Origin of the sequence: Mycetocola sp. CAN_C7 (assembly GCF_015752285.1) — a bacterium.
Classification (GTDB): domain Bacteria; phylum Actinomycetota; class Actinomycetes; order Actinomycetales; family Microbacteriaceae; genus Mycetocola_A.
Window position 1 is genome coordinate 456,556 of record NZ_JADOUY010000004.1, and the last position, 57,671, is coordinate 514,226.

A 57,671-nucleotide genomic window follows, 5' to 3' on the forward strand; every position below is an offset into this window, starting at 1 on the left:
TGTGGTCATGGTGTCCTCCCGTTCATCTCCGGTTAAAGTCACTTCGACTCTAACTCGTGACCATCTTAGTGTCATTGTGACCAAAACAGAAACGTCGGAATTCATCTCCCGTCATCCGCCGTTTCCGCTTCGCCACATTCAGGAACTTCCGGGGAAGGGGTGGATGAGCACGAGCGGGCGCATGGCACGGTAAGCTGAGCGCAAATCGAATATCGGGCCGCACACGCGATGCGGGAGAGCCGGGCTTGCCCGGCACCGAAGGAGCAAGCCTCCCCGCCAATCTCTCAGGTCTACGTACCGCATCGAACTGGTCACTCTGGAAAGCGAACGCTCACCACGTTCCGCCGACGGTGAAAGCCGCTCCTGCCGTTTCCGGCACGGGCGCGCGAAACTCTCAGGCCGATGACAGAGGGGGAGTTCCCAAGGCACCTTGCGTGCCGCAGCCGCACTCGCGACCGTCCGTCAGGACGGAACTGGAGAACTCGTGTCCGATCCCGTACCTGAACGCACCAGCCCGCTTTTCCCGATCCATCAAGAGCTCGGCGCGAGCTTCACCGACTTCGCCGGCTGGCAGATGCCCGTGCGCTACTCGAGCGACCTTGCCGAGCACGCGGCCGTGCGCACGACCGCCGGGATCTTCGACATCTCCCACATGGCCGAAATCCGCGTCACAGGAGCGGATGCGGTCGCGTTCCTCGACTATGCGCTCGCGGGCACGATCTCCGCGGTGAACGTCTCGCAGGCCAAGTACACGCTCCTGCTCAATGACGCCGGCGGCATCGTCGATGACCTCATCGTCTATCAGAGAGCGCCGGGGGAGTACCTCGTCGTTGCGAACGCCGGCAACCGTGCCCCCGTCGTCGCCGCGCTGCAGGAGCGGGCGGCCGGGTTCGCCGATGTGCACGTCGACGACATCAGCGACGACATCGCTCTGATCGCCGTGCAGGGCCCGAACGCCCGCGAGATCCTCGAGAAGACCGCCGGTCTCGCGGTTCAGGACGGCAGGCAGCCTCTCGCCGACCTCCGGTACTACTGGTCAACGGACGCCTCGTTCGCCGAACGGTCCGTCTTCATCGGCCGGACCGGCTATACGGGCGAAGACGGCTTCGAACTGTACGTCGACACGGCGGATGCCGTCGCGCTCTGGCGTGCCCTCACCGCGGCCGGCGCTGACCTCGGACTCGTTCCAGCCGGACTGGCCAGCCGCGACACCCTGCGTCTCGAGGCAGGGATGCCGCTCTACGGTCACGAACTCGGCGAAGACACCCTTCCGGTGCAGGCCGGGCTCGGCCGGGTGGTCCACCTGACCAAGGAGTGCGACTTCGTCGGCCGTGCCGCTGTCGAGGCCGGTCCGGCAGACGATGCCCGCGTTCTCGTGGGTCTCGTCTCCGACGGCCGCCGAGCCGGCCGGGCCGGATACCCGGTCATGTCCGGCGACACGACGGTCGGAACCGTGACGAGCGGTGCGTTGTCACCGACTCTCGGGCATCCGATCATGATGGCGTACGTCGACTCGGCCCTCGCCGAGCCGGGCACCGCGCTCGCCATCGATGTCCGCGGCACCGCCGTCCCCGCAACCGTCACAGCACTCCCGTTCTACAGAAGAGAGAAGTAAGACCATGGCAGACAAGACCGCGTTGAAGTACACCCCCGAGCACGAATGGCTCGACATCGACGGTGACGTCGCCACGGTCGGCATCACCGACTATGCCGCCGACAAGCTCGGAGACGTCGTCTTCGTCGAGCTGCCCGATGTCGACGGCACCCTCGCCTCCGGCACCGTCGTCGGCGAAATCGAGTCGACCAAATCGGTCGGGGAGCTCTTCGCCCCCGTCGACGGCACCGTGACCGAGCAGAACACCGACGTCGTTGACGACCCGAGCCTGGTCAACAGCGACCCGTTCGGCGCCGGCTGGCTCATCAAGGTGCGGTTCGACGCTCTCCCGGACGGCCTGCTCAGCTGGGACGAGTATTCCGTGCTGGTCGGCGAATAATGGCGGAGCTGTTCTCCGAACGCCACATCGGAACGGATGCCGCCGCGCAGGCGAGGATGCTGGCATCCGTCGGCTACGACAGCGTCGACGCCCTCGTCGATGCGGCTGTCCCCGCATCGATCCACGTTGCGGAACTCGTCGACTCGACCATCCCCGCTGCGGCCACCGAGCGGGAGGCGCTCGCCGAACTGCGGGCCCTCGCCGACCGGAACACTCTGCGCACGTCGATGATCGGGCTCGGCTATTACGGCACTCTCACCCCTGCGGTGATCAAGAGGAACGTGCTCGAGAACCCCTCCTGGTACACCGCGTACACGCCGTACCAGCCCGAGATCTCGCAGGGGCGCCTCGAGGCGCTTCTCAACTTCCAGACCATGGTGACCGACCTCACCGGGCTCGACACCGCCAATGCATCGATGCTCGACGAGGGCACCGCCGTCGTCGAGGGGATGCTGCTTGCGCGCCGCGCCTCGAAGCTCACCGGCAACGTCTTCGTCGTCGACTCTGACGCGTTCCCGCAGACCAAAGCGCTGCTGTCGAGCCGCGCTGAAGCCGTCGGCATCGAGGTCGTCGAACTCGACCTCGCTGGTGAGGACACACTGCCCGAGGGCGCTTTCGGGGCGTTCGTGCAGTACCCGGGCGCGTCAGGACGGGTCTGGAACCCGGCATCCGTTCTCGCCGCAGTGAAGGCGCACGGGGGACTGACCGTCGTCGCCGCCGACCTGCTCGCCCTGGCCCTGCTCACCTCTCCTGGCACCCTCGGTGCAGACATCGCCGTCGGAACGAGCCAGCGCTTCGGGGTTCCCATGGGCTTCGGCGGGCCGCATGCCGGCTACATGGCCGTGCGCAAAGGACTCGAACGCCAGCTGCCCGGCCGTCTCGTCGGTGTGAGCCAGGATGCCGCAGGTCACCCCGCCTACCGGCTCACGCTGCAGACGCGTGAACAGCACATCCGCCGCGAAAAGGCCACATCGAACATCTGTACAGCGCAGGTGCTGCTCGCCGTGATGGCGTCGATGTATGCCGTGTATCACGGACCTCACGGCATCCGCCGGATCGCGAAGGAGGTCGCGGGGAGCGCCGCGCTGCTCGCCCGGTTCCTTCTCGACGACGGCCACACGCTCGTTCACGACGCGTTCTTCGACACCCTGCGGGTGCGTGTGCCAGGCCAGGCCGGTGGCATCGTCGCCCGCGCCGCCGATGCCGGGATCAACCTCTGGCTGGTCGACGACGACACGGTGTCGATCTCGGTCGACGAAACGACGACTCTGAGCGACATCGGGGCGGTCGCCCGGGCATTTGGCGGGACGGAAGCTCGCGACGTCGCGTTCGTCGGCGGAGGCATCCGCCATCTCCCGGACGAACTCATCCGCACCAGCGACTACCTGACGCACTCCGTCTTCAATACCCACCACTCCGAGACCGCCATGATGCGGTACCTGAAGCAACTGGCCGACCGCGACTACGCGCTCGATCGTGGCATGATCCCGCTCGGCTCCTGCACCATGAAGCTCAACGCGGCCACCGAGATGGAGGCCATCACCTGGCCTGAGTTCGCCGGTCTGCACCCGTATGCTCCCGAAGCAGACGTGCGCGGCTACCTCGGACTCATCGACCAGCTCGAGGGCTGGCTCGCCGAGGTCACCGGCTACGACTCGGTCTCCCTGCAGCCGAACGCCGGCAGCCAGGGTGAGCTCGCCGGGCTTCTCGCCATCCGCGGTTACCACCGCGCGAACGGCGATCTCGACCGCACCATCTGCCTCATTCCGTCGAGCGCGCATGGCACGAACGCGGCATCCGCTGTTCTTGCCGGCATGAAGGTCGTCGTCGTCGCCTGCGACGACATGGGCAACGTCGACATCGACGACCTGCGAGCCAAGATCGCGCTGCACGCCGACGCCCTCGCTGCGCTCATGATCACCTATCCGTCGACGCACGGCGTGTACGAGCACGAGGTGACTGCGATCACTCAGGCCGTGCACGATGCGGGCGGCCAGGTCTACGTCGACGGTGCGAACCTCAATGCGCTGCTCGGCTACGCACGGTTCGGCGACTTCGGCGGCGACGTCTCGCACCTCAACCTGCACAAGACGTTCTGCATCCCGCACGGCGGGGGCGGGCCCGGTGTCGGCCCTGTGGCTGCGAAGGCACACCTGGCGCCGTTCCTGCCAGGGCATCCCCTCGCCCAGCGCGACGAGCACGGAGCGTTCACCCACGCGGGCGGACCGGTATCCGCCGCGCCATACGGCAGCCCGAGCATCCTGCCGATCTCGTGGGCCTACGTGCGCATGATGGGCGCAGAGGGTCTCAAGCAGGCCACAGGTGCCGCCGTGCTCGCCGCGAACTACATCGCGTCCCGGCTGCGTGAGTCGTATCCGGTGCTCTACACCGGAGACAACGGCCTGGTCGCCCACGAGTGCATCCTCGACCTGCGTCCGCTTCGTGAGGCTACCGGTGTCACAGTCGACGACGTCGCGAAGCGGCTCATCGACTACGGTTTCCACGCCCCCACGATGTCGTTCCCGGTGGCGGGGACGCTCATGGTCGAACCGACGGAGAGCGAAGACCTGGCCGAGATCGACCGGTTCATCGACGCGATGATCGCGATCAAAGCCGAAGCGGATGCCGTCGCCGCCGGAACCTGGCCGGCGAACGACAACCCGCTGGTGCACGCGCCGCACACCGCGCAGGCCGTGATCGAGGGCGAGTGGGAGCATCCGTACACCCGCGAAGAGGCCGTGTACCCGGTGCGGTCGCTGATCCGGACGAAGTACTGGCCGCCGGTGCGCCGTGTCGACAACGCGTTCGGGGACCGCAACCTGGTGTGCGCATGCCCGCCACCCGAGGCTTTCGAGAGTTAGACCAGCTCGGCCCGAGCCCACATTCACGAGACCCCGCCCGCTTCCCGACTACAAATTCAGGAGATCCTTGCCGACACGCCGTCGGAGGACACCGCCAGACGGCGTGTCGCACCAGATCTCCTGAATTTGCAGAGGTTCTCCTGAATTTGCAGTTCGAGGGCTGAAGATCGACGCCTCTAGTCGTTGCTCAGCCGCATCGAGGCCCAGCCGGTGCCGAGCGCCAGCCTGGTGCCGAACCTGCCGCTATTGATGGGGTAGTAGAACAGGGAACCGGAGGAGTCCCTGGCAATGAACCCGGCCGTTCCTGAACCCGCGAAACCGGACAACACGACCGAGGTGTACCCGGACCAGCCCGAACCGACCTTCGTGCGGGTCTCAGAAACGAAGGCTCCTGCTCCGTTGGTGCGGTAGAGCCGGATCTCGCCCGCCGCGTTCGTCGCGAGAACGTCCTGCTTGCCGTCCTTGTTGAAGTCGGTGATCTTCACGGTGAGGCCGGTCCAGCCCGAGCCGATCGCCTTGCGGGCTGACAGGGTCGCGCCGCCGGTGTTCGGATAGAGCCACAATTTGCCCGCAGCATCCTTCATCACGACGGACGGGTAGCTGTCGGTGGTCTTCCACTTCGCGAGGTCCACTTCGAGGGCGCCCCAGCCGCTCGAGCCGATGACGAACCGAGGGGCGAATCCGCCGGCGGCGCGACCGGGGTAGACGTGCATCTGCCCGTTCGTCCACTGAACGACGAGGTCCTGCACCCCGTCACTGTTCCAGTCGGTGATATGGAGTTCTCTGTACCCGGACCAGCCGCTCCCGATCTTGGCGCGCGTCGTCGCGCCGATCTGGCCCTGCCTGCCGTAGTTCCAGAGCGTTCCTGCACCGTCGGCGACGATGACGTCACCAGCGGTTCTGATCGAGGGTGACGTCGCCGATACCGGTGACGGGATCGACCGGTAGGTAGCGAAGGTCTGCGTGTAGTAAAGGCTGCCGTTGCCGGCGGCCGCGATGCCGATTCCCAGGGTGTTGGCCGAGGCCTGGGTGATGTTCTTGTAGTGGCCGGCGGATGCCTTCCAGGCGGCGACAACGGAAGTCACCGAGTAGCCGTATGCCACGTTCTCGCTGGCGGTGGACCAGCCAGACGGATATTGGCTGGTGTACGACGGGTTGTGAGACATCTTCGTCGCAGCCGCCTGTTTCACAGACCAGTTCTGAGCGACCGTGTTGAGCGCCGAACTCTCGGTGACGGGCCTCAGCCCGAGATCCTTCCGGATCTTGTTCGTGTCGTCGAGGATGATCTTCCGAGCCTGGCTCAGTGTGTAGCCGCCGACCGTGTCTGCCGCCTGAGCAGCGATGGGCAGGGCGACGAGCGCGGAGGCGAGCAGTGCGGTGGATGCGAGTATCGCGGCGAAGCGGCCGCGCTGACGCGGCGTCGTGCGTATTGACATGTTTTCCCCTCAGAAAGCGGCATCCCGAAATGCCCTGTCGTTCCTGACTGTAGCAAGGCGCCCGATAACCCCTTGCCCCCAGCCCGGGGAGACGACGCCCCTGCCCGCAGCCCTTGCCCGCAGCGGGTTCGTCGTCTCTGACCGGTGCAGCGAGCCGAATTCGTCGGCTGGGGAGGAAACATCCTCCCCAGCCGACAACCCGTTTAGTGTGACGACGCCTTCTCCGCCCCATGCCCGGTGAGCGAGCGCACTTCCATTTCGGCAGCGATCCTCGGATCCTCCTTCACCGACGACGTCACCGTTCCGAGCCAGCCGAGCAGGAACCCGAGCGGGATCGAGACGATGCCGGGGTTGTTCAGCGGGAAGAGGGCGAAGTTCGCGTCGGGGAACATCGACGTCTCTCCACCCGAGATGACGGGGGAGAAGGCAAGGAGCAGCAGAGCGGAGCCGAGTCCGCCGTACATGCTCCACAGCGCGCCACGCGTGGTGAACTTGCGCCAGAACAGCGAGTACAGGATCGTCGGCAGGTTCGCGCTCGCCGCAATGGCGAAGGCGAGGGCGACGAGGAAGGCGATGTTCTGCCCCTGCACCCCGATGCCGCCGGCGATGGCCAGTAGGCCGATCACCACGACGGTGATCCGTGCGACCTTGACCTCTCCGTTCGGCGGAACGGCACCCTTCTTGATGACGTTCGCGTACACGTCGTGAGCGAAGGATGTCGCGGCTGTGATGGTGAGACCGGCGACGACCGCGAGGATGGTCGCGAACGCCACCGCCGAGATGATGCCGAGCAGGATCGACCCACCGAGCTCGAACGCGAGCAGCGGTGCGGCCGAGTTCACGCCTCCAGGTGCGGCAAGGATCGTGTCCTTGCCGACGAGGTAGGCGGCGCCGTAGCCGAGCACGAGGGTGAAGAGGTAGAAGAGGCCGATCAGCCAGATCGCCCAGACCACACTGCGCCGTGCTTCCTTCGCTGTCGGCACGGTATAGAACCGCATGAGCACGTGGGGGAGCCCCGCGGTTCCGAGCACGAGAGCGAGAGCGAGCGAGATGAAGTCGAGCCGTGACACCCCGGTGAGACCGTACTGTGCTCCCGGGTTGAGGATGTCGTCACCCGCGACGGCGACGGCCTGGCCGAGCAGCGCAGACAGGTTGAAGCCATTGAGGGCGAGCACCCACACGGTCATCACCCCTGCACCGGCGATGAGCAGAACGGCCTTGATGATCTGTACCCACGTGGTGCCCTTCATCCCGCCGATGAGCACATAGGCGATCATGATGACACCGACCACGGCGATGACCACCGACTGGCCGACCCGGTCGTTGACCCCGAGGAGCAGTGAGACGAGTCCGCCGGCACCAGCCATCTGCGCGAGCAGGTAGAAGAAGCACACCGCAAGGGTCGCGGTCGCCGCAGCGAGACGCACGGGGCGTTCCTTCAGGCGGAATGAGAGAACATCCGCCATCGTGAACTTGCCGGTGTTGCGCAGCAGCTCGGCGACCAGAAGCAGGGCGACAAGCCAGGCGACGAGGAAGCCGATGGAGTAGAGAAAGCCGTCGTAGCCGTTCACGGCGATGGCGCCGCAGATACCGAGGAACGAAGCGGCAGACAGGTAGTCACCTGCGATCGCCGTTCCGTTCTGGCCGCCGCTGAATGATCGGCCCGCCGCGTAGAAGTCGTTGGCGGTCTTGTTCGACCGCGAAGCCCGGATGACGATGACCAGGGTCACGACGACGAACGCCGCGAAGATGGAGATGTTGAGAATGGGGTCGCCGACGGTCATGCGCGCTCAGCCTCCTCGAGTTCGGTGCGGAATTTCTCTGCAGCGGGGTCCAGCTTGCGGTTGGCGAACGAGACGTACCAGGTGGTGATCGCGAAGGTGGTCACGAACTGGCTGAGCCCGAGCAGAAGGCCCACGTTGATGTTGCCGATCACCTTGATCGACATGAACTCGTGGGCGTAGTCCGCCAGGAGCACGTAGGCGAAGTACCAGACGAGGAACGCGATGGTAAGTGGGAAGACGAAACTTCGGTGCCGTCGTTTGTGTTCGACGAATGCGGGGGACTCTTCGATTGCGATGTAGTCGATGGCCGTACCGGGGCGATGTGACCCCGTGTCGTCGTGTGCCATGATCCTCCTGAGAATCTGCGCATCGTTGCGCGGCGCACTGCTCTGTGCGCTGGGGTACAACCTAACGGTGCATGCACCGACCCGACAAGGTTTGGACGGCCTTACTTCGGTTGCATAAATAAGTCGGGCCAGAGAGCGACGGCGAGCGGGTAGCCGACGAACGACGCGATGTCGAGCAGTGTATGTGCGACGACGAGAGGCATCACGCGCCCCCACCGTCGGTAGCACCAGCCGAAGACGACGCCCATCGCGACGTTGCCGATGAACGGCCCGATGCCCTGGTAGAGGTGGTAGCTGCCGCGGAGCACAGCGAGCGACAGGATGATCGTCCAGTCACCCCATCGGCGCTCACGCAACCGTGTGAACAGGTAGCCGATGACGATCACCTCTTCGACCAGGGCGGCGCGGAGTGCTGACAGCAGCAGGATCGGAATGGTCCACCAGTGGGTGTCGAGCGGCGATGCGACGACAGCCACCGTGATGCCGGCGGCTCGCCCGGCCGCATAGAGGGCGATCCCCGGGATGCCGATGGCCAGGAACAGCAGGACGCCGCGCCCCGTGTCCTTCCCGGGCATGCGGGCATCGAGGCCGATACGGGCCAGTCCGCTCTGGCCGGGTCGCCAGAGAAGGTACACGGCAAGAGCCACCGCGAAGAGCTCGAAAGCGATGCCGAGGAACTGGTAGGTGAAGTCGAGCCACTCCCTCTCGCTTTGCGACGGATTGAGGCTCGCTGACTGATCAGAGAGTGGCGTGTCGTCTGTGAGGCGAGCGATGATCGAGACGATCGAATAGAGGGCTGACGCTCCGACGCTCAGCCCGAGAACGATGGCGATCTCCCACCAGGCGCGTGCCCGGCTCTGCTCTGCCATTCTCACTCCGTGTGCGTAATCGGCGGAACTTGTCGATTTCGCGCGCCGCCGCGCGCAGAAATGCAACGAAATGGTGAATCGTGCAAGATTCTTCAGTTTGAGTTACCGGTATGTAACGATTGCCCGTCGAATTTTGCGGATGGCCTCCACCCTACTTAGGGTTCTTGTATCCAGCGCGGTAGACGGGGCACAATTCTGCCTGCCGTGCGCACTTGCACAGGAGGAAAATTGAAAAGATCACGCATTGGCCTCGGCGCCCTTGCGCTGCTGTCTGCCAGCGCCCTCGCGCTGACCGGCTGCGCGTCGGGTAACGAGCCTGCCGCCGAAGAGTCCACAGGCGACGCTTCAGCCATCATCACCACCAACGGCAACGAGCCGCAGAACCCGTTGATCCCGACCAACACCACAGAGACCGGTGGCGGAAAGATCATCGATTCTCTCTTCTCGGGTCTGGTGTCCTACACCGCCGATGGCGAGATCGAGAACGAGGTCGCTGAGTCGATCGAGTCCGACGACGCCACGAACTGGACCGTCACGCTGAAGGATGGCTGGACGTTCACGAACGATGAGCCCGTCACGGCCGACTCCTTCGTCGACGCCTGGAACTACGGCGCGCTGTTCAGCAACGCGCAGGGCTCGTCGTACTTCTTCGACAACATCGTCGGCTTCGACTACGAGGCTGACTCCGAACTGACCGGCCTCCAGGTCGTCGACGAGAAGACCTTCACGGTCGAACTCGCCGCTCCTGAGGCTGACTGGCCGCTGCGTCTCGGTTACTCGGCTTACTCGCCGCTGCCCGAGGCCGCTTTCGAGGACATGGAAGCATTCGGTGAGAACCCGATCGGCAACGGTCCGTACATGCTCGCTGAAGAGGGCGCCTGGGTCCACGAAGAGAAGATCTCGCTCGTGACCAACCCGGACTACGACGGTCTGCGCAAGCCGGCCAACGGTGGGCTCGAGATCATCTTCTACGCCACCCAGGAAGCCGCATACGCGGACATCCAGGGCGGAAACCTCGATGTGCTCGACGCTGTTCCTGACTCCGCATTCGAGACCTACGAAGACGAGTTCGGTGACCGTGCCGTCAACCAGCCGGCCGCTGTCTTCCAGGCATTCAACATGCCGTACTACCTCGAGCACTGGAGTGGCGAGGAAGGCAAGCTGCGCCGCGCCGCCATCTCGATGGCGATCAACCGTGACGAGATCACGGATGTCATCTTCCAGGGCACCCGTACGCCGGCAACCGACTTCACCTCCCCGGTGATCGACGGCTACTCCGACAGCCTCGCTGGCGCTGAGGTCCTCGAGTTCAACGAGGAAGAAGCACAGAAGCTGTGGGCAGAGGCCGACGCGATCTCACCGTTCGGTGACACCGTCTTCGACATCGCCTACAACTCTGATGGTGGACACCAGGCCTGGGTCGACGCTGTTGTGAACAGCATCGTCAACACGCTCGGTATCGAAGCCGTCGGCAAGCCGTACCCGACCTTCGCAGCAGCACTCGAAGACCGCGAAGCTCAGACGCTGACCGGTGCAACCCGCGCCGGATGGCAGGCTGACTACCCGTCGCTGTACAACTTCCTCGCTCCGCTGTACCAGACCGGTGCCGGATCGAACTACGAGGGCTACTCGAGCGAAGAGTTCGACAACCTCCTCAAGGAAGGTTCACAGGCCGCGAGCGTCGAAGACGCGACCGCGAAGTACCAGGAAGCTCAGGAAGTCCTCCTCGAGGACCTCCCGTCCATCCCGCTGTGGTACTCCAACGTCACCGGGGTCTCGGCTGACACCGTGGACAACGTGGTGTTCGGCTGGAACTCCGTTCCGCTGTACCACCAGATCACCAAGGGCTAAGGTTTCCCAGCCCAGTAACTAACACGCAGTGAAATGTCCGGGGCGGATTCGCCCCGGACATTTCACTGATTAGACTTCTTCAGTGATTGCGACATTCATGTTGATTCGACCCGGCGAGGCCGCCTGATGCTCTGGTACACAGGCAAACGCATCCTCCAAATGATCCCCGTTTTCTTCGGTGCGACATTCCTCATCTACTTCATGGTCTTCTCCCTTCCCGGGGACCCGATCGCCGCCCTCTACGGTGACCGTCCGCCGGCACCCGGTGTGATCGAGATCATCCGCGAGCAGTACAACCTCGACAAGCCATTCATCGTCCAGTACTTCCTCTACATCGGCGGGCTGTTCCAGGGTGACTTCGGGACCACATACTCGGGCCGTCCGGTTTCCGAGGTCATGGCTCAGGCCTTCCCGATCACCCTGCGCCTCGCGCTTCTCGCTCTCGCTTTCGAAGCCTTCGCAGGTATCCTCGTCGGTCTCATCGCCGGTCTGCGCAAGGGCAAGCTCTTCGATGCCTCCGCTCTCGTCGTCAGCCTGCTGCTGATCTCGGTTCCGACCTTCGTCGTCGGTTTCGTCCTGCAGCTGGTCTTCGGGGTTCAACTCGGCTGGGCGCGGACAACGGTGTCCGGCGATGCGCCGTGGGGCGAGCTGATCCTCCCGGCACTCGTGCTGGCATCCGTCTCGTTTGCCTACATCGTGCGACTCACCCGGGCCAGCGTTGCAGACAACCTCAGCGCCGACTTCGTGCGGACGGCGACGGCCAAGGGCCTGTCCCGCCCCCGGGTCGTCACCGTCCACGTGCTCCGGAACTCGCTGGTTCCCGTCGTCACGTACCTCGGCGTCGACCTCGGCTCGCTCATGGTCGGTGCCATCGTCACCGAGGGCATCTTCAACATCAACGGCGTCGGTGGCACAGTCTACCGGGCAGTCATCCTCGGTGAAGGCCCGACCGTCGTTTCATTCATTGCGGTGATGGTCATCATCTTCGTGGTCGCCAACCTGCTCGTCGACCTGCTCTACGCGGCGCTTGACCCAAGGATTCGCTATGCCAAGTAAAAACATCACGCCACAGGGCCACTACGTCGCCCCGCTCGAGGAGACACCTGTCGCCCCGATCGACAAACTCGACGAGTCGCAGAAAGCCCGCAGCACCTGGGCTGATGCCTGGGATGCGATGCGTCGCCGCCCGTCGTTCTGGATCTCGTCGGTTCTCATCCTGCTCATCATCGTCGTCGCGGTTTTCCCGACCCTGTTCACCCAGGTATCGCCGACCGCATGTCAGCTCTCCCAGAGCAACGGTGGTCCGGTTGCCGGTCACCCGCTCGGCTTCACCCGCCAGGGCTGTGACGTCTTCTCGCGCGTCATCCACGGCACGCAGGCTTCTGTCACCGTCGGCCTCATGGCCACGCTCATGGTGACACTCGTCGGTGTGATCGTCGGAGCCCTCGCCGGCTTCTACGGTGGAATCCTCGACACGCTCGTCTCCCGTCTCGGCGACATCTTCTTCGCCATCCCCACCGTGCTCGGCGCGATCGTCCTCATGTCGGTCCTCCCGGTCCGCACACCGCTCACCGTTGCGGTGGTGCTGGCGATCTTCGCCTGGCCACAGATCGCCCGAATCATGCGTGGGGCAGTGCTCAGCGCGAAGAACTCGGACTATGTGATGGCGTCGACGGCGCTCGGTGTGTCGAAGTTCAAGATTCTCCTTCGTCACGTCGTCCCCAACGCAATCGCTCCGGTGATCGTCATCGCAACCGTCTCGCTCGGAACGTTCATCGTCGCGGAGGCGACCCTGTCATTCCTCGGAATCGGTCTGCCGACGAACATCATGTCCTGGGGTAACGACATCGGACAGGCACGGACGTCTATCGTCACGAGCCCGCAGGTCCTTCTCTACCCGGCAGCGGCGCTGTCGGTCACCGTTCTCTCGTTCCTCATGCTCGGCGACGTCGTCCGTGATGCACTCGACCCGAAGGCGAGGGCACGTCGATGAGCCAGCCAGTTACCGAAACCGTCCCCTCCCTCGACGGGGGAGCAGACCAGCCGCTGCTGCAGATCCGCGACCTCGAGGTCGGATTCGAGACTCAGCGGGGGATCGTTCCCGCCGTCAGAGGTGTCGACCTGACCCTCTACGCGGGCCAGACCCTCGCGATCGTCGGCGAGTCCGGCTCGGGCAAGACGACGACAGCACAGTCGATCATCGACCTGCTTCCCGGCACCGGAAAGGTGACCGGCGGGCAGATCCTGTTCGAAGGCCGCGACCTCACCACGCTCAACGCGCGGGAGATCCAGGCCGTGCGCGGAAACCTGATCGGCTACGTGCCCCAGGATCCGATGTCGAACCTCAACCCGGTGTGGTCCATCGGTTTCCAGGTGGAAGAAGCCATCAAGGCCAACAACATCGCCCAGGGCAAGGATGCACGCCTGCGCACCATCCAGGTGCTGAAAGAGGCAGGACTGTCGGATGCCGCAGATCGGCTCAAGCAGTACCCGCACCAGTTCTCCGGCGGCATGCGGCAGCGTGTGCTCATCGGAATCGGGCTCTCGTCGCGACCGAAGCTGCTCATCGCCGACGAGCCCACCTCGGCGCTCGACGTCACCGTTCAGCGGACCATCCTCGATCACCTCGCCACGCTGACGCGCGACTACGGCACCAGCGTGCTGTTCATCACGCACGACCTCGGTCTCGCGGCCGAGCGCGCGGAGCAGCTCGTCGTGATGTACCAGGGCAAGGTTGTCGAGTCCGGTCCGTCACAGGAGATCCTCGCCAACCCGCGGCACCCGTACACGCAGCGGCTCGTCGCCGCGGCGCCGAGCCTCGCGTCGCGTCGCATCCAGTCGGTGAAGCACGCCGAGGCGAAGGACGCCGAGATCTTCAGCGAGGGATCCCTCGACGACACCCTCCTCGAGCGGGCGTCGAAGCGTGAGCACGCGGCGCCTGCCGATGAGCTCATCTCGGTGAAGAACGTGTCGAAGCTGTACAAGATCCGCAAGCAGGGCTTCCGTCACGACGAACTCCTCGCCGTGAACGACGTGTCGTTCGGCGTGCACCGTGGAACGACGACGGCGATCGTCGGCGAGTCCGGGTCGGGCAAGTCGACAGTCGCGAAGCTGATCCTGCAGCTCGAGAGCATCACGAGCGGCGAGATCAAGTTCGATGGACAGGATGTCGCCGGCCTGCGCGGAGCGGAGCTGCTCAAGTTCCGGCGCCGCGTCCAGCCGGTCTTCCAGGATCCGTACGGATCGCTCGACCCGCAGTACAGCGTGGGCAACACGATCGCCGAGCCGCTGCTCGCGCACAAGGTGGGCACGGCGAAGGAACGCGAAGCACGTGTTCGTGAACTGCTCGACCAGGTGTCATTGCCGTCGGCGACGCGGTTCAGGTACCCGAGCGAGCTGTCTGGTGGCCAGCGACAGCGCATCGCCATCGCCCGTGCTCTCGCGCTCAAGCCCGACGTCCTCGTCCTCGACGAAGCGGTGTCCGCCCTCGACGTTCTCGTGCAGGGCCAGATCCTCAACCTGCTCACCGAGTTGCAGACGGAACTGGGTCTGACCTACCTGTTCATCACGCATGACCTCGCCGTCGTCCGGCTCGTCGCCGACAACGTCTGCGTCATGCAGAAGGGCAAGATCGTCGAAGCGGCGACGACCGATGAGGTCTTCGACAACCCGCGTGAGCTCTACACGCAGGAACTCCTCGCTGCCATTCCCGGCGGCAACTTCGAGTTCGGTCGCTAAACAGCCACACCAGCGAGTGCGGGGTGGAACCGACAGGTTCTGCCCCGCATTTTCGCGTCCGGCCGGGCGGTCGGTGCGCTCCCAGCCGGGCCGGGAGCCGAGTGCGGTAGGATATTCTGTTGGGTCGGGCTCTGTGTCCACTCATCCACTTCCAGCCGCACCGAATTCCAGCGGCATCCATCTCTGTAAGGATTTTCTTCATGGCGCAAGCTTCGCGCGACGACCTCCGAAACGTAGCCATTGTTGCTCACGTTGACCACGGCAAGACGACGCTGGTAGACGCCATGCTCCGTCAGACGGACTCGTTCGCCGAGCACTCACACCTCGAAGAGCGCGCCATGGACTCGAACGAGCTCGAGCGCGAAAAGGGCATCACGATCCTCGCCAAGAACACGGCAGTGTCGTACAAGGGCAAGCACGCCACCAACGGTCCGATCACGATCAACGTGATCGATACCCCCGGCCACGCCGACTTCGGTGGAGAGGTCGAGCGCGGCCTGTCCATGGTCGATGGCGTCGTCCTCCTCGTCGACGCCAGTGAAGGCCCACTCCCGCAGACGCGATTCGTGCTCCGCAAGGCGCTCGAGGCCAAGCTGCCCGTCATCCTCCTCGTCAATAAGACGGATCGCCCCGATGCCCGCATCGATGAGGTCGTCGCCGAGAGCCAGGACCTTCTCCTCGGCCTCGCCAGCGACATGGCGGATGACGTTCCTGACCTCGACCTCGACGCCGTCCTCGACGTGCCCGTCGTGTACGCATCCGGCCGCAACGGTGCCGCGAGCTGGAACAAGCCCGACAACGGGACGCTCCCGGACAACGACGACCTCGAGCCGCTGTTCGACGCCATCATCAAGCACATCCCCGCACCCGTCTACGACGACGAGCACCCCCTGCAGGCCCACGTCACGAACCTCGACGCGTCTCCGTTCCTCGGTCGCCTCGCGCTGCTGCGCATCTTCCAGGGCACGATCAAGAAGGGCCAGACGGTCGCCTGGGTCAAGTACGACGGATCCGTGCACAACGTGCGCGTCACCGAGCTGTTCATCACCAAGGCTCTCGACCGCTACCCGGCCGAGAGTGCCAGCCCCGGTGACATCGTCGTTGTCGCAGGATTCCCGGACATCACCATCGGCGAGACCCTCGCAGACCCCGACGACGTTCGCCCGCTCCCGACGATCACCGTCGACGAGCCGGCCATCTCGATGACCATCGGAACGAACACCTCACCGCTCGTCGGCAAGGTCAAGGGTCACAAGCTCACCGCCCGCATGGTCAAGGACCGCCTCGACCGCGAACTCGTCGGTAACGTCTCGCTCCGTGTCCTCGACATCGGTGCGCCGGACAAGTGGGAGGTCCAGGGCCGTGGAGAACTCGCCCTCGCCATCCTCGTCGAGCAGATGCGCCGCGAAGGATTCGAACTCACGGTCGGCAAGCCGCAGGTCGTCACCCGCAAGGTCGACGGCAAGACGCACGAGCCGTTCGAGCACCTCACCATCGACGTTCCCGAAGAGTACCTCGGTGCCATCACCCAGCTGCTGGCCGCTCGCAAGGGCCGCATGGAGAACATGGCCAACCACGGCACCGGCTGGGTCCGCATGGAATTCATCATTCCGTCGCGCGGCCTCATCGGCTTCCGTACCGAGTTCATGACGCTCACCCGCGGCACCGGAATCGCCAACGCGATCTCCCACGGCTACGACGAGTGGGCCGGCGCCATCGTCACCCGCAACAACGGTTCGATCGTGGCCGACCGTTCAGGCGTCGTCACCCCGTTCGCCATCATCGCCCTCCAGGAGCGGATGACGTTCTTCGTCAACCCGACCGAAGAGGTCTACGAGGGCATGGTCATCGGTGAGAACTCGCGTAACGACGACATGGACGTCAACATCACCAAGGAGAAGAAGCTGACGAACATGCGCCAGTCGACCTCGGACACGTTCGAATCGATGACGCCGTCACGCCAGCTGTCTCTGGAAGAGTGCCTCGAGTTCGCCCGCGAAGACGAGTGTGTCGAAGTCACCCCGGCGATCGTCCGCATCCGCAAGGTCGAGCTCGACGCGAACGCCCGTGCGCGCAACACGAGCCGCCTCAAGAAGCAGAACGACTAGAACACAGCCGCATCAGCGGATCGAAGCGCCCGGGGTCTCCCGGGCGTTTCGACGTTAGCCGGTAACCTGAAGTCATGCCCCGTCCCCGACTCGTCATCCTTGTCCTCGCGTGCCTGGTCACCCCGATCACCCTCACCGGCTGCACCCAGATCGGCGACGGCATCTCCGGAGGAGTGGAGCAGGCGATCGAGGATGCCTCCGGCGGGGCACTCGACGTGAACCTCAGCGGCGGTCTCCCTGAGGGCTTCCCCGAAGCCGAGGTGCCGCTCGTCCCCGGCGACGTGATGGGGGCGGCGACGACCGTCAACGGCACAGCCGGGTGGGTGGTGAACGTCACTGCGCAAGATGCAGGCGACGCGGCATCCGAACTCCTCACAGACGCCGGCTTCACCGAAACGGGGCGGGCCTCGAACGCCGACGGCTCGGTCCTTTCCACGACGAGCGACAGCTTCCAGGTCACCGTCGTTTCGTCCCCTGACACCGTGGTGTACACGGTCGTACCGCTCTGACCGATGCGACGGCGCGACCGCCCGGCTCCCTACCCTGAACGAGCGGCAACCCGGCAGGGAATCGCAGTCGGAATAGCCACTGCTGCATACGGTGTGTCATTCGGGGCTTTGGCTGTTGCCGCCGGGCTCGACGTCTGGCAGGCCTGTGTTCTCAGCCTGCTGATGTTCACCGGAGGGTCGCAGTTCGCGCTCGTCGGTGTTCTCGCGTCCGGTGGTGTTGCCGCCGGACCGGCGGCCGTCGCCAGCGCTGTGCTTCTCGGGTCCCGCAACGCCGCCTATGGAATGCGGATGAAGCCTCTCGTCGGCGGTAACGGCTGGTTGCGGGATGCCGCAGCGGCCTGGATCACCATCGACGAATCGACAGCGGTCGCCCTCGCCCAGGACGACCCCGCCGCAGCGAGGCGTGGGTTCTGGGTGACGGGGACCGTCGTATACGTCGGCTGGAATCTCACGACTCTGGCCGGGGCGCTGATCGGCGATCTGCTCGGTGACACGCGCGCGTACGGGCTCGATGCAGCGGCGGCCGCTGCCTTCCTCGGGCTGCTCTGGCCCCGGTTGAAGAGCCACCAGACCATCGCCGTCGCCGGAGCCGCTGCTGTGCTGGCCGCTGCCCTCACCCCGGCTGTCGCGCCGGGGGTTCCGGTCATCGCCGCGGCGCTCGTCGCTGTTGTCGTTGGCGTCACGAACTGGCTGGGCCCACGGCATCCGTCCGGAAACGGGGGAGTGGCATGACCGTCTGGCACGTGGTGCTTCTTGCCTCGATCGCGTGCGTGGCGATCAAATTGGCCGGATATGCGGTGCCGCCGCACTGGCTGGAGAAGCCGGCGGCCGCCCGAACCGCCGACCTGCTCACCGTCGCCCTGCTCGCGGCCCTCATCGCGGTGCAGACGCTCGGCACGGGCCAGCAACTCGTGCTCGACGCCCGGGTCCCCGCTCTCGTCGTCGCCGCAGCGCTGTACTGGCTGCGGGCGCCGTTTCTCGTGGTGGTCGTCGCGGCTGCCGTCGTCGCTGCGCTGCTTCGCCTGTGGGCGGGGATGGCTTGAGCGAATCGGGTCTCTGTGGACTCGAGAGTGCAGCCGGCGCGAACCCGATCAGGCGAAGAGCGCCGAGCCGACCCAGCCGCCTTCGGTGGCACCCGCAGGTACGGCGAAGATGCCGGACCCGATGTGTCTGACGTATTCGTTCATCAGGTCGCTTCTCCCCAGCCGCTTCTGGATCGGGATGAACTGCGTGCGCGGGTCGCGCTGGAAGCAGATGAAGAACAGCCCGGCGTTGAGGCGGCCGAGTTCGTCGTTGCCGTCCACGAAGTTGTATCCGCGACGCAGCAGCCTGGCCCCATTGTTCGTGCTCGGATGGGCGAGACGCACATGGGCGTCGCGGTCGAGTGCAGTTCTGCCTGACTCGTCGAAGTCCGGTTCGGTGAATTCGGTGCCGCCGGTAAGCGGACGCCCGTCGCCCTTGGTCCTGCCGACGATCCGCTCCTGCTCGCCGAGCGATGCGCGGTCCCAGGTCTCGATGATCATCCGGATCTTGCGCGCGACGAGGTACGAGCCTCCGGCCATCCAGTCGGCACCGTCTTCTGAGGCCGCCCAGACCTGGTCGGTGACAGACGCGCTGTCCTCGGCCTTGATGTTTGCGGTCCCGTCCTTGAAGCCGAAGAGGTTGCGCGGCGTGACCTGTGTCGTCGAGGTCGATGACGTGCGACCGAAACCGAGCTGTGACCATCGCAGCGCCGCCCGGCCGAAAGCGATCCTCGACAGGTTACGGATGGCATGGACCGCCACCTGAGGATCATCGGCGCAGGCCTGGATACAGAGGTCACCACCTGAGATCCGTTCGTCGAGCGTGTCTCCTGCGAAGTGCGGCAGGTCAACGAGTGCTGCCGGTCTGCGTCCGGCGATTCCGAAGCGGTCGATCCCGTCAGCCGTCGTGAACAGGGTCGGGCCGAAACCGAACGTGATGGTCAGCCCGGCCGCTGGCAGCCCCTGGGCTTCGCCGGTGTCGTCCGGTGGGGCGACATCCGATCCGCCGACCGCGCCGTCCTCGCTCACATCGAGGCTCCTGGTCAGCCGCGCCGCGGCAAAGGTCCAGTCCTGGAGGAGTTCGATGAGGTCGGCACGGTCCGTCGTGCGTGACACGTCGAACGCGGCGAAATGCAGACGGTCCTGAGCCGGCGTGGTGATCCCCGCCTGGTGCGCGCCGAAGAATGGGTACGTCGTCGCCGTTCCTGCTGGGATGGCGGCGACGGCAGCGCCGATGGCGGCACCGGATGCTCCGCCAACGGCGAGCCCACCGGCTGCGGCCCCGGCGAGGGCGAGCAGGCCGCGACGGGACAGGCCGCTCCGCTCGGAGTGCTCCGGCCCGGGTTCAGCCATGTCTGCCTACTCCGTCGGTTCGGGGATGTCGAGAACGGTGTGGGTGAGAACGGCCAGCGGCTCGGCGAGCGCGTTGATGCCGTCTGAGAGCTCCTTGATCTGTTCCGGGGTCAGCTCGTCGTAGTAGGTGAAGCCGTCCGCCAGACTGCCGTGCTGCGCCAGCAGGAAGTTGAGGTTCTCGAACTGCTCGTCGATGTCGGCGACAAGCGCGCTCCCGTCTTCGCCGCGTGCCTCCGCGATCTCGCGGACGTTCCCGTATGCGACGGATGCCCCTTCGACGTTGGCCTGGAAATCCCAGAGGTCGGTGTGACTGAATTCGTCTTCCTCGCCGGTGATCTTCGACGCGGCGACCTCGTCGAGCAGCCCGATGGCCCCGTTCGAGATGTCGGACAGGGTCACGGTGAAGTCGTCCGAGTAGACGAGGTCGTACAGCGTGCCGACGTCGGAGATGAGGTCGTCGGCGAGTATACGACGTTCGGCTGCGCTGCTCGGGGTGAAGCCGTCCGGAGCCCACAGATCCTTCTCGATCCGGTGGAATCCGGTGAACTCGATGCCGTCTTCCTCCGCCATCGGCTCGCGGAAGTCGAGCTGGGGGTCGAGGTCGCCGAAGGCTTCAGCTGTCGGTTCGATCCGTTCGTAATGCACCCGGGTGGTGGGGAACAACGAGCGAGCCGTGTCGTCGTCGCCCGACGCATATGCTTCGGCGAACGTGTCGACGGCGGGAACGAGTTCGCCGACCTGGTCCTTCACGTATGAGACGTAGTTGGTCACCGCAGCATCCGCACGTTCCCGCTCGTCGGCGTCGACCGCGCCGGTTGTTCCGGTCACCGTGAACTCCGCTGTTCCGATCCCCGCACCGACCATGCCGAGCTTGCACTCCGTGTAGTAGGTACCTGGTTCGAGCTGGATCACGTAATCCACGGTCTGCCCTGGGGTGATGTTCTCCTTCTCACCGACGATCCGGAGTTTGTCGTCGGCGAGGATCTCGAACTCGTTCACGGCCGTGCCGTTGTTCGTCGCACTGAAGGTGATCGCGCCGGATGTCGCCGTCGCGGCCGACACGGCGCAACTGTCGTCGGTGATGGCGACCGTCAGCGCTTCGGTTCCGGTGTTGTTGGCGACGCAGCCGGACAGGGTGATGACAGCGACGGTGAGGGCGGCGAAGCCGAGGACAGGCCTGATGGTCATGAGGTTGCTCCAGAGAGGGGGGCGGATGCGGGGATGGGGGATGCTGTCGGGCGACCGGTGAGTCGTGCGAAGAGCGGGATGCTGACGGCGACGTAGGCCAGCCAGCCGCCCAGCTGGAGCCAGGTGGGTGCCGGGGTGAAGTTGACGGTTCCGCCGAGCAGTGTTCCGTACCAGCTCGTCGGAGGGATGGCGGCGCTCACATCGAAAGCGGTCACACCCCAACCGGGAAGCAGGCCGGCCTCCTGCAGGTCGCCGATCCCGTAGACAAGCACGCCGGCTGCGACGACGATGAGGCCGTAGCCGGTCCAGGTGAAGAACGCGGTGAGGTTGATAGTGATGAGGCCGCGGTAGATGAGCACCTCGAGAACGACGGCGGTGGCGATGCCGAGCAGCACGCCGGTGACCGCTTCTGTCCCCGTGCTGCGTGGCCCGACGGTCGACCAGACGAACAGGGCGGTTTCGATGCCTTCGCGTCCGACGCTGAGAAAGGCCAGAAGAACGAGGCCCCAGCCGGCACCGGATGCCGCACGGTCCACGCCTGTGCGCAGGTTTCTGCTCAGGTCTCGGGCCGTCCGGCCCATCCAGAAGATCATCCACGTGACGAATCCGACAGCGATCAGCGACAGCATCCCGCCGATGATCTCCGTGGCCTGGAAACTCAGGCCGTATGGGCCGAAAGTGAGCGCGGCCCCGGTCGTGAGCGAGGCAAGAATCGCGACGCCGACCCCGGTCCAGATGCGGGGCAGAAGGTCCCGTCGGTCGATCTTGACCAGATACGCGATGAGGATGCCGACGATGAGCGCCGCTTCGAGGCCCTCGCGGAGGCCAATCAGGTAATTTGCGAACACGGATCCTTCTGGGCGGTACGGGCACGCGCCACTGCTGTGACTCGGCCAAGTGGGAGGGGAGGTTAGCTTAGGCTAACCAAACATGACCTTAGCCGGGAGCTCGCATGCTGTCCAGCTACACTGTGGCGAGTGACCTCGACCGACATCCAGCCGCCCGCCGTCTCGCCCGGTTCGCGCGTGACGCCCGGCACACGCATCGCCGGGGCGGCGTTGTCGTTCTTCGTCGGAGCCGTCTACGGCGCTGTCGGCACCGTCGCACACCAGAACGTTCTCCGAATCGGGGAGCTCACGCTCCCGGTTGCGCTTGTCCTCGCCCTGATCGGGGCACTGGCACTCCTCATCGGGTTCCGGCTCGTCTTCGTCGACCGCCTCGCCGTGATCTGCGCAGCGCTCGGCATGATCGGAGTCATCGGGCTGTTCTCCCTCGCGAGCAGCGGCGGCACCGTTCTGATCCCGCAGGGGGTTCCCGGGTTGATCTGGACGGTCGGACCGGTGCTGATCGCCACCGTCGTCGTTGCCTGGCCGCGGATGCCACAGCGACCCCCGGCGTCGCACGACGGGGTCGCGAACGTGCAGGCGCACGAGCAGCACCGGCCCGAGGCGTAGACTTGCCTCACCTGTTTTCGAAGGGAATCAAGCAACTGTGACCTACGTGATCGCCCTCCCCTGTGTGGATGTCAAAGACCGAGCGTGCATCGATGAATGCCCCGTCGATTGCATCTACGAGGGCGAACGATCGCTGTACATCCACCCGGATGAATGCGTCGACTGCGGTGCCTGTGAGCCGGTCTGCCCGGTCGAGGCGATCTACTACGAGGACGACCTGCCCGAGGAATGGGCCGACTACTACAAGGCGAACGTCGAATTCTTCAACGAGGTCGGCTCTCCAGGCGGGGCAGCGAAGGTCGGCGTGATCAAGTACGATCACCCGGTGATTTCCGCCCTCCCTCCCCAGGCCTGACCGGTGGCGCTCCAGCCACTGCCCGACTACCCGTGGGATGCCATGGTGCCGTTCGCGGCCCGCGCGCGCGCCCACCCTGACGGCATCGCCGACCTCTCCATCGGGTCCCCGGTCGACCCCACACCGGAAGTCGTGCGTTCCGCGCTCGCTGCGGCGACCGACGCGCACGCCTACCCGACGACGGCCGGAACTCCCGCGCTGCGTGAGGCGATCGTGGACTGGTTCGCGCGCAGGCGCAGCGTTCCCCGCCTCACGGTCGACGAGGTGCTTCCGAGCATCGGCTCGAAGGAACTCGTCGCCCTCCTGCCTTTCATGGTCGGTGTCGGTCCGGGCGACGTCATCGTGCATCCGCGTGCCGCATACCCGACCTATGCGATCGGAGCCGCTCTCGCCGGTGCAGACGCAGTGGCATCCGATGACCCATCCGAATGGCCGGAGAACACCAGGCTGGTGTGGCTCAACTCGCCGGGGAACCCGGACGGCCGAGTGCTCGACGTCGACGAACTGCGGCGCGCTGTCGGACGTGCCCGCGAACTCGGTGCGCTGATCATCGACGACGAGTGCTACGCCGAACTGGGTTGGGCGCGCGGCTGGGATGCGACGCCGATTCCCAGCATCCTCGATCCCCGGGTCACCGACGGCGACACATCGGGAATTCTCGCGATCTACTCGCTGAGCAAGCAGTCCAACATGGCCGGCTACCGGGCGGCGTTCGCGGCCGGCTGTGCCACGACCATCGCCCGTCTGCTCAATGTGCGTAAACACGCCGGACTCATGCTTCCCGGCCCGCTCCAGGCGGCGATGATCGCAGCCCTCGGCGACGACCAGCATGTCGTCGATCAGAAGGCGCTGTATCAGGCCCGCCGCGACGTCCTGCTTCCGGCGCTGGAAGCCGCAGGCTTCCGCGTCGACCGTAGTGAGGCAGGACTCTACCTGTGGGCAACGGAGGACAGGGACGCGTGGGATTCGATCGGTCGTCTCGCCGACCTCGGTATCCTCGCCGGTCCCGGCTCTTTCTACGGCGACTTCTACCCTCAGCACGTCAGGTTGTCGCTCACCGCGACGGATGAACGGATCAGCTCGGCCGCCGAGCGTTTGCGGGAGAGCGTTGCTGGGGGATAGCTCCAACCGCGTCACGGTGTCGTTGGCGGATGCGACAGTTGGCTCAGGAGCCGATTAGGCTGTATTCGGACTGCGCGCCGCTGACAGCGATTCGTGCACGGGTTTCAACGAACGAGATACACCATCACAAGGAGGCGCCGTGGGCGACGTCGAGCAGGACTTCCGTGCAGGAAATCACAAAGCGACGCTGACCTACCCCGGTGGCACCGCAGAGTTTCCGCTCCTCGGCTCCAGCCAGGGTGCCTCGAGCATCGACGTGTCGACGTTGACACGGCAGACGGGTCTCACTGCACTCGACTACGGGTTCGTGAACACGGCAGCGACGAAGTCAGACATCACCTACATCGACGGTGACGCTGGCATCCTCCGCTACCGCGGGTATCCGATCGAGCAGCTCGCCGGGTCGTCGACCTACCTCGAAGTTGCCTGGCTCCTCATCCACGGCGAACTGCCGACCGCAGACCAGCTCGGCCAGTTCGACGAAAAGATCCGCAGGCACACGCTCCTCCACGAGGATCTCAAGCACTTCTTCTCCGCTCTGCCCCACACGGCCCACCCGATGGCCGTCATCTCGAGTGCGCTCTCGGCGCTCTCGACCTACTACGAGACCCCAGCAGACCCGCACGACCCCGAACAGGTCGAGCTCACGACCATCCGGCTGCTCGCGAAACTGCCGATCATCGCCGCGTACGCGCACAAGAAGGCACTCGGCCAGGCCTTCCTGTACCCGGACAACAGCCTGAGCTTCGTCGACAACTTCCTCCGTCTGAACTTCGGCAACATGGCGGAGTCGTACGACATCGACCCCGTCCTGTCGACCGCCCTCGACCGTCTGCTGATTCTGCACGCCGACCACGAACAGAACGCGTCGACGTCGACGGTCAGACTGGTGGGTTCCACCGGTGCGAACCTGTATGCGTCAGTCTCCGCAGGCATCAACGCGCTCTCCGGTCCGCTGCACGGCGGCGCGAACGAGGCCGTACTCGAGATGCTCGGGCGGATCCGTGACTCCGGCGAGGGTGTCCAGCGATTCGTCGACCGGGTGAAGAACAAAGAAGACGGGGTGAAGCTCATGGGCTTCGGTCACCGCGTCTACAAGAACTACGACCCGCGCGCCAAGATCGTCAAGGAGAGCGCAGACGAGGTCCTCGCACAGCTCGGCGTCTCCGATCCCCTCCTGGACCTCGCGAAGGAACTCGAGCAGATCGCCCTGGAGGACGACTACTTCAAGGAACGTCGCCTCTACCCGAACGTCGACTTCTACACTGGCGTCATCTACAAGGCGATGGGCTTCCCGACCCGGATGTTCACCGTGCTGTTCGCCATCGGCCGGCTGCCCGGCTGGGTGGCGCACTGGCGCGAGATGAACACCGACCCGCAGACCAAGATCGGTCGTCCGCAGCAGCTGTACACCGGTGCAGTGGAACGCGACCTGCCGCAGCGCTGACGGGCATCCGATGACTGCCTCGACAGGAAAACGGCTCCTGGCCAACGTCGTCGATCCCCGGCGGATCGAGTACGGGGTGGCCTCCTCCGTGGTTGTCGGCGCACTGAGTCTCGTCGATCCGGCGAAGCTGTCCCTCGGCGGACGGCTGGCATTCCGCGGCTTCACCGCCGCTGTGACCGGAGGCCTCGTGCTCCTCGAACTGCGGCGATCGGATGCTCTGCGAGACAACCCGATCGCACGAGCGGGGATCATTGCCGCCCTGGTCGGCACGACCTTCGGGCTCGGTGAACTGAGCGAGCGAATCGACGCGAGAATCGTCGGCGTGCTCAGGCGCGCCGGGGTGCGTCGTCCACGGCTGAGCATCGCCGTGGCATCCGCAGCGCTCTCGCTCGCGGCCTACCGCATCGATCCGGCCCAGACCGAAGCCGACCACGACGGCTCTGACGGGGACTGGCCGCGATTCACGCCAGTCGACCCCGCTGTCCGGGCCCTCGTCGATGGGATGCTGTCAGCGACCGACGGTCACGGTGCAGCCGAACTGCGTGCCCACTGGCCGAGCGCCCGCGTGGAGCACTGGTCAGACGATGACGAGCGGGTCTTCAGCCGCTGGCTCGAGTTCTCCGTCGACGAGAGCCTGCCGCGTGCGGTGCCGCACGACGCCACATTCCCCGTCCGCGCGCGTTTTCTCAGCAGCGCCGGGGTACCGGTCGAGGCGTTCCTTCTCGTATCAGGCGGACGTCCGCGGTCGCTGCTGCTCGACGTCGTGCCGGACACTCCGGAACTCGACGGGTTCGGCGGCGACGACCCACTTGACGACGTCGACTCCTGGCCGCCGATCGACGCGGTCGCCTTCATCCTCGACACAGCCTGACTCCGACGGCGAGCGGAGGCCCGCCGTCGAGTCTCCGCGATTACGGGGACAGCGTCAGAGTGTCACGCGTCGCCTGCTTCACGGCATCCGGGCTGAACGGCCAGACCCGGGTCTCGTGCTTCTGCCAGAGCGTCGTCTGGTCGACGTAGTTGCTGTGGTACGCGTGGCCGGAGGCGCCGGTGAGATTGATCCACGTCGACGCGTCGAAGTCGGACAGGTCGACGACCTGCCGCATCGACGGGACCCAGTCGACCGTGTAACCGTCCGGTGCGTACCAGCCCACAGCGTTGACGACGGAGGACCCTCCGCCCAGTTCGTACGGCCCGCGGTTGAACAGCATCTCGATCGGAGCGATGCCCGACTCGCCGAAGCTGCCGTTGCGGATGGTGAGGGTGTGCAGTTCACCCCAGGTCCAGTCGTCCGGGTTGCTGCCCATGGTGCGCTCGGCCTCGGTCCACGCTTCACTCAGCGCGAGCGTGAGGGCGTCGTCCCTGGTGACGATGGAATCGTCCTCGCTCGCCCACCACTCCGATTCTGGGTCGTCGAGCAGGCCGGCGACGACCTGGAACCACTGCGAACCGCCCGCCGGCGGGGTCTCGTCTGGCACCTTCGGCGCGAAGGTGTTCTCGAGCAGGTTGCGCCAGAAGATGTTGAAGTAGGCAGCCTCGGCGCTGTCGGCGTCGTCCGAGAAATCCCAGCCTTCGAGGAGATCCGTACCGAGCCTGGCGTTGCTCGACGGCGCGAGGTCGGCGATGTATGGCGCCAGCCGTTCGGCGATGGCGTTGGTGTTGTCTGCCTGGATCGAACTCATGTCATCTGCGGTGAAATCCGCGCCGGATGCTATTCCCTCCTCGATGCGCTCGACGATGCGTGATGCACGGTAACCGGCATCCCAGTCGCGGGTGATCAGGCTGGGAAACGATGCCCCTGTGACCGCATTGTTGGCGGTGACGATGTAACCGGACGGAGGGTTGAACAGAGTCGGCAGCGATTCGAAGTCGAGGTAGCCCGACCAGCCCGTTCCGCTTGTCCAGCCGGACTGTGGCACGGTTCCGTCTCCACTCAGCCGCACAGGGATGAGCCCGGGGGCCTGATAGCCGATGTTCCCGTCGACATCGGCGTAGAGGAGGTTCTGTGACGGAACGTCGAAGAGCTTCGCACCCTCACGGAACGAATCCCAGTCGGTTGCCTGGTTCACCGCGAAGATCGCGCCGGGAGTGCGTCCCGGTGTCAGCGCCGTCCACTGCAGCGACAACTCATAGCTGCCATCGGGGAGCTCCGCCGTCGCCGGATAGTCGGCGGCGATCGTTCCGAACTCGTCGCTGATGTCGGTGACAAGCGGGCCACGGGACGTCGAGCGGATGCGGATCGGGACGTTCTCGCCGCCGGCCACCTTCACCGTCTCCTCACGGATGGTCAGAGGTTGCAGGACACCGTCGAGTTCGACCGTGTCATCGGAGACCTTCTCGAGGTAGAGGTCGGCGACGTCCGGTCCGAGGTTCGTGAACCCCCAGGCAACCTGACTGTTGTGGCCGATGATGATCCCTGGCATGCCGGAGAAGCTGAATCCGCCGACGTCGAACGGGCAGGCTTCAGACACGGTGGAGCAGCGGAGGCCCATCTGGTACCAGACCGAGGGGAGCGCAGGGCCGAGGTGCGGGTCGTTGGCGAGGAGCGGCAGGCCGGACTCGGTCAGTTCGCCGGAAACGACCCACGAGTTCGAGCCGATGTCGGACCCGGCACGCCCGAGCAGGGCGGGCATCGCCGCGAGGATGCCGCGCAGCTCGACGAGGGAGTCGACGGTCTCGTCACTGATCGCTGCGATCGGGGTGGCGGTTCCGACGGATGCCGGTGCAGGGGCAGGCGGGTCGGACGGAACGATGGTCGGGTTCTCGCTGTACGGGTACGGCGGGTAGACCTGCGCCATCTGCTCCGGAGTCAGTTCGGTCGCCATGAGCGTCCGGTCGATCTCGTCTTCGAGGTTGGAACGGAGATCCCATGCCATCGCCTTCAACCAGGCCACGGAATCCGCCGGAGTCCATTTCTCGGGTTCGTAGCCGGGGTTCTGCAACCCGAGCACGGCGTACTCGAGCGACAGGTCGGCACCACTCCGCTGGTCGAGGTAGGCGTTCACACCGTCGGCGTATGCCTGGTACCAGCCGAGGGTCTTCTCGTCGAGCAGCGCGACCTCCTCTTCGGCGACCGCTCGCCAGCCGAGGGTGCGTACGAAGGTGTCTGTTCCCACCTGCGCCTCACCGAACAACTCGGCCAGGCGGCCGCTCGTCACGTGGCGACGGAAATCCATCTCCCAGAACCGGTCCTGCGCGTGGACGAACCCCTGAGCGAGGAAGAGATCGTGAGCGCTGTCCGCCTCGAGCGTCGGGATGCCAGCGTCGTCACGCAACACGGTGACCTCCCCGTCGAGCCCGGCGACGGTGAGGTCACCGGCGAGCTGTGGGAAAGAGCGCTGCACGGTCCAGACGAGGATGCCGCCGCCGAGAAGAACGACGACGACGAAAACGGACACGATGCTGAGAAAGACGGTGAAGGCGCGTGAGCGTCTGCCGGGTGTCCTGGTGCTGGCCACATCACTCCTTTGTGAGAGGTCGGGAAAATGATTCCGGTCAGGCGTGCAGGGCGGCGTTCAGCTGGATGCCGGCACCGCTGCGGGGGAGCACCTCGACGGCACCGCTGAGAGAATTGCGACGGAAGAGGATGTTCGGCACTCCGGACAACTCGACGGCCTTGACGGTGAGGGGGCTGCCGTTGTCCGTGGTCCGGCCGTCGAGAACGACGACTTTGGTCCCAGCAGTGACATAGAGGCCGGCCTCGACGACGCTGTCGTCTCCGATCGAGATGCCGATACCTGAGTTGGCGCCGAGCAGCGCGCGTGCACCGATCGAGACCCGCTGTGTTCCGCCACCCGAGAGAGTTCCCATGATGGATGCGCCGCCCCCGATGTCTGAACCGTCCCCGACGACGACGCCCTGGGAGATGCGGCCTTCGACCATCGACGATCCCAGTGTGCCTGCGTTGAAGTTGACGAAACCCTCATGCATGACGGTGGTACCTGGTGCGAGGTGGGCACCGAGTCGCACACGCGACGCGTCGGCGATGCGTACCTTCGCCGGGGTGACGTAGTCGAGCAGGCGCGGGAACTTGTCGATCCCGGTCGCGTGGATGCCCTGTCGAGACAGCGCCGGGCGCAGACGGTCGAAGTCCTCGGGTGCCACCGGGCCGGCATTCGTCCAGACGGCGATCGGAAGGTGCCCGAAGATACCGTCGAGGTTGAGGGTGTTCGGGCGGACCAGGAGGTGACTGAGCAGGTGCAGGCGCAGGTAGGCATCTGCGGTGTCACGCGGCGGTGCCTGAAGGTCGATGTCGACTGTCACGATGTCGACGCGCACGTTGCGACGCTCGTCCGGGATGGCCAGCGCTTCGATCTCTGCTGGGGCGATCCAGCGTTCGCGCCCGACGGGCAGTGTGCCGAGGCGCGGTTCCGGGTACCAGGTGTCGAGGACGGTTCCTTCTGCGGACACGGTGGCGAGGCCGTAGCCCCACGCGTGTGTCGGTGCGGAGCTGGGCTCGGGAGCGGAGGTCATGGGTCAAGGCTAGCGAATCCAGCCTGCGCCCGACGACGCCGGGCCGCAGGGTTTCGACGACCGTAGACTGGGGCGATGCCGGAATCGTTCACCACCGTCCCTGTTCTCGACCTCGCCGCCGGAACGGTGGAACTCACCCGGGCGATCTGTGACATCGAATCGGTGTCCGGGAACGAAGCCCTCCTCGCAGACGCCATCGAGCTGGCGCTCGTCCCGTTCTCTCACCTCGACGTCATCCGCGACGGAAACACCGTCGTCGCCCGGACCGCGCTCGGCCGGGACACCCGTGTGATCATCGCCGGCCATATCGACACTGTTCCCCTCAACGACAACCTCCCCACCCGGTTCGAGACCATCGACGGGCGCGACTATCTCTGGGGCCGTGGGACGGTCGACATGAAGGGTGGCGTTGCCGTGCAACTGGCGCTCGCCGCCGAACTCACCGCTCCTCTCGTCGACGTGACGTGGATGTGGTACGACAACGAAGAGGTGTCGAGCGATATCAATGGCCTGCGGCTGCTCGCCGAACGCCGCCCCGACCTGTTCACCGGAGACTTCGCCATCCTCGGTGAGCCCACCAGGGGAGACATCGAGGGCGGCTGCAACGGAACGTTGCGCGTCGAGGTGTCGACAACCGGCCGTCGCGCCCATTCGGCCCGCAGCTGGGTCGGTGAGAACGCCATCCACAAAGCCGCGCCGATTCTCGAGATCCTCGCCGCATACGAGCCCCGCTCGACCGAGGTCGACGGGCTCGTCTACCGCGAGGGGCTCAATGCGGTCCGTATCACCGGGGGAGTCGCGGGCAACGTCATCCCTGACGCCTGCACCGTCGAGGTGAACTACCGCTTTGCGCCCGACAGGACGGCAGCGCAGGCGGCGGATGACATCCGTCACGTTTTCGCAGGTTTCGACGTTCTGCTGACGGATGCCGCCGACGGCGCCCGGCCGGGACTGGACGCACCGATCGCGCAGGAGTTCCTCTCCGCCGTCGGGGGGCGAGCGCTCCCGAAGTACGGCTGGACCGATGTGGCCCGCTTCTCGGCCCTGGGCATCCCCGCGGTGAATTACGGCCCGGGCGATCCGCTGAAAGCTCATGCCGACGACGAACGGGTCGCGCTCGACGAGATCACCGGCTGCGAGTCCGCACTCCGGACCTGGCTGACCGGTGCCAGTGACTGACCTGGAACACAGGTCGGTGCCCGACCTGTTGCGGCGCATCCCGTGGTGGGGGCAGGCGCTTCTCATCTTTGCTGCAGCCCGCATCGTCACCACGGGCATCCTTCTCGTCGTTGCCGCCGGGCAGCCCGCGAATGCCTGGACCGGAGCGGGCCCCGGTTACGCCGATTTCGCGTCGATCTGGGACGGCCGCTGGTACAACATCGTGGCCGAGGCCGGCTATCCGAGTGAGCTGCCGCTGACCGCTGACGGGCACGTCGGCGAGAACGCCTGGGCGTTCATGCCGGTGTACCCGGCCGTCGTTCGCCTGCTGATGCTCGTCACCGGGCTGCCGTGGGCGCCGGCAGCTGTCGTCATCTCCGTTGCATGCGGCTTCGCGTCTGCCGTGCTCATCGCGAAGCTGTTCCGCATGGTGCTTGTTCCGGCGACGGCGATGTTCGCGGTCGTGGTGTATTCGGTTTCGCCGCTGGCACCGGTCCTGCAGGTGGCGTACGCCGAGTCGATGCACCTTCTGTTCCTCGCGGCGGCACTCTGCCTGGTGCTCGAGCGCCGGTACTGGGTGCTTCTCCCTCTTCTCGCCGTGATGTCGTTCACGCGGCCGAGCGGACTGGCCTTCGCCCTGTTCCTCACCCTGCACGTCTGCTACCGCTGGTGGCACCGCCGCCGCGAACCCTTCCCGCGCGGCGAGGTGGTCGCGGCATCGGTCACCGCGGTCGCGAGCGGGGTGTTCGGACTCGGCTGGCTGCTCGTCGCCTGGGCGGTGACGGGCTCGGTCACGGCATACACAGACACCGAACTCGCCTGGCGATCCAGCTACATCGGCTACACCCATCTGGTTCCGTTCGCGCCGTGGTTCCAGGGCCTCGACTGGTGGGCGGTCCGCTGGCTCGGTCTTCCCCCCGGCTTCTGGTGGGGTCTCTGCGGAGTGGCCGTGCTCGTCGCCGGTGCCGTTGCGCTGCTCGTATCGCGACCGGCCAAACGGCTGGGGGTCGATCTGCGACTCTGGGTGGCGAGCTACCTGATCTATCTCTTTGCGGTCTTCTTCCCCCAATCCAGTACGTTCCGGCTGCTCATGCCGGTGTTCCCACTCGCCGGAGTCGTGGCGCAACCACGCTCGCCGGCGTACCGCATTGCCGTGGTCGCGCTCTCTCTCGCCGGGCAGGTGGGCTGGGTCCTGATCGCCTGGAGGGTCGACGGATACGACTGGACGCCGCCGTGATCGTGACCCCAGTTACGGGCACTGATGCTGTCGGATTTCGTCTGCCCGCCCTGCATGGCGGATAATAGAAGTCAAAGCCACGAAAGGGGAGCCGAATGGCAGCGATGAAGCCGAGGACTGGGGATGGGCCAATGGAGGCCGTGAAGGAGGGTCGGTTGATCATCGTGCGGGTTCCGCTCGAAGGCGGCGGGCGACTCGTCGTCTCCGTGAACGATGCAGAGGCCAAAGAACTTCACGATGCACTTGCCGGGGTTGTTTCTCCGGCGTAGTCCAACACGCATGAAGACGCGGATGCTCGTGGTCACCCGACCACACGCATCCGCGTCTTTTGTCGTATCGGGCTCTAATCGAGCTTCGTGATCTGCAGCAGTCCGTCACCGACGGGGGAGAGGGCGCTGACGACGGCAGCAGAGGATGCGATCTCCTGCACCAGGGTCCTGAACGCACTGGTGACGTCGTCGCGCTGGGCCGGATCGGCGACCCGGCCACGCCAGAGAGCGTGCGGAACGAGGACGGTTCCTCCTGTGCGGGCGAGGCGCAGCCCGTGTTCGACGTTCTCGATGACCTGGGCAGGGTCTCCGTCGACGTACACGAGGTCGTAGGAGTTCTCGTTCATGCGCGGCAGAACGTCGAGGGCTTTGCCGGTGATGAGACGCACCCGGTTCGATGCGATGCGCGCATCGGCGAAGGATTGCCGGGCGTACCCGAGGTGTTCGACCTCGGAATCGATGGAGGTGAGTACCGAGCGCGTGGACGAGCGAAGGAGCCAGAGACCGGACACGCCGGCGCCGGTGCCGATCTCGACGATGTTGACCGCGTTGGTGGCTGCGGCGAGCACGGCGACCTGCGCGCCCATCGCCGGGGACAGCGGTTCGATGCCGAGCTCGAGGGACTGCGCTCGCGCTTTGGCGATCGCCTCGGATTCGGTGACGATGTAGTCGGCGTACTTCCAGTTGGAATCTTGTTCAGACACTTCTTCGCTCCCGATGGTGGTTGGCACTACAGTACCGGCGCTCGCCTCGCTGGATTGCGAGGCGCGGCGCGATAGTCTGAACTTGTGTTCTTTGGCCTGACGTTCGAGAAGCTGCTCATCATCGCGGTGATCGCTGTCTTCCTGCTGGGACCTGAACGCCTCCCTGGCTATGCGGCAAGGCTCGCACAGTTGATCCGTTCCCTGCGCGACATGGCGCGGGGAGCGAAGGACCGGATGCGCGACGAGATGGGTCCTGAGTTCGACGAGGTCGACTGGCAGAAGCTGGATCCCCGGCAGTACGACCCGCGCCGGATCATCCGTGAGGCGTTGCTCGATGACGACCCGGACCCCGCCCCGGTGATCAGGCCGCCGGCGGCGGCCGGTGCGGCGGGAGCGTCTGTCGCCGCTGCTGCATCGGCGTCTGCTGCCTCGTCGGCACCGAGGGTCGTGTCGCAGGCCGCGGCCGATCGCGGTGGGAGAATCGCGGCGGGGGAAACGGTCGACCCGCCGCCGTTCGACGCCGAATCGACCTGACGCGCCAACGAGTTGACGAGCCAACGAGCTGACGATTCGTCGGTGATGGTCAGTCGAGGTTGCAGTGCTCCCGAACGAAGTCGAGTAGCTGCTCACGAACATCGTCCGGTGGGACGAGCCGGTAGTCGCCCGTGGTTCCGTCGGCGAACGTGACGGGGAAAACGAGCACGGTGCCGACCTTGTCTTCGGCGATCGCGTGCGGATCGCAGCGCGCAGGCACGATGCGCATGGCGATCTCGGTGGGGTCGGATGCGGCGTCGACGACGAGCGACACCGGCCAGTTCTCTCCCTGTCCATCATCGGTCGGCGCAGGGCGGAGCAGGGGAGTCGACCGGATGTCGCCGATCTCGACGGTCCCGTCTGCGCCGGTCGGTGTGAGAGTCAGCGGGAGGACCGCAACAGATCCCGCTCCGGCGCCATCGATCTCCGGGACCGTGACGTCGATCCGGACGATCATGTCCACCAGCACCGAGATGCACGCGGAGGCATGGAGTCGATCCAGCGTCCCGAGCGGATCCGTCGCGTCGACGACGTCTGTCGCGTCGTCGGCACCGACCGTGAGCGTCACCTCAGGGTCTCCCGGTCTTTCCGTGCAATCGGGACCGGGTACCGGGGCACGGAGGTCGACGGTCGTTCCGGCGACCACGGTGGTACCGCGTTCCCAGACAGCGGGATCCGCGAACCCGGCCGCCTCGAGGCTGGCCCTGCTGAGATCGAGATCTGTCTTCGACGCGTTGATGACACGAATGACGAGCGTGCCGCTCGAATAGTCGGTCCTGCCCTGCAGCACTTCGACCCTGATCCCGTCCGGCAACGTCGGAGGTTCAACCGCAGTCGGCGCCGACGTCGCACAGCCGCTGAGTGCGGTGAGCAGTGCGAGCACTGTCGCGCTCACGCCGAGAGTCCCTGATCGTCGCATGATGGTGTCAGACCGGAGAGAGACCGAGTTTGCGCCCGACCAGGCCACGCCCCGGGGCGAGAAGCCGATCAGCAACGGAGCGGATGGCGACGCTCGCCGGATCGAGCGGTGCAGCGAGCACGACCGGCATCCCGGAGTCTCCACCGGCGCGGAGGGGAACGCTCAACGGCACCGAGGCGAGAAGCGGTACCGCGGAATCCGTCTGGCTGAGGCGCCTGGCGACCTCGGCTCCTCCACCCTCGCCGAACAGCGACAGGATGCTTCCGTCCTGCTGTACGAGACCCGCCATGTTCTCGACGACGCCGATCACGCGCTGGCCGGTCTGCCGCGCGACGATTCCGCTGCGCTCGGCGACGTCGGCGGCAGCGGGCTGCGGTGTCGTGACGACAAGGACATCGGCGTGGGGGAGAGTCTGGCCGATCGAGATGGCGACATCTCCCGTCCCCGGCGGCAGGTCCAGCAGAAGCACGTCGAGGTCACCGAAGTAGACGTCTGTGAGGAACTGTGTGATCGTCCGGTGCAACATGGGTCCGCGCCAGGCGACGGCCGCTCCCGCCCCCGGCTCGACGAACATCCCGATCGAAATGACTTTCACCCCGTGCGCGATCGGAGGGAGGATGAGGTCACCTACCTGGGTGGGCCGGGTGATCGCACCGGCTTTCGCGGCGGCATCCGTCAGCCCGAGCAGGCCGGGAATGGAGAAGCCGTGGACGTCGGCGTCGACGATTCCGACGGCCAGGCCGCGAGCGGCGAGTTCGACCGCGAGATTGGCGGTGAGCGTCGACTTGCCGACGCCACCCTTGCCGCTGGTGACGGCGATGACCCGGGTGAGCGACTCGGGGCCGAACGGCATGACCCTGGTTGCTTTGGCGCCGCGGAGCCTGTCGGTCAGAGCCCGCCGTTCCCCGGGGGTCATCACGCCGATCCTGATCGTCGTCGACGTGACCCCGTGGACCGAGGCCACCGCAGCGGTGACGTCACGCTCGATCGCGGTCGCGGCAGGGCAGCCGACGATGGTGAGGGAGATCGCGACGGATGCCGCGCCCGCATCATCGACGTCGATCCCGGCGACCATACCCAACTCGGTGATCGGCTTGCGGATCTCCGGGTCGATGACCCGCTGGAGGGCCGTGTGGATACGGGCCTCCAGGTCAGCGCTGGACATCGCCCCTGTCCTTGTCGAGCTCCTCCAGCAGCCCGCGGAGCTCCTGGCGGATGAAGTCTTTCGACGCCATGTCCTTCATCGCGAGGCGAAGTGCCACGACCTCACGGGCGAGGTATTCGGTGTCGTTGAGGTTGCGCTCCGACCGCTGCCTGTCCTGCTCGATCTGCACGCGGTCACGGTCGTCCTGCCTGTTCTGCGCGAGGAGGATGAGCGGGGCGGCATACGACGCCTGCAGGGACAGGATGAGGGTGAGGGCCGTGAAGCCGAACGCGGCGGAGTCGAACCGGAAGTTCTCCGGTCCCCACGTGTTGTATGCGATCCAGGCGACACAGAACAGCGACAGACCGATGAGGAACCCGGGGGTTCCCATCTTGCGGGCGACCCATTCGGTGAACCGGCCGAAGCGGTCGCTCGACTCACGGTTGCGGCCGGGGAGCATCGAGGAGCGAAGGCCCTTCGGGGCGTCGAGGCGGACCTCGTTTCTGCGCATCTTAGGCACGGGCTGCCCTCCTTCCCTGTGGTCTGTGTGGTGCTACTGCTTCGTCATCATTCTGACTTCGCCAGTCATCGGGCAACAGGTAGTCGAGGACATCATCAATCGTCACCACCCCGACAAGTCGGTGGGTGTCGTCGACGACCGGCACGGAGACAAGGTCGTAGCTGGCCAGGATGCGTGACACCTCAGCGGCGGATGCCTTGGCTGTGACGGGGTCGAGACTCTGGTCCATGATCGAGCCGAGCCGTTCGTGCGGCGGGTAGCGGAGCATCCGCTGGAAGTGCACGATGCCGAGGTATCGGCCGGTCGGTGGTTCGTACGGCGGCAGCGTGATGCAGACCGCTGCGCCGAGCGCGGGCGGAAGCTCGGGGCGACGGATGAGGGCGAGTGCTTCAGCGACCGTGGAATCCGCCGACAGGATGACGGGTTCCGTGGTCATGAGTCCACCCGCCGTGTCCGGGGCGAACGCGAGGAGCATCCGGACGTCTTCTGCTTCCTCGGGCTCCATCAGCTGGAGCAGGTGTTCGCCGCGTTCGGTCGGCAACTGGGCGATGAGGTCGGCGGCGTCGTCCGGCTGCATCTGGTCGAGCACATCTGCAGCGCGTTCATCGCCGAGTTCGGTGAGGATGTGGACCTGGTCGCTTTCGGGCATCTCCTCGAGGGCGTCGGCGAGCCGGTCATCCGGGAGCTCTTCGACCACTTCGATCATGCGGTCCTGGGGCAGGTCCAGCAGGGTGTTGGCGAGGTCGGCCGGTTTCAGGTCGGCGTACGTGGCGATCAGCTGTTCGGCCGACTGCGCCTCACTGCCGGTCTGCTTCTCGCGGATCTCGCGCCAGGTGGCGAAAGTGGTCGTACCCTTCGCGAACGGCGACGACGACACCTTGGGCCGGCGGACGAAATACTGGCTGACAGACCATGCACCCGGACCGACCTCTTCGATCGCGACATCCTCGATCGTCGCTTCACCCGAACCGTCGACGAAGAGGACCTTGCGGCCGAGCAGTTCGGCGATGACCCGCACCTCTCCGCCGCGCTGCTCGAAGCGTCGCACGTTGATGAGGCCGGTGGTGATGATCTGCCCGGAGGAGATGGAGGTGACTCGTCCGATCGACACGAACACCCGGCGTTTGCCCGGAATCTCGACGATCAGGCCGACAACGCGCGGCGGATCGTTTTGTCGGTAGACCACCAGGACGTCGCGCACCTTGCCCACACGGTCTCCCGCAGGGTCGAAAACGGTGCACCCGGCCAGACGGGCGACGAAAACTCTGGTGCCACTCACCCCTCTAACTTAGTGGGCGAACCCGAGAGTAGGGGCTGCGACCGGTCGCCCCGCCCGACTGACAGCGGGGGATGGGACAATGGGAGGGTGAGCAACCAACAGCAGCGCCGCGGCATGTCCCGTGGGCCCATCGACACCGTCATCCCCCGCGGCGAAACGATCGCGAGCTTCGAGACATACAGCGAAGCCCAGCGCGCCGTCGATCTTCTCGCCCAGGCCGATTTTCCGGTGAAGCAGGTGTCGATCGTCGGTGACGGACTGAAGAGCGTCGAACGCGTCACCGGCAAGCTGAGCTACGGTCGCGCAGCGGGTGCAGGTGCGCTCAGCGGCGCCTGGCTCGGTCTGTTCTTCGGGCTGCTTCTCGTGATCATCAACCCGGCATCCGACCTGGTCTTCGTCGGAGCCGCTGTCCTGATCGGTGCGGCGTTCGGCATGATGTTCACGATCGTGTCGTACTCGATCAACCGGCGCAGGCGAGACTTCACATCGGTGATGCAGGTCATCGCGACGAACTATGCGGTCACCGTCGCTCCCGACCTCGCCAACCGCGCGAAGAACGTGCTCAGTGGCGCTGAGAAATAGGCGCTGAGAAAATAGGCGCTGAGAAGTAGGCGCCGGCCGCAGAGCGCTCGTCGACGCGGACCTGGAGGTCAGCGGTTCAGCCGTCGGTCGACGGACTCAGGCGTCGAATCCAGGCCTCGACCTCGTCCGCTGTGCGCGGGATACCGGCAGACAGGTCCTCGGCCCCGGTCGCCGTGACGAGGATGTCGTCTTCGATGCGCACGCCGATGCCGCGGAACTCCGCTGGAACCGAGAGGTCGTCCGGCTGGAAGTACAACCCGGGTTCGATCGTGAACACCATGCCTTCCCTGACCTCACCGTCGTGGTACATCTCGCGGCGGGCCGCGGCGCAGTCGTGCACATCGATTCCCAGGTGGTGGCTGGTCCCGTGCACCATGTAGCGGCGGTGGAACTGGTTCTCCGGTTCGAGTGATTTCTCGGCGGTCACCGGGAGCATGCCCCACGCCGCGGTGTGCTTCGCGATGACCTTCATGGCCTCGGCGTGGACATCACGGAAGATGATGCCAGGGCGCACGATCGCGAAGGCGGCGTCCGCCGCCTCACGCACGGCTTCGTAGACAGCGCGCTGCACATCGGTGAACCGGCCGTTCGCGGGCAGTGTCCTGGTGATGTCTGCGGTGTACAGGCTGTCGACCTCGACGCCGGCGTCGAGGAGCATGAGGTCACCGGGGGAGACCGGGCCGTCGTTGCGGGTCCAGTGCAGGATGCACGCGTGAGGTCCGGATGCGGCGATGGTGTCGTATCCGACGGCGTTCCCGTCGAGCCGTGCCCGGGTGTAGAAGACGCCCTCGACGGCGCGTTCGCCCCGCGTGTGGGTGGTGATCCGGGGGAAGTCCGCGATCACGTCGTCGAAACCGCGCGCGGTCGCATCGACGGCGAGCCGCATCTGGGCGATCTCGTACTCGTCCTTCACCAGCCGGAGTTCGGAGAGGAACGTGGTGAGCTCCGCGTCTTTTTCGACCGTGCGATCGGCATCCGTCGTTTCGAAGGCGTCGATGTGGGCCGTCGCCAATCCGAGGTCTGCCGCCACCTGTGCGAGTGACGGGCGTGCGCCGATCCAGAACTCGCCGATCGCCGGGTTGGCGTAGAACTCGTTCGACGTGCGGTCGGCCCGCTCGCGGAAGTAGAGGGTCGCGTCGTGTCCATCGTTGTTGGGTTCGAGCACGAGGATGGAGTCGGGCTCGGCGTCCGCGCCCCACCCGGTGAGGTGCGCGAACGCCGAATGTGCACGGTACGGGTAGTCAGTGTCGTTGGAGCGCTGCTTCAGCGCGCCTGCCGGGATCACGAGTCGACTGCCGGCGAATGCCGCTGACAGGCGGGCTCGTCGCCCGGCGGCGAATGCCGCCTGCTCGCGCGGAGCGGGGAGTTCGTCGACGCGGTCTGCCCAGTTCGATCCGATGAAGTCCTGGAACTGGCTCGAGGCCGGGGTGGTCGACCGGTTCGAGGTGCCACGCGGTTCTTCGCTGGTGGTCTCGTCGCTTGCGGGTGCCACGCCAGGGGTCGAGATCGTGGCCGGGGTGTTGTTTGCGGTCTGCATGTGCCCATTGTTCCACCGATGGGCGGTCAACCGTCAGCCTGCGGCAACCTCGCGACTGAGTTGCACGATCACTGGTCGGTGGTCGCTCCCGGTGCCGTCGAGCTCGGTGACGACCCGCATCCCGGTGACCGTCCAGTCCGGGGTGGCCATGACGTGGTCGATGGGGGAGCCGACCAGGGCGGGGATGCGGGTGGTCCAGGTCCCCACGGCGCCGTTGCCAGACGAGCGGCCAGCGTCGACGCAGGCGCCGAGCGCGGCATCCGGTGTGCTGCCGAGGCCGGCCATGCTGTCGACGGTGGCGTTGAAGTCCCCGGCCATGATGACGTTGTCTGCCTGGCACTGCTCGGCGAGCCAGGCCAGGTCGTCACGCCAGTTCTGCATCTGACCGGTGATCGGGGCGACGGCGTGCGCGGCTACGAACGTCGGCCCGTCGCCGTCGACGGGCTCGACGATGACGGTGGGCAGAACCGTGGTGTTGTCGTCACGCTCCTCGTTGCTGGTGACCTTCATGTAGTCGCCGAGGTCTGGGCTGATCAGCACCGTCGTCGATCGTGCGGGAGAGATCTGGTCGAACCACTCGGTGTGCACCCACATCGGGCGACCGGCGGCGCGCATGGTCTCGGCGATCTCTATCCCGGTCTCCTGCGGAGTTTCGGGGAGAGAGATGACATCGGCTTCTGAGTCGATCGCGAGCTGGGCAACGGCGGCGGCACCCGGGGCGGCACCGAGGGTGTTCCAGCTGAGCACGGTGATCGAGTCCGGAGTCTTCTCGGCGAACGTGGTGTTCCCGAGGCCGCGTGAGACGACGATGGCGGCGTTTCCGACGGCGAAGAGGAGAAGCAGAACGACGATGCTGCCTGCGAATGCCCGCATGGGGCGGAGCAGCGCGAGAAGCGCGAATGCGACGGCGGCGAGCAGGGCGGCGACGACCGCGAGTGATCGCATCGACGTGATCTGCGCGATGATCCAGGTGGTCTGCAGGCCGAAGAACTGCGGCCAGGTGACGACGAGCAGGCCGACGGCGATCGCGACGGTGGCGATGGCGCCGAGGAATCTGAGCATGGTGCTGCAACACTATCGAGGTCGGACTGGGAGTAGCCCGGAAACTGCTGGCGTGGCGCTCGCCATAAACTGTGAGGATGACCGCCGTTCCCCTCTTCACCGGGCCAGCGGACCTTCACACCCACTCCCGGGTCTCTGACGGAACCGAATCGCCCTCACGGGTGATGCGGCAGGCCGCCGGAGCGGGTCTGGGAGTGGTGGCGCTGACCGACCACGACTCGACTGCGGGCTGGCACGAGGCATCCGTGGCAGCACGTGACGTCGGGGTCACCCTGATTCCCGGCATGGAGTTCAGCACCCGGTTCGGCTACAAGAGCGTCCATTTGCTTGCCTACCTGTTCGACCCAGCCGACGGCGACCTGAACACCGAAACGGCTCGGATCCGCGAGTCACGCCTTCGAAGAGCCGAGTCGATCGTGTCGAAGATCGCCGCCGACTATGCCCTGAGCTGGGATGATGTCGTCGCGCAGACGACGCCGGGGGCGACAGTGGGGCGACCGCACATCGCCGATGCCCTCGTCGCACGCGGGCACGTGCCCACCCGCAGCGAGGCGTTCGCCGGCATCCTGCACCCGCGGACCGGGTACTACCTGCCGCACTACGCGCCGGATCCGCTCAAGGCGGTGCGACTCGTCCGTGCTGCCGGGGGAGTGCCCGTGATCGCGCACCCGGCCACACGCGGCCGCGACGCCATGATCGATGAGAAACACCTCGGAGAGCTCGTCGACGCCGGGTTGTTCGGGCTCGAGATCGACCACCGCGAGAACACCCCGGACGGCAAGGTGCGGCTTCGTCAGCTCGCCGACAGGTTCGGCCTCGTTCTCACGGGGTCGAGCGACTACCACGGTGACGGCAAGCCCAACCGGCTGGGGGAGAACACGACCCCGGATGCCGTCGTGCAGGCCATCATCGACGAGGCGACCGGCTCGGAACCGGTGTACTCCTAATCCGCGAGCGGCCGCGGGGCGGCGCTTGCCGCCCTCGGCTGCCACGACAGAAAGGGTTGCTCGGGTCGCGTCTCGGTAGCCGTTCCTGTCGTCGCACCGCGTGCCGTCTGGCGTAGGCGACAAAAAGGGTTGCTCGGCTCGCGTTTCGGCAGCCGATTTTGTCGTCGCACCGAGCGATGGGCATGCAGAAGGCCCGTGTTCCGGACGCACCCAGCTGGCCTGCCTGGTGAGAACGTCCGAAGCAGGTGAGCAAGCGCGCTCGCGGGAGCTACTCCGGGCGGTTGGTGCGGCGGCGGGTGCGGCTGCGACGCCGGGGTGCGCTGTTTCCGTCGTGGTGCTCACTGCCCTGGCCGTCGTGCGTACCGGCGGCGATCGGGGCTTCCTCGCGAGGAGCGTCCGTCGAGGTTGAAGCCGTACGCGCGCGGCCGCGTCCGCGGGACGAGTCGCGCGAGCCACCCTCGCGGGGAGCACGGCCACCGTCGCGGGGTGCGCTTTCGCGTGCTCCACGACTCGGAGCAGCGACGATCGACGTCGGGCGGAGACGACCCTTCGTGCCTTCTGGGATGTCGAGGTCGGCGAACAGGTGCGGGCTCGACGAGTACGTCTCGATCGGCTCCGGCTGGCCGAAGTCGAGCGCCTTGTTGATGAGCGCCCACTTGTGCAGGTCGTCCCAGTCCACGAAGGTGACGGCGATGCCGGTCTTCCCCGCGCGGCCGGTGCGACCGACCCGGTGCAGGTAGGTCTTCTCATCCTCGGGGATGGTGTGGTTGATCACGTGGGTGACGTCGTTGACGTCGATTCCGCGCGCCGCGACATCCGTGGCGATGAGGACGTCTTTCTTGCCGGCCTTGAACGCAGCCATGGCGCGCTCGCGCTGCTCCTGGCCGAGGTCGCCGTGCACGGCTGCGGCGTTGAATCCGCGGTCGTTGAGTTCTTCGACGAGCTTCGCGGCCGCACGCTTGGTGCGGGTGAAGATGACCGTCTTGCCGCGGCCGTCCGACTGCAGGATGCGGGCGATCACCTCGTCTTTGTCCATGTTGTGTGCACGGTAGACGAGGTGCTTGATGTTCGCCTGCATGAGCCCCTCATCGGGGTCTGACGCACGGATGTGGATCGGCTTCGACATGAAGCGACGCGCGAGCGCCACGATCGGGCCAGGCATGGTTGCCGAGAAGAGCATGGTGTGGCGGTCCTGCGGCGTCTTCGAGAACAACTTCTCGATGTCGGCCAGGAAGCCGAGGTCGAGCATCTTGTCTGCCTCGTCGAGGACCATTTCGCGCACGTTCGACAGGTCGAGCAGGCGCTGGTTGTTGAGGTCGATGAGACGACCGGGCGTGCCGACGACGACCTGCGCCCCTGCCTTCAACTGCTCGATCTGACCTTCGTACGCCTTGCCGCCGTAAATCGACACGATCTTGGTCGGGCGATTCGTCGCGGCCAGTTCGATGTCTTCGGTGACCTGGACGCAGAGCTCACGGGTCGGCACGACGATGAGGGCGACAACGCCGGGCGCCGGGTCGGACCCGATGCGCTGGAGGAGCGGAAGGCCGAAACCGAAGGTCTTGCCTGTTCCCGTCTTCGCCTGCCCGATGATGTCCTGGCCGTCGAGAGCGAGGGGGATGGTCTGTTCCTGAATGGGGAAGGGTTCGAGGATGCCCTTGGCTGCGAGGGCGTCTGCCATGTCCTGGTCGACGCCGAGATCGGTGAAAGTCACGTGTTGGTTGCCTGTCAATGCATATAAGCGGTCTACGCCCTGCATCTTTCTGAGGCGTAGTGTCCCGATCCGGTGCCGGGAACAGAGCCCAGCCTACCGGAGCATCTACACTGGAGCCGTGGTTTCATGGTTTAGCGCGTCCCGGTCCCGAGCGCCGCTCCCGCGCCTGCGCTCCCGTGGCAGCACGATCGAAGCCACGAAAGTCGACTTCGCGCAGCTGGCCCCTGACACGTCAAGCTATCTCGGCCAGGCCGCGTATCTTCAGCTCTGCTTCTTCCAGTCCATCTCGAAAATCAGCGCGACCTCGAGGGATCTCGTCACCACGCAGACCCTCTCAACGGCTGCGGGACTCGCCCTCGCGAAGCATCAGGGCCTCGTCGCAGAGATCCGCAGACGCGGCGAAGACCCCACCGAGGTCATGGCGCCGTTCGTCGCGGCGATCGACGACTTCTTCGCTATCACCCGCGGGGCATCCGTCAACGAAAGCCTGCTCAGTCTCTACATCACCCAGGGTTTCCTCGACGACTTCTTCATCCGCCTGTCCGATGGGCTGGCGTCGGATATCGGCGCCAGGTACGCGAGTCTTCTCGGAGCCGATTCCGGTTCGGCCGGCATCGTCGGACTACTGACGGATGCCATCGCGGTCGACCCGAAGCGGGCTCACTTCTTCGCCATGTGCGGCAGGCGCCTCGTTGGCGACACGTTGCTCCTGGCGCACTCCGCGCTGAACCTCGAGGGTCACAGCAAGTCGGACGAGGAACGGATCGAGCCCGTCTTCACTGAACTGATTGCCACGCACACCCGCCGGATGGATGCCCTCGGCCTTACGGCCTGAACAGCGCATCGACGGTCGCGGTCAGAACGATCCCCGCGACGCGGTGCGCAAGGTCCGGATCAGTGGTCACGAGGGCGTCACCCTGCAGCTGGGTCAGGGCGACGTATTCTGCGTCGTATGTGGAGGTCCAGCCCAGCTGATTCGCGACATCCCAGGCTGTGCGACGCAGCACGGCGTCGCCGAGCAGCCGAAGAGGCAGCCGACCGATCCGGGACAGCTGCGCGCGGGCTGACGTCTCGTCGAGGTCGCCTCGGCTGACGGACTCGTGCAGCAGCGACAGCGTCTGTGACCGGATCAGGGTCGGGGCGAGCAGCTCGTGGGTGCCAGCCACGTCGAGCTCAGAGCCGATCACATGGAGAAGCGCTCCGGCATCGACGACGAACCTGGTCATGGCCACCTCCGTGTGGGTTGCCATCACGATAGGACTGCATCATCGCCGCTGGCCAGCTCTGACCGCCACAGGGGAATTGTTCGGGTCAGCCGCCGAGGGCGACGAGTCGACGCTGGTCGCCCGTCTTGCGCGCACGACCGAGAGTGATGTCGACGACGGCGGCGACGACGGTGGCGGACACGATGGTGACGGCCCAGATCCAGCCGCCGTCCCATGCCCAGCCGAGCCAGGTCAGGCCGACCCAGACAATGGCCGCGGCTACGCCGCCGACGGCGGGAGTCAGCAGGATGCCGTGCGTCCCGCGCCACGGCAGGGCGTAGTGCGCGCCGATGCCTGCCGCGACGCCGAACAGAACGATGAAGAGGAGCTCCACGGAGAAACCCTTAGCCGACGAAGCCGATGCGGCGGGCTTCTTCGCTGCCGACTTCGACGTAGGCGAGTCCGGCGGTCGGGACGATGTAGAGACGTCCCTTGTCATCGGAGAGGGTGAAGTAGCTGTTGTCGGAACCCAGCGCGTCTGAGACCGTTTTCTCGATGTCAGAGGGGGACTGCGACGACTCGAAGCTGAGCTCGCGGCCGCTGTTGGTAATACCGATTCGGATCTCCACGTAAAGCACCTTTCCTTGCGTTACGGCCAACATTACGGCAGTTGCCCCGAGGCTCTCGACCGTCGGCACTCGCCGAGAGCGAACACGGTTCACCCCGGCGCGCGAGACCGCGGATGTCGGTGGGTCGCGCTAACTTTGCTGACGTGACCATCAGGGGATTCCGCGCTTCGAGCCGCTCGACGGCAGCATCCCCCTCGATCGTTCCCGACGCCGCGCAGCAGGCGGTTCTCGACCTCGCAGACGGCGCCAGTGCGGCCGTTGCCGGTGCGCCGGGCACCGGCAAGACCTCCACCGCCGTCGAGCTCGTCGCCGATCGCATCATCTTTCGCGACTACGAGCCGCACGAAGTCCTCGTGCTTGCGCCCAACCGCCGCGCCGCCGCAGCCCTCCGCGACCGACTGGCTCTGCGCGTCGCCGTCCCGACCAACGGGCCTCTCGCCCGCACCCTCAGCTCCCTCGCATTCCAGATCGTCGGCGCGCGAGCGTCGTTGGAGGGGAGGGATGCCCCGCGGCTGCTCACCGGAGCCGAGCAAGACACGATCATCGCCGAACTGCTGGCCGGCCACGAGATCGACGGCACCGGCCCGGCCTGGCCAGATCCCCTCGTGCCCGAGGTGAGACGACTCACCGGCTTCCGGACCGAGCTCCGGGAACTCATGATGCGCACGGTCGAATCCGGACTCCGCCCCGATTCACTCGCCAGGCTCGGCGTGCAGCACTCCCGCAAGGAGTGGGTTGCCGCCGGTCGTTTCATGGCCGAATACGAACAGGTGATCGACAGTTTCGGCGTCGACCATCTCGATTCGGCCGAGCTGGTGGCCCAGGCCACAGCCGAACTGAACCGGGGCTTCGGTCTCGACGGTCTCCGGCTCCTTGTGGTCGATGATTTTCAGGAACAGGGTCCATCGGCGACGACTCTTTTCCGCGCCCTGGCCAGCCGAGGGGTCGCGATCGTCGCGTTCGGTGACCCCGACGTGGCCTCGAGCACCTTCCGTGGGTCAGACCCGGCCGCCCTCGCCGGCCTCGGCACCGGACTCGGCGTCGACGTGACCCGGCTCGATCTCGGCACGGTGTACCGGCACGGAGCCGGCATCCGCACGCTCGTCGGCGAAGTCACCACACGCGTCGGAACCGCTGGCGCCGTGACCCACCGATCCGCTCAAGCAGCCCCGGTGACCGACTTCGAACTCGGAACGGTGCCACCGATCGTGCGGGTCGACGCGGCGTCGACGGCAGCGGAGCACCAGCGCATCGCTCGCATCCTGCGCGAGCATCACCTGTTCGGTGGCATCCCGTGGTCGCGCCTTGCCGTGATCGTCCGGTCAGGTGCCACCATCCCGGTTCTCGACCGTGCGCTGTCGCTGGCTGAGGTTCCGACGACGGTTCCATCAGGGGGCCGTACACTCCGCACCGAGTTCGCCTCGGCGCAGCTTCTCACGCCGGTCGCGTTCATCCTGGGCCGGCTCGATCCGACGGCAGACCTCGTGACCTCGATGCTCACCGGACCCTTGTGCGGGCTCGACGGCATCTCGCTGCGGCGCGTGCGGCGGGCACTTCGGCACGAGGAACTCGCCGGTGACGGCAACCGGTCAGGCGACGAACTCCTGCTCGAAGCCGTCGAACGCCCCGGCCGGTTCGCCACGATCGACTCCGCCGCTGCGCGCTCAGCGGGTCGGTTCGCCCAGACCCTCGCAGACGCCCGCGCCGCTGCGGAGGCGGGGGCGAGCATCGAGGAGCTGCTCTGGCTGTTCTGGGAGAAGAGTGGTCTCGGCGCGTCGTGGTCGGCGCAGGCGCTCGGATCCGGGCTCTCCGCCGACGAAGCCAATCGTCACCTCGACAGCGTGATGGCCCTGTTCACGGCGGCCAAACGCTTCGCCGAGCGGCATCCGGCCGAGCCGGCCGGGCGGTTCATCGATGAGGTGCTGTCGTCCGAGGTCCCCGAAGACTCCCTGACGCCGCAGGCAGCGGCAGACGCCGTCTTCATCGGCACCCCGAGCTCGGTGGTCGGGAGCGAGTTCGACGTCGTCGTCGTCGCCGGTCTCCAGGACGGTGCCTGGCCGAACCCTCAGCTGCGCGGCTCGCTGCTCTACCCGCAGCAGCTCAGCCAGCTTGCCGCAGGCCTTCCGGTCGCCGACCTGGACGCGCGTGCCGAGGTCCTTTCCGACGAACTGCGGATGTTTGCACTCGCGGTCTCGCGGGCGCGCGTCCAGATCGTCGTCACCGCGACCGTCAACGAGAATGAGCAGCCGTCAGCGTTTCTGCGCTTTCCTTCTCTTCGAGCCGTCGAACCGGTGTCGGCGAGCGACGCGCAGCATCCGCTGTCCCTCCGGGGGATGGTGGGAGCCCTTCGACGCCGGCTGGTGACAACCGGAGACATCCACGCCGCGAATGCGCTCGCCCGCCTCGCTGCCGAAGGAGTGCCTGGCGCTGACCCTGACGACTGGTACGGACTGCTCGATCCCTCGACAACAGCCCCGCTCGTCGATCTCACCGCTTCGGATGCCGTCGTTCCCGTCTCGCCGTCCAAACTCGAGACGTTCGAGAAATCGGGACTGGCCTGGTTCATCGACACCATGGCCGCAGCACCCTCCGGGCTTGCCGCAGGCATCGGGACCGTCGTCCACACAGCACTCGAACGCGCCGGGACCATCCCGACCGATCAGATCACCGCTGACGACATCAGCGTCGAACGGCTCTGGCAGCACATCGACGAACACTGGTCCGAGTTGTACTTCGAGGCCCCGTGGCTGGCGGAACGCCAGCGTCGTCTGACCCATCGCCTCGTCGAGGGCCTGTCGGAATACCTCCACGACTTCCGCGATGCCGGCGGCGAGACGATCAGCGCAGAGGGGACATTCTCGGTGACGCTCGGCCAGGTGCGCCTGTCCGGCACGATCGACCGGGTGGAACGGCTCCCGAGCGGAGAGGTCGTCATCGTCGACCTCAAGACAGGAAAGACCGCACCGTCGCGGTCGAAGGTCGACGAGAACCCGCAGCTCGGCGGGTATCAGCTGGCGCTCGCGGCCGGGGCGATCGAAGGCACGGAGCCGGGGGACCGGTCCGGCGGGGCGACACTGCTCTACGTCTCCGGCGGTGTCCGGGGCAAGGGCTATCGTGTGCTGACCCAGCAGCCGATGACGTTCGACGAGCGAGATGCATTCACTCAGCGGGTCGAGAGCGCCGGGCGTGGGATGGCTGCAGCCGAGTTCACCGGCAACCCGAATCTCGATGAGCGCGATCCGAAGGCCGCGTCGATGTACCGGATTCACCTCGTTGCGGCGGTGAGCGCATGACCGCGCCCGTCCGGATGATGTCTGCACGGGAGATCGGGTCGCGGCTGGGGCTCCCGGAGCCGACCGACGAGCAGGTTGCGGTCATCGAAGCCGACCTCGGTCCTGCCCTCGTCGTCGCCGGCGCCGGAAGCGGCAAGACAGAGACGATGGCGAACCGAATCGTGTGGCTCCTCGCGAACGGCAAGGTGCGTGTTCCGGAGATACTCGGCCTCACGTTCACCCGAAAGGCCGCCGGCGAGCTCGCCGAGCGGGTCAGGGTGCGGATCGGCCAGTTGCAGGATCTCCAGCTCGCTGAGACTCCAGGCACCGCGATCGACGTGCTCGAGGCGCCGACGATCGCCACCTACAATTCGTTCGCCAGCGGGCTCTTCCGTGAATACGCCCGGCTGATCGGGCGCGAGCCGGACGCCACCGTCCTGACGGAGGCGTCAGCGTGGCGGCTGGCGCGCCGGATTGTCGTCGAGAGCTCAGACGACCGGCTGGTCGGTCTCGACAAGAGCGTCGATCAGGTCACCGCAGCGGTCGTGTCTCTGAGCCATGCGTTGAGCGACAACGACGCAACCGGCCGTGCAGATGACATCCGCTCGTTCGCGACGGAGTTCCACCGGCTGGCCGAACTCCCGCTTTCTGACGGCACATCGCGCAAGTCGTCGTTCCCCTCGGTGACGTCCGCCGTCGGCGATGTCGACTATCTCGGCATGCTCGTCGACCTGGCCGAACGGTTCGCGGCCGAGAAGCAGCGCCTGGGTTTCGTCGAGTTCAGCGATCAGGTCAGCCTCGCGCTCGAGATCTGCCGCCGGGTGCCGCGCGTCGTCGACGAATACCGGTCGCGGTTCCGGATGGTCATCCTCGACGAATACCAGGACACCTCTGTGGTGCAGACGGATCTGCTTGCCCGGTTGTTCTCCAACCAGCCGGTGATGGCCGTCGGTGACCCGAACCAGTCCATCTACGGCTGGCGCGGTGCGAGCGCGGCGAACCTTGCCCGGTTCTCCAGCGACTTCGCCGACGACCGCACGGCGTCGACGTTCGCCCTCTCGACCAGCTGGCGCAATGCAGGAAAAGTCCTCGACGCCGCCAATGCGATCGTTGCGCCTCTTCCGGCGACCCCGCGGGTTCCCGTGCGTCGGCTCACCAGCCCTCCGCACGCCGGGCAAGGGGAGATCTCGGTCGTGTTCGCAGAGACCGTGGTCGATGAAGCGGATGCCGTCGCCCGCTGGCTCGCAGGCGAACTGGCGCGGCCGTCAGCGTCGGGCAGGCAGCGGACAGCGGCGATGCTCTGCCGGTCGCTCAAGAAGGTCGACGTGTTCTCCGACGCGCTGAGACGCAACAACGTGCCCTTCCACATTCTGGGGATGGCCGGTCTCCTCGAACAGCCGGTGATCGTCGACCTGGTCAGTGCCCTCCGCGTCCTGCATGACCCGACGGCCGGATCCGAACTGATCAGGCTGCTCGTCGGCGCCCGCTGGCGGATCGGACCCCGTGACATCCAGGCGCTGAACGGGCTTGCGCGGTGGCTCGCCAGCCGCGACCTCGCCCAGCAGCCGATCGCTGACGAGATCCGAGAGCGCATCGCGGCGTCTGCGGCCAACGATGACGGCCGATCGATCGTCGACGCACTCGACTTCCTGCAGACCGCCCCAGCGAACCACGGCGCCCTCCGCGATTTCAGTGCAGAGGGCATCCGTCGGATGCGGCTCGTCGCCCGACAGCTGAACACACTGCGTCGACGTTCCGGCCTCGACCTCTACGACCTCGTCAACCTCGTCGTGCAGGAGCTCCAGCTCGACATCGAGGTCGCGGCAAACGAGCAGAACCCGCTCGGGCAGGCCAGCCTTGACGCGTTCTCGGAACAGATCGCCTCGTACCTGTCGGTCGACGAAGGTGCCGGGCTCGGCCCGTTCCTGTCGTGGCTGGCAGAGGCCGAGCGCCGTGAGAACCTCAGCCCGCGGGCCGAGGATCCCGAACCGGGCACGGTCCAGATCCTCACCATCCACGGTTCGAAAGGTCTGGAGTGGGACAGTGTCGTCGTCCCGCGGATGGTGCAGGACGAACTCCCTGGAACCCTGCGCAGTAAACGCGGCTGGACCGCGTTCGGAGAGTTGCCGTACGAGTTCCGTGGCGATCGGAATGAGCTGCCCGCTCTGCCCTGGCGTGGGGCAGCGACCCAGGCTGATTTCGATGCCGCTTACGTCGCATTCGGTGAGGGTCTCGACGCCCGGAACGCCGAGGAGCAGCGTCGGCTCGCCTACGTCGCCGTCACCCGGGCGAAAGACGCTCTTCTCGCGAGTGGCTCGTTCTGGGCGACACAGTCGCGCCCCCGACGGCCCGGGATATTTTTGCGTGAGATCGTCGCTGCCGTCGGCCTCGACGACGACGTGCTCCCCGACGAGTCGGAGTTCGATGAGAACCCGCTCGCCGCCGAGCAGAACGTCGTGGCCTGGCCACTCGATCCGCTCGGTGCACGCACCGATGCGGTGGAGGCCGCCGCTGCAGCCGTCCGCGACGCCGACCCCGACCTTGCCACGGTCTGGTCGAATGACATCGGCCTGCTCCTGGCCGAACGCGAGGCCAGGCTGCGTTCAGACGAGTACGTTCCCCTGCCCGACCGGGTCCCCGCTTCACGGTTCAAGGAATACGTCTCGGACGCTCCGGGGCTGGCGACGAGGATGCGGCGGCCGGTTCCTGAGCGGCCCTACCGCCAGACCCGCCTCGGCACCCTGTTCCACAGCTGGGTCGAGCAGCGAGCCGGAGTTGCCGGTGGGCAGGAGTCGCTCGACTCGAGCCTGCTCGAACAGGATCTCGACGAGGCTCCGGGAACGCTCCTGCCTCTCGAACAGCGCGAACTCGACGACCTCGCGGTCCTGCAGCGCACGTTCGAGGCGTCGGAGTGGGCCGAGCTCCGGCCGGTCGAGGTCGAACGTGAGATCAACTTCGTGCTCGGCCAACAGATCATCATCTGCAAGCTGGATGCCGTGTACGAGCGCGACGGTCGCTACCAGATCGTCGACTGGAAAACGGGAAAAGCGCCGTCAACCGCGGCCGAACTCGATGAACGGCAGTACCAGCTCGCCCTCTACCGACTCGCTTTCGCCCAGTGGAAAAAAGTCTCGCCCGACCTCATCGACGCGGTGTTCTACTACGTGGCCGACGACCTGGTCCTGCGCCCTGACACCCTCTACTCGGCCGACGAACTCGGTCGCCGCTGGGTCAGGGGAGTGATCTCGCCCGACTCCGCGGCTTCGAGCGCTGAGAAGTCCAACTCGGCGGTATAACCGGCGTCACTGCGAGGATCGGTCCGTTTCGCCGACGTGATGTCGATCGGGCCGGTTTCGATGGCATCCGGGTCGAAGGAATCCTGCCCACGGGTGGTCTGCGCAGGCTCGGAGGCCCGCTCTCGCCGCGACTCGTCGTCGTTCTCGCCACTCCCCGAGGCCGACTTTCCGGGATCAGTGCCGAATACCGCCTCGAGTTCGGAACGGTCGTAGCTGTCGGTTTCCATGCCGATGCCAGACGACGCGGAAGCAGCGGAGGTCTGTGGCGTGCGTGTGAGCATGGCTTCGACGTCCGAGACAGCCATGATCGGCCCGGTCTCGTTCGACAGCGGATGCATGAGGTCACCGAGCACGTGATCGACGAGCCCGTCGAGCAGGCTGACCGCGTCATCGGTGATGCTCTTGTCACGGGCGTCCACTCCGTGGAGGAGCCAGCGAGCGAGCTCGAGTTCAGCGTGAAGCATCGAGCGCTGGAGCAGAAGGTGATCGGGGTTGCGGGTCGACGACGACCGATACGCGGCGAGCACGCTTTCTGCGGCCTCACCGGCGCCGCTGAGCCAGTGCAGGTCCCTGGCCGGGTCGCCGACGCGGAGGGCATGCCAGCCGAGCACAGCGGTGACGATCGGGCCGACCTCGTGGTCGGTGATGACGAAGGATTCCGCACCGAGCGACCCGTGGATGACGGTCGGCTGGAACTGCCACAACCGGTCGTCTGCTGCGGCATCCGTCCACCGCTTGCGCACCGCGGTCGGCAGCAGCCGCGTGGATGCGGCGCGTTCGATGACGCTCCTGGCCTCGTTGCGGCACTCGGCCGCCGTGAGGTGGGGGAGCCCGACCTCGGAGACGAATGACCCGGGCAGTGCGTGGATCGCCGCAATGGCAGCCCCGATCGACGTCGCTGCGCCATCACCGGCCGGAAGTCCGTCGGCGTCGACGCTGTACCCGGGGAGGTACTCGTAGACGACGGCTCGAGTGCCCTGATTCGACACCTGGCCGATGACCGAGGGCACATCGAACGGCAGACGACTACGGATGCCTGCTGTCATCGCCTGCAGCGCGATCAGTTCGACAGACTGCTCACTTGCGGCACGTTCGTTCGTCGGAACCCTGACAACCAGTTCGCGGTCGTCACCCCTGCGGAGGAGAGCCGAATCGAAGTCACCTGTCCGTCCGTGCCCGAACGGTCCTGCGCCGACGATCTGCAGGTCCGCGACGGCTGAGGTAGCCAACGCGGCTAGAGTTAGATGCGATCTGGCCATGGCATCTAGGTTAGGTCGCTCAACCCCGTGGCAGCCATCCGCCACGCCCTTGCAGGTGGGAGTGCTTGTGTTCGATCTCGGCCCGCTCACCGATCTTCCGCTCGCCCGCACGGCAGTCGATCGTGACGCCGACGCGCGTGTGCGGCCCGACCTCTTTTCGGAGCTCGCTGCCGAGCCGGGTTCGCGCGTGCTCGCGCTCTGGAACGGCAAGACGCTGATGGACGGTGACAGCATCGCGCTGCACGACTCCGCGGTCGCCGGGCAGGCCGACCTGCTCTGCTACCTCGGTCGCATCGTCACGCCCGGCTCCCAGGCAGACATCGGCGCTGCCGTGACGTTGGCCGTGCTGACGGATGCCGCCGCAGCCGCGATCGAACCGGATCCGGAACGCTGGTTGTCGCTGCGTGAGATCGGACATTTCCTCGGTGCAGGCGACTCCGCACTGATGACGGCAGCCGTCGCCCTCGCCAATTTTCACGGCTCGCACGGCCACTGCCCGCGCTGCGGCACCGCGACGGCTCCCAGCCTCGCGGGCTGGATGCGCCTGTGCCCCTCCTGTCAGAACCAGGTGTTCCCCCGAACCGACCCGGCGGTCATCGTGCTCGTCCTCGATGACGATGACCGGCTGCTCCTGGGCTCGAACGTGCTCTGGCCTGAAGGTCGGTACTCGTTGCTCGCTGGGTTCGTCGAGGCGGGGGAGTCGCTCGAGCAGGCCGTTGTTCGCGAGATCGCCGAGGAATCCGGCCTGCCCGTCGAGTATCCCGTCTATCTCGGGTCGCAGCCGTGGCCGTTCCCGCGTTCCATGATGATCGGGCTCTCCGCCCGAGTGGTGTCCGGCCACGACCCTGACGCTCTTCTTCCCGACGGTGCCGAGATCGTCGACCTGCGCTGGCTGAGCCGCGATCAACTGAGGCAGGAGGCCGGAACGCTGCTCCTGCCCGGCCCGACGTCCATCGCCCGGTCGCTGATCGAACTCTGGCTCGTCGCCGACGGCGGCCCGGGTATCGAAGCGTCCGCGCGGGCGGCCAGCGCCGACGCCGCGGCGACCCGGGCATGACCGCGGCCGAGCCCACGGATCTTCTGGCCGGCCTCGACGACGATCAGCGCGTTGCCGCCGAAGCGCTCCGCGGACCCGTCTGTGTGCTCGCCGGTGCAGGCACCGGCAAGACCAGGGCGATCACCCACCGAATCGCCCACGGCGTGGCAACGGGAACCTACGCCGCGAACCGCGTGATGGCGCTGACCTTCACCAACCGTGCAGCCGCTGAACTCCGCGGCCGGCTTCGCCACCTCGGCGCTGGGGGTGTCGCTGCGCGCACCTTCCACGCGGCTGCCCTCAGCCAGCTGAATTATTTCTGGCCGCACACGGTCGGCGGCATCATGCCTGCTCTCATCCCCAGTAAAGGCCGGATGCTCGGCCACGCCGCCGAACGACTCAAGCTCAAACTCGACACGGCCACGCTGCGCGACATCGCTGCGGAGATCGAGTGGCGCAAGGTGTCCGGGCTGAGCATCGAGCAGTACGCAGCGGCAAACCGGCCTGCATCGCAGAACCTCGCTGTCGACGCCATCGCAGCGATGCAGCAGGCCTATGAGGACCTCAAGGACGAACGCAAACAGCTCGACTTCGAAGATGTGCTCCTCGCCTGCGCCGGCATGATCCAGACCGAGCCTGCGGTCGCGATGCAGGTGCACGAGCAGTACCGGTTCTTCGTCGTCGACGAATACCAGGACGTCTCCCCGCTGCAGCAGCAGCTCCTCGAACTCTGGATCGGCGGGCGTAACGATGTCTGCGTCGTCGGTGATGCCAGCCAGACCATCTACTCGTTCGCCGGGGCGCGCAGCGACTACCTCCTCGACTTTCCGGCCAGACACCCGGATGCCACGGTCGTCCGGCTCGAACAGAACTACCGCTCGACTCCCCAGATCGTTGACACAGCCAACCGGCTGATGCGTGGCCGCCCCGGGGCGCTCAGCCTCCAGGCCAGCCGTTCGGCCGATACCCATCATCAGCCCGAGATTTCGGCACACCCGAACGACATGGCCGAGGCTCGCGCGATCGCCCAGTCGGTGCTCGAGCGCATCGCTGCCGGAACGAAACCCGAGCACATCGCGATCCTCTACCGCGTCAACGTGCAGTCGGCCGCTCTTGAGACAGCGCTCGGCGACGTCGGCGTGCCCTATCTGCTGCGCGGGAGCAAACGGTTCTTCGACCTGCCCGAAGTGCGCCAGGCGATCATGGCGCTGCGCGGAGCATCCGTGTCGATCACAGGGGAACCGCTCTTCAAATCGGTGAGTGATGTGCTGCGGTCGCTCGGCTGGACCCAGGTCGCGCCGGAGACTGCCGGCGCTGTTCGCGACAAATGGGAGTCGCTCAACGCGATCATGGGACTCGTCGACCAGGCCCCGCCAGGCACCACCTTCCGTCAGTTCACCGACGAGCTCCTCGAACGACAGGCAGGCCAGCACGAACCGACGGTGTCTGCTGTGACCCTCGCCACCCTTCACTCGGCGAAGGGCCTCGAGTGGGATGCCGTCTACCTGCTCGGTCTCAGCGAAGGCCTGGTTCCGATCAGCTACGCGAAAACCTTTGAACAGGTCGATGAGGAACGGCGGCTTCTGTACGTCGGCATCACTCGCGCGCGATCACAGCTGTACCTGTCGTGGGCTGAACGGTCGAGCCGATCCCCACAGCCCCGGGAACGGTCTCGTTTCCTGACAGAGATCGGCATCCGCAATCCGGGTGTCGCCGGTGCGCGATCAGGGTCCCCGTCACCCGAAACCCGTCGATCCTGAGCGACGAAAAGACGAGATCATTGGTGCCGTCGTCGAGCCGGGCGGTCGCGATCCGCGCGACGCGGGCACACACCTCACCGATCAACGGCTCCGTCTCTGCCAGCGAGCGCTGAGCGAGCAATTGTGACGCCATCGCCGGCCAGGCCGGGTCAGCATCCGTTCGCTCGAGCGCCAGGCAGTGCAGGCACGGGCCGACGCCCGGTTCGACGAATGGTCCGATCTCAACGCCCACATCGGTGTAGGTGACGGCGAGGTGTGGAATGTCGAGACTGAGCCAACGGACGTACCGCCTGGGATCGATCACGTGCGAGGCGACGAGAACCGCGATGTCTGGCAGCCCGGGTGGATCGGTGGAGAACGCATCGACCGACCGGTCGCCGGTCAGCAGCCAGCGGATGCCGTCGGCGGTTCTTCCTGCACCGTCGACAACCCATCGGGGAACGTCGCGGCGGGGTGATGGCCGGACCAGCGCCGGCGCGATCCGGTCGACGAAGTTCCTGACCTCGTCTGTTCCGGCGCCCACCCGGTCGGCGAGTTCGTCGAGTTCACGCCTGCTGATGCCGGCGAGGACTGCGCCGAGCAGATGTTCGACGGCTGGGCTGATCGAATCGAGCCGGGCGATGGGCTGCTCGGCCCCGATCTGCAGCGAGGTGGGGGAGCGCCAGACGATGGGGTAGCGCGGGTCGAGTCGAAGGAGCATGCGGAGATCATGCCGCACCCGCCGATACGCCGTGCGGTTTATCCACAGCCGGGTGCGACCCGTGCGGCGGGAGCGCGGGTCAGACCGCTGGCGGGTTTTCGTCCGGCGAGGGGCCCTTCTCAGACGCGCCCGTGTCATCGGGGGACGCGTTCTCCTCACCTCGGAGGAGGTTCTCCTCACCTCGGAGGAGGTTCTCCAGCGCCGTGTCGAAGTCATCGGGCTCGGGTACCTCACCCCGTGCGCGCGCTTCGAGACGCGCGATCAGCGCCGACGGGTCGTCGATGTCGTCGCTGGTGGGGATGACGTCGGGGTGTTCCCAGAGCGAGTCGCGCTGTTCGTCGCCGACGGCATCCGTGATCTGCTGCCACATCGCCGCGGCTTCGCGCAGCCGGCGCGGGCGCAACTCGAGCCCGACCAGGGTGGAAAAGGCGGATTCGGCGGGTCCGCCCGTGGCCCGGCGGCGACGCACCATCTCAGCGATGGCGTCGGCCTTGGGCAGTCGTGATGTCGCTCGCGCGGTGACGACGTCGACCCAGCCTTCGACGAGCGCGAGGATCGTCTCGAGCCGGCCGAGCGTCGCGAGCTGTGCATCCGTCTTCGGCGGGATCAGCGAACCGTCGACCATCGCCTGACGCAGTTCTTCGGGATTCGAGGGATCGAAGCCGTCCGCGAGGCTTTCGAGCCGGTCGGTGTCGATGCTGATGCCGCGGGCGAACTCGGTGATCGATGAGATGAGGTGCAGGCGCAGCCAGCGCGCGTGACGGAACAGGCGGGCGTGGGCGATCTCACGGACGGCCAGGTACAGCTGGACCTGGTCGTCGGGAATGTCGAGGCCGTCGCCGAATACGCTGACGTTCTGCGGCACGATGGCGGCCTGGTTGTCGTCGAGCAGGGGGATGCCGACGTCACCGCCCGAGACGACCTCCGTCGACAGCTGCCCGACGACCTGCCCGAGCTGCATGGCGAAGAGCGCGCCGCCGATGCTGCGGAGGAGCGC

50 protein-coding genes and 2 riboswitches (2 of these 52 only partly in view) are annotated in these 57,671 nt (G+C 66.2%); of the genes, 27 read left to right on the plus strand and 23 right to left on the minus strand.

The window, feature by feature from the left end; translation table 11 throughout:
* Positions 1-9, minus strand: partial view of an NUDIX hydrolase gene (locus IWX78_RS11575; RefSeq protein WP_196833670.1) — the 5' end (the start) only. It extends 714 nt beyond the left edge of the window; the window shows 9 of its 723 coding nt (coding positions 1-9); the start codon lies at positions 7-9; its stop codon lies off the left edge, out of view.
* Positions 10-221: 212 nt separating this feature from the next.
* Positions 222-310: riboswitch (glycine riboswitch) on the plus strand.
* A gap of 1 nt (position 311) precedes the next feature.
* Positions 312-416, plus strand: a riboswitch (glycine riboswitch).
* A gap of 68 nt (positions 417-484) precedes the next feature.
* Between IWX78_RS11575 and gcvT the strand changes: the two genes are divergently transcribed.
* The 3 genes from gcvT to gcvP are packed head-to-tail and all read left to right on the plus strand — an operon-like array spanning position 485 to position 4,855.
* A complete protein-coding gene (gene gcvT, locus IWX78_RS11580; protein ID WP_196833671.1) occupies positions 485-1,615 on the plus strand; it encodes a glycine cleavage system aminomethyltransferase GcvT in 1,131 nt (376 codons plus the stop codon).
* Positions 1,616-1,619: 4 nt separating this feature from the next.
* The gene (gcvH, locus tag IWX78_RS11585; protein ID WP_196833672.1) at positions 1,620-1,994 is read left to right on the plus strand and encodes a glycine cleavage system protein GcvH; all 375 of its coding nucleotides are present in this window, start codon (positions 1,620-1,622) and stop codon (positions 1,992-1,994) included.
* Positions 1,994-4,855, plus strand: a complete 2,862-nt coding sequence (gene gcvP / locus IWX78_RS11590) for an aminomethyl-transferring glycine dehydrogenase (protein WP_196833673.1) — start codon at positions 1,994-1,996, stop codon at positions 4,853-4,855. The genes gcvH and gcvP overlap by 1 nt, the downstream gene beginning before the upstream one ends.
* A gap of 176 nt (positions 4,856-5,031) precedes the next feature.
* Here gcvP and IWX78_RS11595 read toward each other — a convergent pair whose 3' ends face one another.
* From IWX78_RS11595 to IWX78_RS11610, 4 genes are all read right to left on the minus strand, one after another.
* A complete protein-coding gene (locus tag IWX78_RS11595) occupies positions 5,032-6,291 on the minus strand; it encodes a CAP domain-containing protein (protein ID WP_196833674.1) in 1,260 nt (419 codons plus the stop codon).
* Between the two features lie 203 nt (positions 6,292-6,494).
* On the minus strand, positions 6,495-8,075 hold the full coding sequence (locus tag IWX78_RS11600; protein ID WP_196833675.1) for a solute symporter family protein: 1,581 nt from the start codon (positions 8,073-8,075) through the stop codon (positions 6,495-6,497).
* The gene (locus IWX78_RS11605; protein WP_196833676.1) at positions 8,072-8,422 is read right to left on the minus strand and encodes a DUF485 domain-containing protein; all 351 of its coding nucleotides are present in this window, start codon (positions 8,420-8,422) and stop codon (positions 8,072-8,074) included. Before IWX78_RS11605 ends, IWX78_RS11600 begins: the two co-directional genes overlap by 4 nt.
* 101 nt (positions 8,423-8,523) lie before the next feature.
* Positions 8,524-9,291, minus strand: a complete 768-nt coding sequence (locus IWX78_RS11610; protein ID WP_196833677.1) for a CPBP family intramembrane glutamic endopeptidase — start codon at positions 9,289-9,291, stop codon at positions 8,524-8,526.
* A gap of 228 nt (positions 9,292-9,519) precedes the next feature.
* Between IWX78_RS11610 and IWX78_RS11615 the strand changes: the two genes are divergently transcribed.
* From IWX78_RS11615 to IWX78_RS11650, 8 genes are all read left to right on the plus strand, one after another.
* Complete coding sequence (locus IWX78_RS11615) at positions 9,520-11,142, plus strand: peptide ABC transporter substrate-binding protein (RefSeq protein ID WP_196833678.1); 1,623 nt, start codon at positions 9,520-9,522, stop codon at positions 11,140-11,142.
* Positions 11,143-11,268: 126 nt separating this feature from the next.
* Entirely contained in the window at positions 11,269-12,198 is a 930-nt protein-coding gene (locus IWX78_RS11620) for an ABC transporter permease (protein ID WP_196833679.1), read from the plus strand.
* Positions 12,188-13,135 carry an ABC transporter permease gene (locus tag IWX78_RS11625; RefSeq protein WP_196833680.1) on the plus strand — a complete coding sequence of 316 codons (948 nt, stop codon included), beginning with the start codon at positions 12,188-12,190 and terminating at the stop codon, positions 13,133-13,135. The genes IWX78_RS11620 and IWX78_RS11625 overlap by 11 nt, the downstream gene beginning before the upstream one ends.
* Positions 13,132-14,880: a dipeptide ABC transporter ATP-binding protein gene (locus IWX78_RS11630; RefSeq protein WP_196833681.1), complete on the plus strand. Its 1,749-nt coding sequence runs from the start codon at positions 13,132-13,134 to the stop codon at positions 14,878-14,880. Before IWX78_RS11625 ends, IWX78_RS11630 begins: the two co-directional genes overlap by 4 nt.
* Positions 14,881-15,080: 200 nt before the next feature.
* Positions 15,081-16,988: a translational GTPase TypA gene (gene typA, locus IWX78_RS11635; protein WP_196833682.1), complete on the plus strand. Its 1,908-nt coding sequence runs from the start codon at positions 15,081-15,083 to the stop codon at positions 16,986-16,988.
* 74 nt (positions 16,989-17,062) lie between these two features.
* Positions 17,063-17,497 (plus strand): hypothetical protein, encoded by a 435-nt coding sequence (locus IWX78_RS11640; RefSeq protein WP_196833683.1) that lies wholly within the window; start codon positions 17,063-17,065, stop codon positions 17,495-17,497.
* 3 nt (positions 17,498-17,500) lie between these two features.
* The gene (locus IWX78_RS11645; RefSeq protein ID WP_196833684.1) at positions 17,501-18,229 is read left to right on the plus strand and encodes an AzlC family ABC transporter permease; all 729 of its coding nucleotides are present in this window, start codon (positions 17,501-17,503) and stop codon (positions 18,227-18,229) included.
* The gene (locus IWX78_RS11650; protein WP_196833685.1) at positions 18,226-18,540 is read left to right on the plus strand and encodes an AzlD domain-containing protein; all 315 of its coding nucleotides are present in this window, start codon (positions 18,226-18,228) and stop codon (positions 18,538-18,540) included. The genes IWX78_RS11645 and IWX78_RS11650 overlap by 4 nt, the downstream gene beginning before the upstream one ends.
* Before the next feature lie 48 nt (positions 18,541-18,588).
* On the opposite strand, the gene efeB is transcribed toward IWX78_RS11650, so the two are convergent.
* Genes efeB through efeU form a run of 3 tightly spaced genes read right to left on the minus strand, consistent with a single transcriptional unit; the run spans position 18,589 to position 21,908 of the window.
* The gene (efeB, locus tag IWX78_RS11655; RefSeq protein ID WP_196833686.1) at positions 18,589-19,872 is read right to left on the minus strand and encodes an iron uptake transporter deferrochelatase/peroxidase subunit; all 1,284 of its coding nucleotides are present in this window, start codon (positions 19,870-19,872) and stop codon (positions 18,589-18,591) included.
* 6 nt (positions 19,873-19,878) lie between these two features.
* Positions 19,879-21,060, minus strand: coding sequence for an iron uptake system protein EfeO (gene efeO, locus IWX78_RS11660; RefSeq protein ID WP_196833687.1), 1,182 nt, complete (start codon positions 21,058-21,060; stop codon positions 19,879-19,881).
* On the minus strand, positions 21,057-21,908 hold the full coding sequence (gene efeU, locus IWX78_RS11665) for an iron uptake transporter permease EfeU (RefSeq protein WP_196833688.1): 852 nt from the start codon (positions 21,906-21,908) through the stop codon (positions 21,057-21,059). The genes efeO and efeU overlap by 4 nt, the downstream gene beginning before the upstream one ends.
* Before the next feature lie 129 nt (positions 21,909-22,037).
* On the opposite strand from efeU, the gene IWX78_RS11670 reads away from it, so the two are divergent.
* The 5 genes from IWX78_RS11670 to IWX78_RS11690 all read left to right on the plus strand — a co-directional run bounded on the left by IWX78_RS11670 (position 22,038) and on the right by IWX78_RS11690 (position 26,309).
* A complete protein-coding gene (locus tag IWX78_RS11670) occupies positions 22,038-22,514 on the plus strand; it encodes a hypothetical protein (RefSeq protein WP_196833689.1) in 477 nt (158 codons plus the stop codon).
* 37 nt (positions 22,515-22,551) lie between these two features.
* Positions 22,552-22,869, plus strand: a complete 318-nt coding sequence (gene fdxA, locus IWX78_RS11675; RefSeq protein ID WP_196833690.1) for a ferredoxin — start codon at positions 22,552-22,554, stop codon at positions 22,867-22,869.
* A 3-nt stretch (positions 22,870-22,872) separates the two neighbouring features.
* Complete coding sequence (gene dapC, locus IWX78_RS11680) at positions 22,873-23,991, plus strand: succinyldiaminopimelate transaminase (protein ID WP_196833691.1); 1,119 nt, start codon at positions 22,873-22,875, stop codon at positions 23,989-23,991.
* Positions 23,992-24,130: 139 nt separating this feature from the next.
* On the plus strand, positions 24,131-25,438 hold the full coding sequence (locus tag IWX78_RS11685; protein ID WP_196833692.1) for a citrate synthase: 1,308 nt from the start codon (positions 24,131-24,133) through the stop codon (positions 25,436-25,438).
* 10 nt (positions 25,439-25,448) lie between these two features.
* Entirely contained in the window at positions 25,449-26,309 is an 861-nt protein-coding gene (locus IWX78_RS11690) for a hypothetical protein (protein WP_196833693.1), read from the plus strand.
* A gap of 40 nt (positions 26,310-26,349) precedes the next feature.
* Here IWX78_RS11690 and IWX78_RS11695 read toward each other — a convergent pair whose 3' ends face one another.
* Both IWX78_RS11695 and dapD read right to left on the minus strand, forming a co-directional pair.
* A complete protein-coding gene (locus IWX78_RS11695; RefSeq protein WP_196833694.1) occupies positions 26,350-28,896 on the minus strand; it encodes a penicillin acylase family protein in 2,547 nt (848 codons plus the stop codon).
* A 37-nt stretch (positions 28,897-28,933) separates the two neighbouring features.
* Positions 28,934-29,911, minus strand: a complete 978-nt coding sequence (gene dapD, locus IWX78_RS11700) for a 2,3,4,5-tetrahydropyridine-2,6-dicarboxylate N-succinyltransferase (protein ID WP_196833695.1) — start codon at positions 29,909-29,911, stop codon at positions 28,934-28,936.
* 75 nt (positions 29,912-29,986) lie between these two features.
* Here dapD and dapE point away from each other — a divergent pair, with 75 nt between their 5' ends.
* From dapE to IWX78_RS11715, 3 genes are all read left to right on the plus strand, one after another.
* Positions 29,987-31,090: a succinyl-diaminopimelate desuccinylase gene (gene dapE / locus IWX78_RS11705; RefSeq protein WP_196833696.1), complete on the plus strand. Its 1,104-nt coding sequence runs from the start codon at positions 29,987-29,989 to the stop codon at positions 31,088-31,090.
* Positions 31,077-32,306 carry a hypothetical protein gene (locus IWX78_RS11710; protein ID WP_334684698.1) on the plus strand — a complete coding sequence of 410 codons (1,230 nt, stop codon included), beginning with the start codon at positions 31,077-31,079 and terminating at the stop codon, positions 32,304-32,306. Before dapE ends, IWX78_RS11710 begins: the two co-directional genes overlap by 14 nt.
* Before the next feature lie 95 nt (positions 32,307-32,401).
* Positions 32,402-32,575, plus strand: a complete 174-nt coding sequence (locus IWX78_RS11715) for a DUF3117 domain-containing protein (protein WP_084361480.1) — start codon at positions 32,402-32,404, stop codon at positions 32,573-32,575.
* A gap of 74 nt (positions 32,576-32,649) precedes the next feature.
* Here the strand turns inward: IWX78_RS11715 and IWX78_RS11720 are convergent, their stop codons facing one another.
* The gene (locus tag IWX78_RS11720; RefSeq protein ID WP_196833697.1) at positions 32,650-33,279 is read right to left on the minus strand and encodes an O-methyltransferase; all 630 of its coding nucleotides are present in this window, start codon (positions 33,277-33,279) and stop codon (positions 32,650-32,652) included.
* Positions 33,280-33,363: 84 nt separating this feature from the next.
* Here IWX78_RS11720 and IWX78_RS11725 point away from each other — a divergent pair, with 84 nt between their 5' ends.
* On the plus strand, positions 33,364-33,813 hold the full coding sequence (locus tag IWX78_RS11725) for a Sec-independent protein translocase TatB (RefSeq protein WP_196833698.1): 450 nt from the start codon (positions 33,364-33,366) through the stop codon (positions 33,811-33,813).
* Between the two features lie 49 nt (positions 33,814-33,862).
* Here the strand turns inward: IWX78_RS11725 and IWX78_RS11730 are convergent, their stop codons facing one another.
* From IWX78_RS11730 to IWX78_RS11745, 4 genes are read right to left on the minus strand one after another with little or no spacing between them, the layout of a single operon-like run.
* On the minus strand, positions 33,863-34,708 hold the full coding sequence (locus IWX78_RS11730) for a hypothetical protein (protein ID WP_196833699.1): 846 nt from the start codon (positions 34,706-34,708) through the stop codon (positions 33,863-33,865).
* A 31-nt stretch (positions 34,709-34,739) separates the two neighbouring features.
* Positions 34,740-35,897, minus strand: coding sequence for an Mrp/NBP35 family ATP-binding protein (locus IWX78_RS11735; protein ID WP_196833700.1), 1,158 nt, complete (start codon positions 35,895-35,897; stop codon positions 34,740-34,742).
* Entirely contained in the window at positions 35,884-36,387 is a 504-nt protein-coding gene (locus IWX78_RS11740; protein ID WP_196833751.1) for a DUF1003 domain-containing protein, read from the minus strand. The genes IWX78_RS11735 and IWX78_RS11740 overlap by 14 nt, the downstream gene beginning before the upstream one ends.
* 1 nt (position 36,388) lies before the next feature.
* On the minus strand, positions 36,389-37,675 hold the full coding sequence (locus IWX78_RS11745) for a magnesium transporter MgtE N-terminal domain-containing protein (protein ID WP_196833701.1): 1,287 nt from the start codon (positions 37,673-37,675) through the stop codon (positions 36,389-36,391).
* Between the two features lie 87 nt (positions 37,676-37,762).
* On the opposite strand from IWX78_RS11745, the gene IWX78_RS11750 reads away from it, so the two are divergent.
* Entirely contained in the window at positions 37,763-38,257 is a 495-nt protein-coding gene (locus tag IWX78_RS11750) for a general stress protein (RefSeq protein WP_334684699.1), read from the plus strand.
* Positions 38,258-38,333: 76 nt separating this feature from the next.
* Here IWX78_RS11750 and IWX78_RS11755 read toward each other — a convergent pair whose 3' ends face one another.
* Positions 38,334-39,794 carry an aminopeptidase P family protein gene (locus tag IWX78_RS11755; RefSeq protein WP_196833702.1) on the minus strand — a complete coding sequence of 487 codons (1,461 nt, stop codon included), beginning with the start codon at positions 39,792-39,794 and terminating at the stop codon, positions 38,334-38,336.
* A 33-nt stretch (positions 39,795-39,827) separates the two neighbouring features.
* Complete coding sequence (locus tag IWX78_RS11760) at positions 39,828-40,856, minus strand: endonuclease/exonuclease/phosphatase family protein (RefSeq protein ID WP_196833703.1); 1,029 nt, start codon at positions 40,854-40,856, stop codon at positions 39,828-39,830.
* A gap of 77 nt (positions 40,857-40,933) precedes the next feature.
* On the opposite strand from IWX78_RS11760, the gene IWX78_RS11765 reads away from it, so the two are divergent.
* A complete protein-coding gene (locus IWX78_RS11765) occupies positions 40,934-41,803 on the plus strand; it encodes a PHP domain-containing protein (protein ID WP_196833704.1) in 870 nt (289 codons plus the stop codon).
* Positions 41,804-42,071: 268 nt separating this feature from the next.
* On the opposite strand, the gene IWX78_RS11770 is transcribed toward IWX78_RS11765, so the two are convergent.
* The gene (locus IWX78_RS11770; RefSeq protein ID WP_196833705.1) at positions 42,072-43,517 is read right to left on the minus strand and encodes a DEAD/DEAH box helicase; all 1,446 of its coding nucleotides are present in this window, start codon (positions 43,515-43,517) and stop codon (positions 42,072-42,074) included.
* Between the two features lie 118 nt (positions 43,518-43,635).
* Between IWX78_RS11770 and IWX78_RS11775 the strand changes: the two genes are divergently transcribed.
* A complete protein-coding gene (locus tag IWX78_RS11775; protein ID WP_334684700.1) occupies positions 43,636-44,352 on the plus strand; it encodes a ferritin-like fold-containing protein in 717 nt (238 codons plus the stop codon).
* Here the strand turns inward: IWX78_RS11775 and IWX78_RS11780 are convergent.
* The 3 genes from IWX78_RS11780 to IWX78_RS11790 all read right to left on the minus strand — a co-directional run bounded on the left by IWX78_RS11780 (position 44,342) and on the right by IWX78_RS11790 (position 45,351).
* Positions 44,342-44,743, minus strand: coding sequence for a type II toxin-antitoxin system VapC family toxin (locus IWX78_RS11780; RefSeq protein ID WP_196833707.1), 402 nt, complete (start codon positions 44,741-44,743; stop codon positions 44,342-44,344). The genes IWX78_RS11775 and IWX78_RS11780 overlap by 11 nt on opposite strands.
* An 85-nt stretch (positions 44,744-44,828) precedes the next feature.
* Positions 44,829-45,116 (minus strand): hypothetical protein, encoded by a 288-nt coding sequence (locus tag IWX78_RS11785; RefSeq protein ID WP_196833708.1) that lies wholly within the window; start codon positions 45,114-45,116, stop codon positions 44,829-44,831.
* 10 nt (positions 45,117-45,126) lie between these two features.
* Positions 45,127-45,351: a DUF3107 domain-containing protein gene (locus IWX78_RS11790; RefSeq protein ID WP_196833709.1), complete on the minus strand. Its 225-nt coding sequence runs from the start codon at positions 45,349-45,351 to the stop codon at positions 45,127-45,129.
* A 143-nt stretch (positions 45,352-45,494) separates the two neighbouring features.
* On the opposite strand from IWX78_RS11790, the gene IWX78_RS11795 reads away from it, so the two are divergent.
* Positions 45,495-48,644 carry a PD-(D/E)XK nuclease family protein gene (locus IWX78_RS11795; protein WP_196833710.1) on the plus strand — a complete coding sequence of 1,050 codons (3,150 nt, stop codon included), beginning with the start codon at positions 45,495-45,497 and terminating at the stop codon, positions 48,642-48,644.
* Positions 48,641-51,919 carry an ATP-dependent DNA helicase gene (locus tag IWX78_RS11800; RefSeq protein WP_196833711.1) on the plus strand — a complete coding sequence of 1,093 codons (3,279 nt, stop codon included), beginning with the start codon at positions 48,641-48,643 and terminating at the stop codon, positions 51,917-51,919. The genes IWX78_RS11795 and IWX78_RS11800 overlap by 4 nt, the downstream gene beginning before the upstream one ends.
* On the opposite strand, the gene IWX78_RS11805 is transcribed toward IWX78_RS11800, so the two are convergent.
* Positions 51,823-53,148 (minus strand): phosphotransferase, encoded by a 1,326-nt coding sequence (locus IWX78_RS11805; RefSeq protein ID WP_196833712.1) that lies wholly within the window; start codon positions 53,146-53,148, stop codon positions 51,823-51,825. The two genes, IWX78_RS11800 and IWX78_RS11805, sit on opposite strands and share 97 nt — an antisense overlap.
* A gap of 91 nt (positions 53,149-53,239) precedes the next feature.
* Here IWX78_RS11805 and nudC point away from each other — a divergent pair, with 91 nt between their 5' ends.
* Both nudC and IWX78_RS11815 read left to right on the plus strand, forming a co-directional pair.
* Entirely contained in the window at positions 53,240-54,235 is a 996-nt protein-coding gene (gene nudC / locus IWX78_RS11810; protein WP_334684701.1) for an NAD(+) diphosphatase, read from the plus strand.
* Positions 54,232-55,974: an ATP-dependent helicase gene (locus IWX78_RS11815; RefSeq protein WP_196833714.1), complete on the plus strand. Its 1,743-nt coding sequence runs from the start codon at positions 54,232-54,234 to the stop codon at positions 55,972-55,974. The genes nudC and IWX78_RS11815 overlap by 4 nt, the downstream gene beginning before the upstream one ends.
* 779 nt (positions 55,975-56,753) lie before the next feature.
* Here the strand turns inward: IWX78_RS11815 and IWX78_RS11820 are convergent.
* A protein-coding gene (locus IWX78_RS11820; RefSeq protein WP_442929245.1) for a zinc-dependent metalloprotease crosses the window boundary here: on the minus strand, positions 56,754-57,671 show its 3' portion. Its footprint extends 501 nt past the window's final position; only the last 918 of its 1,419 coding nucleotides appear in the window; its start codon lies off the right edge, out of view; it ends in the stop codon at positions 56,754-56,756.

Excerpts from the sequence above, each read along its gene's own strand:
- IWX78_RS11600 (WP_196833675.1), bottom strand. The coding sequence starts at position 8,075 with ATGACCGTCGGCGACCCCATTCTCAACATCTCCATCTTCGCGGCGTTC.
- IWX78_RS11755 (WP_196833702.1), bottom strand. The coding sequence starts at position 39,794 with ATGCAGACCGCAAACAACACCCCGGCCACGATCTCGACCCCTGGCGTG.
- IWX78_RS11610 (WP_196833677.1), bottom strand. The coding sequence starts at position 9,291 with ATGGCAGAGCAGAGCCGGGCACGCGCCTGGTGGGAGATCGCCATCGTT.
- dapE (WP_196833696.1), top strand. The coding sequence starts at position 29,987 with ATGCCGGAATCGTTCACCACCGTCCCTGTTCTCGACCTCGCCGCCGGA.
- IWX78_RS11620 (WP_196833679.1), top strand. The coding sequence starts at position 11,269 with ATGCTCTGGTACACAGGCAAACGCATCCTCCAAATGATCCCCGTTTTC.
- IWX78_RS11625 (WP_196833680.1), top strand. The coding sequence starts at position 12,188 with ATGCCAAGTAAAAACATCACGCCACAGGGCCACTACGTCGCCCCGCTC.
- IWX78_RS11690 (WP_196833693.1), top strand. The coding sequence starts at position 25,449 with ATGACTGCCTCGACAGGAAAACGGCTCCTGGCCAACGTCGTCGATCCC.
- IWX78_RS11815 (WP_196833714.1), top strand. The coding sequence starts at position 54,232 with ATGACCGCGGCCGAGCCCACGGATCTTCTGGCCGGCCTCGACGACGAT.
- IWX78_RS11740 (WP_196833751.1), bottom strand. The coding sequence starts at position 36,387 with ATGCGCAGAAACGAGGTCCGCCTCGACGCCCCGAAGGGCCTTCGCTCC.
- IWX78_RS11735 (WP_196833700.1), bottom strand. The coding sequence starts at position 35,897 with ATGTCCAGCGCTGACCTGGAGGCCCGTATCCACACGGCCCTCCAGCGG.
- gcvP (WP_196833673.1), top strand. The coding sequence starts at position 1,994 with ATGGCGGAGCTGTTCTCCGAACGCCACATCGGAACGGATGCCGCCGCG.
- IWX78_RS11595 (WP_196833674.1), bottom strand. The coding sequence starts at position 6,291 with ATGTCAATACGCACGACGCCGCGTCAGCGCGGCCGCTTCGCCGCGATA.
- IWX78_RS11715 (WP_084361480.1), top strand. The coding sequence starts at position 32,402 with ATGGCAGCGATGAAGCCGAGGACTGGGGATGGGCCAATGGAGGCCGTG.
- dapD (WP_196833695.1), bottom strand. The coding sequence starts at position 29,911 with ATGACCTCCGCTCCCGAGCCCAGCTCCGCACCGACACACGCGTGGGGC.
- IWX78_RS11760 (WP_196833703.1), bottom strand. The coding sequence starts at position 40,856 with ATGCTCAGATTCCTCGGCGCCATCGCCACCGTCGCGATCGCCGTCGGC.
- IWX78_RS11650 (WP_196833685.1), top strand. The coding sequence starts at position 18,226 with ATGACCGTCTGGCACGTGGTGCTTCTTGCCTCGATCGCGTGCGTGGCG.
- efeB (WP_196833686.1), bottom strand. The coding sequence starts at position 19,872 with ATGGCTGAACCCGGGCCGGAGCACTCCGAGCGGAGCGGCCTGTCCCGT.
- IWX78_RS11640 (WP_196833683.1), top strand. The coding sequence starts at position 17,063 with ATGCCCCGTCCCCGACTCGTCATCCTTGTCCTCGCGTGCCTGGTCACC.
- IWX78_RS11780 (WP_196833707.1), bottom strand. The coding sequence starts at position 44,743 with ATGACCAGGTTCGTCGTCGATGCCGGAGCGCTTCTCCATGTGATCGGC.
- IWX78_RS11765 (WP_196833704.1), top strand. The coding sequence starts at position 40,934 with ATGACCGCCGTTCCCCTCTTCACCGGGCCAGCGGACCTTCACACCCAC.
- IWX78_RS11630 (WP_196833681.1), top strand. The coding sequence starts at position 13,132 with ATGAGCCAGCCAGTTACCGAAACCGTCCCCTCCCTCGACGGGGGAGCA.
- IWX78_RS11645 (WP_196833684.1), top strand. The coding sequence starts at position 17,501 with ATGCGACGGCGCGACCGCCCGGCTCCCTACCCTGAACGAGCGGCAACC.
- IWX78_RS11605 (WP_196833676.1), bottom strand. The coding sequence starts at position 8,422 with ATGGCACACGACGACACGGGGTCACATCGCCCCGGTACGGCCATCGAC.
- gcvH (WP_196833672.1), top strand. The coding sequence starts at position 1,620 with ATGGCAGACAAGACCGCGTTGAAGTACACCCCCGAGCACGAATGGCTC.
- IWX78_RS11800 (WP_196833711.1), top strand. The coding sequence starts at position 48,641 with ATGACCGCGCCCGTCCGGATGATGTCTGCACGGGAGATCGGGTCGCGG.
- typA (WP_196833682.1), top strand. The coding sequence starts at position 15,081 with ATGGCGCAAGCTTCGCGCGACGACCTCCGAAACGTAGCCATTGTTGCT.
- efeO (WP_196833687.1), bottom strand. The coding sequence starts at position 21,060 with ATGACCATCAGGCCTGTCCTCGGCTTCGCCGCCCTCACCGTCGCTGTC.